This window comes from Rahnella sp. PD12R (assembly GCF_019200965.1).
In the GTDB taxonomy this organism is placed as follows: domain Bacteria; phylum Pseudomonadota; class Gammaproteobacteria; order Enterobacterales; family Enterobacteriaceae; genus Rahnella; species Rahnella laticis.
The window spans coordinates 115,343-173,013 of sequence record NZ_JAHTMS010000007.1 but is presented as its reverse complement, the minus strand read 5'-3'; the positions used below and the strand labels follow the sequence as shown (position 1 = coordinate 173,013).

General features: G+C 52.6%; 57 protein-coding genes (1 of these 57 cut by a window edge). 30 read left to right on the top strand and 27 right to left on the bottom strand.

Annotation, left to right across the window (positions count from 1 at the left end; translation table 11 throughout):
* Positions 1-537: the end of an elongation factor G gene (gene fusA / locus KWG64_RS15435; RefSeq protein ID WP_195823124.1), read on the top strand. It extends 1,569 nt beyond the left edge of the window; 537 of the gene's 2,106 nt are visible here — the last part of the coding sequence; its start codon lies beyond the left edge, outside the window; its stop codon occupies positions 535-537.
* Between the two features lie 154 nt (positions 538-691).
* Here fusA and wrbA read toward each other — a convergent pair whose 3' ends face one another.
* The 3 genes from wrbA to KWG64_RS15420 form a co-directional block, all read right to left on the bottom strand.
* A complete protein-coding gene (wrbA, locus tag KWG64_RS15430; protein ID WP_195815214.1) occupies positions 692-1,291 on the bottom strand; it encodes an NAD(P)H:quinone oxidoreductase in 600 nt (199 codons plus the stop codon).
* Positions 1,292-1,593: 302 nt separating this feature from the next.
* On the bottom strand, positions 1,594-2,166 hold the full coding sequence (locus KWG64_RS15425) for a helix-turn-helix domain-containing protein (protein WP_218522376.1): 573 nt from the start codon (positions 2,164-2,166) through the stop codon (positions 1,594-1,596).
* 205 nt (positions 2,167-2,371) lie between these two features.
* Positions 2,372-2,614 (bottom strand): hypothetical protein, encoded by a 243-nt coding sequence (locus tag KWG64_RS15420; protein WP_195823126.1) that lies wholly within the window; start codon positions 2,612-2,614, stop codon positions 2,372-2,374.
* A 345-nt stretch (positions 2,615-2,959) separates the two neighbouring features.
* Between KWG64_RS15420 and KWG64_RS15415 the strand changes: the two genes are divergently transcribed.
* The 12 genes from KWG64_RS15415 (at position 2,960) to KWG64_RS15360 (ending at position 13,857) form a co-directional block, all read left to right on the top strand.
* Positions 2,960-3,487, top strand: coding sequence for a fimbrial protein (locus KWG64_RS15415; protein WP_218522375.1), 528 nt, complete (start codon positions 2,960-2,962; stop codon positions 3,485-3,487).
* 109 nt (positions 3,488-3,596) lie between these two features.
* Complete coding sequence (locus KWG64_RS15410) at positions 3,597-4,154, top strand: fimbrial protein (RefSeq protein WP_218522374.1); 558 nt, start codon at positions 3,597-3,599, stop codon at positions 4,152-4,154.
* Positions 4,154-6,709 carry an outer membrane usher protein gene (locus tag KWG64_RS15405; protein ID WP_218522373.1) on the top strand — a complete coding sequence of 852 codons (2,556 nt, stop codon included), beginning with the start codon at positions 4,154-4,156 and terminating at the stop codon, positions 6,707-6,709. Before KWG64_RS15410 ends, KWG64_RS15405 begins: the two co-directional genes overlap by 1 nt.
* A gap of 90 nt (positions 6,710-6,799) precedes the next feature.
* Positions 6,800-7,558, top strand: coding sequence for a fimbria/pilus periplasmic chaperone (locus KWG64_RS15400; RefSeq protein ID WP_255562193.1), 759 nt, complete (start codon positions 6,800-6,802; stop codon positions 7,556-7,558).
* A 34-nt stretch (positions 7,559-7,592) separates the two neighbouring features.
* Positions 7,593-8,153 (top strand): fimbrial protein, encoded by a 561-nt coding sequence (locus tag KWG64_RS15395; RefSeq protein WP_218522372.1) that lies wholly within the window; start codon positions 7,593-7,595, stop codon positions 8,151-8,153.
* The gene (locus KWG64_RS15390; RefSeq protein WP_218522371.1) at positions 8,146-8,694 is read left to right on the top strand and encodes a fimbrial protein; all 549 of its coding nucleotides are present in this window, start codon (positions 8,146-8,148) and stop codon (positions 8,692-8,694) included. The genes KWG64_RS15395 and KWG64_RS15390 overlap by 8 nt, the downstream gene beginning before the upstream one ends.
* Before the next feature lie 10 nt (positions 8,695-8,704).
* On the top strand, positions 8,705-9,202 hold the full coding sequence (locus KWG64_RS15385) for a fimbrial protein (RefSeq protein WP_218522370.1): 498 nt from the start codon (positions 8,705-8,707) through the stop codon (positions 9,200-9,202).
* An 8-nt stretch (positions 9,203-9,210) separates the two neighbouring features.
* Positions 9,211-9,744, top strand: coding sequence for a fimbrial protein (locus KWG64_RS15380; RefSeq protein ID WP_218522369.1), 534 nt, complete (start codon positions 9,211-9,213; stop codon positions 9,742-9,744).
* Between the two features lie 10 nt (positions 9,745-9,754).
* Complete coding sequence (locus tag KWG64_RS15375; protein ID WP_218522368.1) at positions 9,755-10,705, top strand: fimbrial protein; 951 nt, start codon at positions 9,755-9,757, stop codon at positions 10,703-10,705.
* A 20-nt stretch (positions 10,706-10,725) separates the two neighbouring features.
* Entirely contained in the window at positions 10,726-12,408 is a 1,683-nt protein-coding gene (locus KWG64_RS15370) for a Wzy polymerase domain-containing protein (protein WP_218522367.1), read from the top strand.
* Positions 12,409-12,524: 116 nt separating this feature from the next.
* Positions 12,525-13,160: a hypothetical protein gene (locus KWG64_RS15365; RefSeq protein ID WP_218522366.1), complete on the top strand. Its 636-nt coding sequence runs from the start codon at positions 12,525-12,527 to the stop codon at positions 13,158-13,160.
* 37 nt (positions 13,161-13,197) lie between these two features.
* Positions 13,198-13,857: a DUF3313 domain-containing protein gene (locus KWG64_RS15360; RefSeq protein ID WP_218522365.1), complete on the top strand. Its 660-nt coding sequence runs from the start codon at positions 13,198-13,200 to the stop codon at positions 13,855-13,857.
* A gap of 48 nt (positions 13,858-13,905) precedes the next feature.
* On the opposite strand, the gene KWG64_RS15355 is transcribed toward KWG64_RS15360, so the two are convergent.
* From KWG64_RS15355 to KWG64_RS25695, 4 genes are all read right to left on the bottom strand, one after another.
* Positions 13,906-14,433, bottom strand: a complete 528-nt coding sequence (locus KWG64_RS15355) for a phospholipase D family protein (RefSeq protein ID WP_218522364.1) — start codon at positions 14,431-14,433, stop codon at positions 13,906-13,908.
* 42 nt (positions 14,434-14,475) lie between these two features.
* A complete protein-coding gene (locus tag KWG64_RS15350) occupies positions 14,476-14,709 on the bottom strand; it encodes a hypothetical protein (protein ID WP_195823137.1) in 234 nt (77 codons plus the stop codon).
* The gene (locus tag KWG64_RS15345) at positions 14,706-15,122 is read right to left on the bottom strand and encodes a hypothetical protein (RefSeq protein WP_195815230.1); all 417 of its coding nucleotides are present in this window, start codon (positions 15,120-15,122) and stop codon (positions 14,706-14,708) included. Before KWG64_RS15345 ends, KWG64_RS15350 begins: the two co-directional genes overlap by 4 nt.
* A 67-nt stretch (positions 15,123-15,189) precedes the next feature.
* Entirely contained in the window at positions 15,190-15,954 is a 765-nt protein-coding gene (locus KWG64_RS25695) for a YadA C-terminal domain-containing protein (protein ID WP_255562192.1), read from the bottom strand.
* 463 nt (positions 15,955-16,417) lie between these two features.
* Between KWG64_RS25695 and KWG64_RS15335 the strand changes: the two genes are divergently transcribed.
* Positions 16,418-16,744 carry a hypothetical protein gene (locus KWG64_RS15335; protein WP_195823138.1) on the top strand — a complete coding sequence of 109 codons (327 nt, stop codon included), beginning with the start codon at positions 16,418-16,420 and terminating at the stop codon, positions 16,742-16,744.
* A gap of 65 nt (positions 16,745-16,809) precedes the next feature.
* Here KWG64_RS15335 and KWG64_RS15330 read toward each other — a convergent pair whose 3' ends face one another.
* On the bottom strand, positions 16,810-17,316 hold the full coding sequence (locus KWG64_RS15330; protein ID WP_218522363.1) for a DUF1003 domain-containing protein: 507 nt from the start codon (positions 17,314-17,316) through the stop codon (positions 16,810-16,812).
* 175 nt (positions 17,317-17,491) lie between these two features.
* Entirely contained in the window at positions 17,492-17,797 is a 306-nt protein-coding gene (locus KWG64_RS15325; RefSeq protein WP_218522362.1) for an EthD family reductase, read from the bottom strand.
* 174 nt (positions 17,798-17,971) lie between these two features.
* Between KWG64_RS15325 and KWG64_RS15320 the strand changes: the two genes are divergently transcribed.
* Positions 17,972-19,318: a sodium:proton antiporter gene (locus KWG64_RS15320; protein ID WP_218522361.1), complete on the top strand. Its 1,347-nt coding sequence runs from the start codon at positions 17,972-17,974 to the stop codon at positions 19,316-19,318.
* A gap of 72 nt (positions 19,319-19,390) precedes the next feature.
* Here the strand turns inward: KWG64_RS15320 and znuB are convergent, their stop codons facing one another.
* Together znuB and znuC are read right to left on the bottom strand one after the other, a co-directional pair.
* Positions 19,391-20,176, bottom strand: coding sequence for a zinc ABC transporter permease subunit ZnuB (gene znuB / locus KWG64_RS15315; RefSeq protein ID WP_218522360.1), 786 nt, complete (start codon positions 20,174-20,176; stop codon positions 19,391-19,393).
* The gene (gene znuC / locus KWG64_RS15310) at positions 20,173-20,931 is read right to left on the bottom strand and encodes a zinc ABC transporter ATP-binding protein ZnuC (RefSeq protein ID WP_104921747.1); all 759 of its coding nucleotides are present in this window, start codon (positions 20,929-20,931) and stop codon (positions 20,173-20,175) included. Before znuC ends, znuB begins: the two co-directional genes overlap by 4 nt.
* Positions 20,932-21,026: 95 nt before the next feature.
* Here znuC and znuA point away from each other — a divergent pair, with 95 nt between their 5' ends.
* The 3 genes from znuA (at position 21,027) to lpxM (ending at position 24,375) form a co-directional block, all read left to right on the top strand.
* Complete coding sequence (znuA, locus tag KWG64_RS15305; RefSeq protein ID WP_218522359.1) at positions 21,027-21,947, top strand: zinc ABC transporter substrate-binding protein ZnuA; 921 nt, start codon at positions 21,027-21,029, stop codon at positions 21,945-21,947.
* 20 nt (positions 21,948-21,967) lie between these two features.
* Positions 21,968-23,302, top strand: a complete 1,335-nt coding sequence (gene mepM / locus KWG64_RS15300; protein WP_165057806.1) for a murein DD-endopeptidase MepM — start codon at positions 21,968-21,970, stop codon at positions 23,300-23,302.
* 92 nt (positions 23,303-23,394) lie between these two features.
* Entirely contained in the window at positions 23,395-24,375 is a 981-nt protein-coding gene (gene lpxM, locus KWG64_RS15295) for a lauroyl-Kdo(2)-lipid IV(A) myristoyltransferase (protein ID WP_218522358.1), read from the top strand.
* 60 nt (positions 24,376-24,435) lie between these two features.
* Here lpxM and KWG64_RS15290 read toward each other — a convergent pair whose 3' ends face one another.
* From KWG64_RS15290 to KWG64_RS15265, 6 genes are all read right to left on the bottom strand, one after another.
* Positions 24,436-25,656 carry an MFS transporter gene (locus KWG64_RS15290; protein ID WP_218522357.1) on the bottom strand — a complete coding sequence of 407 codons (1,221 nt, stop codon included), beginning with the start codon at positions 25,654-25,656 and terminating at the stop codon, positions 24,436-24,438.
* A gap of 80 nt (positions 25,657-25,736) precedes the next feature.
* A complete protein-coding gene (locus tag KWG64_RS15285) occupies positions 25,737-28,121 on the bottom strand; it encodes a GNAT family N-acetyltransferase (protein ID WP_218522356.1) in 2,385 nt (794 codons plus the stop codon).
* A 14-nt stretch (positions 28,122-28,135) separates the two neighbouring features.
* Complete coding sequence (locus KWG64_RS15280) at positions 28,136-29,461, bottom strand: lysine N(6)-hydroxylase/L-ornithine N(5)-oxygenase family protein (protein WP_218522355.1); 1,326 nt, start codon at positions 29,459-29,461, stop codon at positions 28,136-28,138.
* Between the two features lie 13 nt (positions 29,462-29,474).
* On the bottom strand, positions 29,475-31,043 hold the full coding sequence (locus tag KWG64_RS15275) for an aspartate aminotransferase family protein (protein ID WP_255562191.1): 1,569 nt from the start codon (positions 31,041-31,043) through the stop codon (positions 29,475-29,477).
* A gap of 633 nt (positions 31,044-31,676) precedes the next feature.
* Positions 31,677-33,119, bottom strand: coding sequence for a pyruvate kinase (pyk, locus tag KWG64_RS15270; protein WP_195815239.1), 1,443 nt, complete (start codon positions 33,117-33,119; stop codon positions 31,677-31,679).
* A gap of 233 nt (positions 33,120-33,352) precedes the next feature.
* Positions 33,353-34,222, bottom strand: coding sequence for a MurR/RpiR family transcriptional regulator (locus tag KWG64_RS15265; protein WP_218522354.1), 870 nt, complete (start codon positions 34,220-34,222; stop codon positions 33,353-33,355).
* Between the two features lie 410 nt (positions 34,223-34,632).
* Here KWG64_RS15265 and zwf point away from each other — a divergent pair, with 410 nt between their 5' ends.
* Positions 34,633-36,108, top strand: a complete 1,476-nt coding sequence (gene zwf / locus KWG64_RS15260; RefSeq protein ID WP_152327060.1) for a glucose-6-phosphate dehydrogenase — start codon at positions 34,633-34,635, stop codon at positions 36,106-36,108.
* Positions 36,109-36,311: 203 nt separating this feature from the next.
* Positions 36,312-36,953: a bifunctional 4-hydroxy-2-oxoglutarate aldolase/2-dehydro-3-deoxy-phosphogluconate aldolase gene (locus tag KWG64_RS15255; RefSeq protein WP_195815241.1), complete on the top strand. Its 642-nt coding sequence runs from the start codon at positions 36,312-36,314 to the stop codon at positions 36,951-36,953.
* A gap of 179 nt (positions 36,954-37,132) precedes the next feature.
* Here the strand turns inward: KWG64_RS15255 and KWG64_RS15250 are convergent, their stop codons facing one another.
* A complete protein-coding gene (locus KWG64_RS15250; RefSeq protein ID WP_101080008.1) occupies positions 37,133-37,477 on the bottom strand; it encodes a RidA family protein in 345 nt (114 codons plus the stop codon).
* Positions 37,478-37,621: 144 nt separating this feature from the next.
* Here KWG64_RS15250 and KWG64_RS15245 point away from each other — a divergent pair, with 144 nt between their 5' ends.
* From KWG64_RS15245 to rnd, 5 genes are all read left to right on the top strand, one after another.
* On the top strand, positions 37,622-39,535 hold the full coding sequence (locus KWG64_RS15245) for an ATP-dependent DNA helicase (RefSeq protein ID WP_195815242.1): 1,914 nt from the start codon (positions 37,622-37,624) through the stop codon (positions 39,533-39,535).
* 72 nt (positions 39,536-39,607) lie between these two features.
* On the top strand, positions 39,608-40,309 hold the full coding sequence (gene tsaB / locus KWG64_RS15240) for a tRNA (adenosine(37)-N6)-threonylcarbamoyltransferase complex dimerization subunit type 1 TsaB (protein ID WP_218522353.1): 702 nt from the start codon (positions 39,608-39,610) through the stop codon (positions 40,307-40,309).
* Between the two features lie 62 nt (positions 40,310-40,371).
* Positions 40,372-41,004, top strand: coding sequence for a Slp family lipoprotein (locus KWG64_RS15235; protein WP_255562190.1), 633 nt, complete (start codon positions 40,372-40,374; stop codon positions 41,002-41,004).
* 350 nt (positions 41,005-41,354) lie between these two features.
* Positions 41,355-43,052, top strand: coding sequence for a long-chain-fatty-acid--CoA ligase FadD (gene fadD, locus KWG64_RS15230; RefSeq protein WP_195823150.1), 1,698 nt, complete (start codon positions 41,355-41,357; stop codon positions 43,050-43,052).
* A gap of 92 nt (positions 43,053-43,144) precedes the next feature.
* On the top strand, positions 43,145-44,266 hold the full coding sequence (rnd, locus tag KWG64_RS15225; protein WP_218522352.1) for a ribonuclease D: 1,122 nt from the start codon (positions 43,145-43,147) through the stop codon (positions 44,264-44,266).
* A gap of 352 nt (positions 44,267-44,618) precedes the next feature.
* On the opposite strand, the gene minE is transcribed toward rnd, so the two are convergent.
* From minE to minC, 3 genes are read right to left on the bottom strand one after another with little or no spacing between them, the layout of a single operon-like run.
* Positions 44,619-44,894, bottom strand: coding sequence for a cell division topological specificity factor MinE (gene minE, locus KWG64_RS15220; RefSeq protein WP_152327067.1), 276 nt, complete (start codon positions 44,892-44,894; stop codon positions 44,619-44,621).
* Positions 44,895-44,897: 3 nt separating this feature from the next.
* Positions 44,898-45,710 carry a septum site-determining protein MinD gene (minD, locus tag KWG64_RS15215; RefSeq protein WP_013575324.1) on the bottom strand — a complete coding sequence of 271 codons (813 nt, stop codon included), beginning with the start codon at positions 45,708-45,710 and terminating at the stop codon, positions 44,898-44,900.
* 24 nt (positions 45,711-45,734) lie between these two features.
* Entirely contained in the window at positions 45,735-46,424 is a 690-nt protein-coding gene (minC, locus tag KWG64_RS15210) for a septum site-determining protein MinC (protein ID WP_152327068.1), read from the bottom strand.
* Between the two features lie 136 nt (positions 46,425-46,560).
* Here minC and KWG64_RS15205 point away from each other — a divergent pair, with 136 nt between their 5' ends.
* From KWG64_RS15205 to KWG64_RS15190, 4 genes are all read left to right on the top strand, one after another.
* Positions 46,561-46,833, top strand: a complete 273-nt coding sequence (locus KWG64_RS15205) for a YcgL domain-containing protein (protein WP_218522351.1) — start codon at positions 46,561-46,563, stop codon at positions 46,831-46,833.
* A 122-nt stretch (positions 46,834-46,955) separates the two neighbouring features.
* A complete protein-coding gene (locus tag KWG64_RS15200; RefSeq protein WP_218522350.1) occupies positions 46,956-48,131 on the top strand; it encodes a lytic transglycosylase domain-containing protein in 1,176 nt (391 codons plus the stop codon).
* A 22-nt stretch (positions 48,132-48,153) separates the two neighbouring features.
* The gene (locus KWG64_RS15195; RefSeq protein ID WP_218522349.1) at positions 48,154-48,810 is read left to right on the top strand and encodes a fumarylacetoacetate hydrolase family protein; all 657 of its coding nucleotides are present in this window, start codon (positions 48,154-48,156) and stop codon (positions 48,808-48,810) included.
* A gap of 106 nt (positions 48,811-48,916) precedes the next feature.
* Positions 48,917-49,366 (top strand): YcgN family cysteine cluster protein, encoded by a 450-nt coding sequence (locus KWG64_RS15190; protein ID WP_101080018.1) that lies wholly within the window; start codon positions 48,917-48,919, stop codon positions 49,364-49,366.
* A 323-nt stretch (positions 49,367-49,689) separates the two neighbouring features.
* On the opposite strand, the gene iraP is transcribed toward KWG64_RS15190, so the two are convergent.
* From iraP to nhaB, 4 genes are all read right to left on the bottom strand, one after another.
* On the bottom strand, positions 49,690-50,031 hold the full coding sequence (iraP, locus tag KWG64_RS15185) for an anti-adapter protein IraP (protein WP_152327073.1): 342 nt from the start codon (positions 50,029-50,031) through the stop codon (positions 49,690-49,692).
* A gap of 133 nt (positions 50,032-50,164) precedes the next feature.
* The gene (locus KWG64_RS15180; protein WP_218522348.1) at positions 50,165-51,289 is read right to left on the bottom strand and encodes an AI-2E family transporter; all 1,125 of its coding nucleotides are present in this window, start codon (positions 51,287-51,289) and stop codon (positions 50,165-50,167) included.
* 159 nt (positions 51,290-51,448) lie between these two features.
* The gene (gene dsbB / locus KWG64_RS15175; RefSeq protein WP_195815251.1) at positions 51,449-51,979 is read right to left on the bottom strand and encodes a disulfide bond formation protein DsbB; all 531 of its coding nucleotides are present in this window, start codon (positions 51,977-51,979) and stop codon (positions 51,449-51,451) included.
* A gap of 182 nt (positions 51,980-52,161) precedes the next feature.
* A complete protein-coding gene (gene nhaB, locus KWG64_RS15170) occupies positions 52,162-53,685 on the bottom strand; it encodes a sodium/proton antiporter NhaB (RefSeq protein WP_218522347.1) in 1,524 nt (507 codons plus the stop codon).
* Between the two features lie 244 nt (positions 53,686-53,929).
* Between nhaB and fadR the strand changes: the two genes are divergently transcribed.
* Positions 53,930-54,649, top strand: coding sequence for a fatty acid metabolism transcriptional regulator FadR (gene fadR / locus KWG64_RS15165; RefSeq protein ID WP_217153178.1), 720 nt, complete (start codon positions 53,930-53,932; stop codon positions 54,647-54,649).
* Between the two features lie 86 nt (positions 54,650-54,735).
* On the opposite strand, the gene KWG64_RS15160 is transcribed toward fadR, so the two are convergent.
* Both KWG64_RS15160 and KWG64_RS15155 read right to left on the bottom strand, forming a co-directional pair.
* The gene (locus KWG64_RS15160; protein WP_152327078.1) at positions 54,736-56,271 is read right to left on the bottom strand and encodes a SpoVR family protein; all 1,536 of its coding nucleotides are present in this window, start codon (positions 56,269-56,271) and stop codon (positions 54,736-54,738) included.
* Between the two features lie 252 nt (positions 56,272-56,523).
* Positions 56,524-57,354 carry an alpha/beta fold hydrolase gene (locus tag KWG64_RS15155; RefSeq protein ID WP_218522346.1) on the bottom strand — a complete coding sequence of 277 codons (831 nt, stop codon included), beginning with the start codon at positions 57,352-57,354 and terminating at the stop codon, positions 56,524-56,526.
* Between the last annotated feature and the right edge of the window lie 317 nt (positions 57,355-57,671).

The window sequence follows — 57,671 nt, the reverse complement described above, 5'->3', positions numbered from 1 at the left end:
CCAGCGGGCACCGGCTTTGAGTTTGTCGATGCAACCAAAGGCGGCGTCGTGCCGCGCGACTACATTCCTGCGGTCGAAAAAGGGGTTACGGAAGCGCTGAACAACGGCATTCTGGCCGGTTATCCGGTGGTGGATGTGAAAGTCACGCTGACGTTCGGTTCCTACCACGAGGTCGACTCCTCGGAAATGGCGTTCAAAATGGCAGCCATCTTTGGTTTCAAAGAAGCAGCCAAACGTGCGGATCCGGTGATCCTCGAACCGATGATGAAAGTGGAAGTGGAAACCCCGGAAGAGTACGCCGGTGGCGTGATGGGCGATTTATCTTCCCGTCGCGGTACGGTTCAGGGCATGGAAGAAATAGCGGGCGGCGGCGGTAAAATCATCAAAGCCGAAGTGCCGTTATCCGAGATGTTCGGCTACTCCACCGTTTTGCGGTCGATGTCGCAAGGTCGTGCAACCTACAGCATGGAGTTCAATCACTATGCCGAGGCACCGCGCAATGTTGCAGAAAACATCATTGCATCGCGTGGTAAATAACTGAAACGGGCGTACTCTCCGCTCAAGACAAAACGGTCCGCAAGGGCCGTTTTTTTTGGGGTTTATTTGGAGATATAAAAAGTTCGCAGCACCGTGCTTAATCGTGATGGGAATTTAAGGCGCAAAGAATTGCGCCTTTTGCAGAGGTTACGCGTTAACTGAACAATTTTTGGGTAATGGTGGCAACGTGTTTGCCCTGATGCACGGCAATTCGCAGCTCTTCCGCGCTTGGCTGACGTGAACCGTCGCCGCCTGCGATGGTGGTTGCGCCGTAAGGTGTGCCGCCGCGAACCTGGGAAATGTCGAATAACTCAGGGGTGGTGTAACCGATTGGGACGATGATCATGCCGTGGTGGGCGAGGGTGGTCCAGGTTGAGGTAATCGTCATTTCCTGACCGCCGCCGGTACCGGTTGAGCTAAATACGCTGGCGACTTTACCGGCCAGTGCGCCTTTGGCCCATAAGCCGCCGGTCTGGTCGAGGAAGGTTCGCATCTGGCTGGACATATTCCCGAAACGGGTGGGTGTGCCGAGGATGATGGCGTCGTAATCGGCAAGTTCGGCTGGCGACGCGACGTCTGCTGTCTGGCCGGTTTTTCCGCCTGCGGCTTTAAATGCCTCTTCAGGAATGGTTTCCGGGACGCGTTTTACCGTGACTTCAACACCGGGTACGCTGCGGGCGCCTTCTGCAACACTCTGCGCCATCGTTTCAATATGACCGTACATAGAATGGTAAAGAACCAGTACTTTTGCCATTTTTAACTCCTCATGAGGTGGTGTTTGTTCCGTACTTTGTTCCGGTTTCTGACCGGCAATACGGGCGAACAATCCGCTTAAAAATCCCACATTAACTCCTCCGCCAGCACGGCGGTTGTGGTGAGCAAGAGACTCCATCGTCTGCGCACAGGCAGTCAGTTACAAACGCAAATTTTTGAACAGGCTCATCAATTAATTAGGGCAATGCGAAAACCGGGGACGAGATAAGTGCTGCTCGTCGGCTGTTTGCGTCTCTATAGCGTAGGTCAGATCGTCACTTTACGCGGGTACACAAACCTGAATTAAAATCGCTCAGGAATTGAATTAATACTTTTCAGTACTCCGTTTTCGATCACGACATATTCGCCTTTCCTGAGTTCAGAAAGAATATGCATGACGGCACTGCGGGATGCCTGAACTTTAGCGCGGATAAAGTTCTCGACAATAATCTGCTCGCGAATGGATTCCGGTTTGGCCATCAGCTCATAAAGTTGCATGCGCACGGCTTCGTATATTCTGCGCGAATTGAGCCGGAATATGACTTCGGGGGCGAGGCCCGCGAGAAGTTGCATATGTCGGGCAAAAGGTTCCCAAAGATTTAATTCACTCAGCAGAATATCGAAGATTTCGATATCAATAATGGCAATTTCGGCTTCCTCGAAAATTTTAATCACGTATAACGATTCGAACTCATCGGGAATGGGAATGATGCCCCGGATTGTCGGGGCGGGGATGTAATCAATCAGAATATCATCCGGCTGCCGGTGAACGGATACCGCACCCGTGCGGACGATGTAACATTTCGACTGTTCCTTCACGCTGCGCGTGAAACGGTGCCCGGCAGCATAGGTTTTGTATTCAAGCCAGGGGCTCATTTTTTGCAAGAGTATGTTGCAGTAAGTGTTATCCACCATAGTAGGGGCGGGTGTAAATTTTTTAGTCATGAAGTTTCAAAATCAGTGAAGACGAATACTTTAAGCATAGCAACGGGCAGGGCGAATCACGAACCGCGGGCCTGAAATAGTGAAAATAAAGCCAACGGGGACTCAACCGGAATAACCATCAAAACAATCCGTTAGCCTAAACTGCGGTAAACCAGTGGGTGACCAGATCGATGCCAATATAAATCACTTCATGATCTACATCGGACATCAGGGGAATGCAGGGATAAAAATCCGGTTTTTCCTCTTCCAGTAACGCCTGCACATCATGGTCATCAAACATACTGAAGTCACACTGACTCAGGTACCACGTACTGAAATCATCAAAAGACGACAAAACCTGTACATCGTTTTTGCTGTTATCTCTTTTATAGACATGCATATTTTCTCATTTCCCTGGTTCATCTTCTTAATAAATGAAGCGCAATGCTTTTTTCAGGATACAGAGACGGCGCAAACCCGCAGGTAAAATTCGCTCCAAAAATGGACTGAACTGATTTTGCCCGAAACAGTAACATTCATTATTATCTGCACATCGGAAAGTTACTGAACTCCGAAGTGTGTTATCCCGATATTAATTATCAAGGATGACGAAGCCGCCTCTCATGATTTTTTAAAGCAATTCCAATAAACCGAATACGCATTTATTCGACGGCTTATTAATGTGCTTTATTAAGTGATGAACGTTGTGCGGATATTAACTGAGAAAGGCAAATAAAGGTTTTATATGAATATCCAGAAAATCGCTTTAATTTTAGCTATGGCTTCCGGTGTGGCAATGGGCGCTGCAAATGCGAAAGACCAGGGCCACGGCACAATCACTTTCACCGGTTCTATTATTGATGCGCCTTGCTCAATTACGCCTGAAAGCTCCGATCAGACTATCGATCTGGGTCAGGTTTCCAATCTGGCGCTGAAAGACGGCGGCCGTTCAATTCCGCAGGTTTTCACTATCAAACTGGAACAGTGTGATACCACCACGTCCAAAACCGTTACCACCACGTTTTCCGGTACGGCGTCGACTGCCAATAAAGATCTGCTAGGTCTGGCGGGTACGGCGAAAGGGGCTTCTATCGGTATCAGCACCACCACCGGTGATCTGGTCAAATTAGGCTCTGCGTCTCCGGCGCAGGCGCTGCTGACGGGCACCAACAACCTGTCCTTTGCCGCTTATCTGCAAGGCGACGGCGCGAGCGCAACCATCGTTCCGGGCAGCTTCCAGTCAGTGGCTAACTTCGCACTCGACTACCCGTAAGAAACTGAGCGGCGGATACCCCGGTATTCGCCTTCACGTCGCCATGCTGGTGCTTAACCAAAACGCTCAGCATGGCGTGTGTCAGCGAAGTACAAACCCGGATTTTCGCATGTCATTAGCCTGCTCAATTTGCAAGAAAGCGCTGCCTTCTCTGCTGGCACTGTCCGTTCTGGGCACGGCCTTCAGTTTTGCAAGCGCTTCGCCTTCCGCCCCTGAATTCGGTCACGTCCACATGCAGGGCAGCATCATCGATACGCCTTGCGCAATATCCACCGCAGACATTCATCAGAGCATCGAAATGAGTGTATCGACGGTCGGTGAGATGGTGCTTAACGGCCGGGGCTCACAAAAGGCTTTTTCACTGAATCTGGTGAATTGCGATCTGAATTCACACAGCCAGGAACAACCCGACAGCACGCATTTCAGCACTACGTTTGACGGGCCTTCTGATCACGGTTTGTTTCGCATCAGCGGTGCCGAAGGTGTCGGATTGCAGATCACCGATGCGCTGGGCCATCCCGCAACGCCGGGGCAGCCTCTCCCCTCTGGGTCATTAGTGCCGGGAACTCAGCGACTGGATTATATCCTGCGTCTGGTGAGTAACGATCAACCTCTGAAAGTGGGCGAGTATCACGCCATTTTGCGTTTTAAAGTTGACTACTTCTGATGATTTTAACAGTGAAAAACCGTATTCCGTTAGCCAGAAACAGCCGGTTCCCCACGCCATTTTACGGGGCTTTATGCCCGATAGCCGTGGGGGTCCTGATGGCGCTGTTTCCGGTGCGCAGTGTCCGCGCTGAAGAGGCCGTGCAGTTCAACACCGATGTGCTGGATGTGAAAGAGCGCGCGAATATCGATCTGGGGCAGTTTTCTCAGCCGGGTTATGTGATGCCCGGGAAATATCAGCTTTCACTGCGCGTGAATAAATTCGATATCCCGGATCAGAGCGTTGAGTTTCTGGCGCCTGACGGCGACCCGAAAGGCAGTGAGCCTTGCCTTACGCCGGAAATGGTCGGGAAATTTGGCCTGAAAGCGGCGACGTTAAAAGGGGCAACCTGGTGGCACGAAAACCAGTGCCTCGATTTGAAATCCCTGGATGGCATCACGGCAACCGCCGATCTCGGCACCGGCGCGCTGAATATCAACGTGCCACAGGCCTACATGGAATACACCTCGGAAACCTGGGAACCGCCATCCCACTGGGATAACGGCATTGCGGGCGCGCTGTTTGATTACAACGTGAATGCGATGAACTCAAGCCAGAGCGACGGCGGGCGCAGCCGTACCGTCAGTGGCAACGGGACCACCGGCGTGAACCTCGGCCCGTGGCGTCTGCGCGCTGACTGGCAGGCGCAGTACAACAAGTCCACCGGCGAAAACAGCACCACGCAGAAGAACTGGGACTGGAACCGTTTTTACGCTTACCGCGCCGTGACGTCACTGCGGGCGAAAATGGTGCTTGGCGAAACGTCACTGAACTCCGCGATGTTTGACAGCTTCCGTTTCAGCGGTGCCAGTCTGGTGACCGACGATAACCAGCTGCCGCCAAACCTGCGCGGCTATGCGCCGGAAGTGGTCGGTGTGGCTAAAACCAACGCCAAAGTCACCATCAGCCAGCAGGGGCGGGTGTTGTATGAAACGACGGTCGCGGCCGGTCCGTTCCGGATCCAGGACCTGAACTCAGCGGTCTCCGGCAAGCTTGATGTGAAAGTCGAGGAGCAGGATGGCAGCGTCACCACGTTTAAAGTCGATACCGCCAGCATTCCTTATCTGACCCGTCCGGGGCTGGTGCGTTACAAAGTCTCCGCCGGTAAGCCTGAAGATTACGGCCACCACACGCAGGGCCCGGACTTCGCCACGGGAGAATTTTCCTGGGGCGTCAACAGCGGCTGGTCGCTGTACGGCGGTGCGCTCTTAGCCGGAGATTATAACGCGGCGTCACTGGGTGTCGGCCGTGACCTGCTGGCCTTCGGGGCGGTGTCTATGGACGTCACGCAGTCGCAGGCTCAGTTACCGGATGAAGGCACCAAAAGTGGCAAATCTTTCCGTGTCAGTTACTCGAAACGCTTTGATGAGTATGACAGCCAGGTGACCTTCGCCGGTTACCGCTTCTCGGAAAAAAACTTCATGAATATGTCGCAGTATCTGGACAGGCGTTACGGCGAAAACAACAGCGACGGCAGCGACAAAGAGCTGTACACCGTGACATTCAACAAGCAGTTCCGGCCGCTCAATATCAGCGCCTACCTGAATTACAGCCATCAGACCTACTGGGATCGCGACGCGACCGATACCTGGAACCTGTCGGTTTCTAACTTTTTTGACGTCGGGCGCTTTAAAAACGTCAGCGTCAGCGTCTCGGCTTACCGCTCGCAGCGCGACGGATCCAACGACGACGGCATGTACCTGAGCCTCTCTTTGCCGTGGGGTAACGGCGGCAGCCTGAGCTACTACAGCCAGTACAGCGACGGCACTAACAACCGCACCGTGGGTTACTACAACCGGTTGGATGAGAACAATAACTACCGCATTAATGCGGGCACGACTTCCGACGGGCAGGGCACCGGCAGCGGGTATTTCACCCACGACGGCGATAAAGCCAGCATGACCGCCAACGCCAGCTATACCGGCAGCGAGTACAACGCTTACGGCGTCTCCATGCAGGGCGGTTTAACCGCCACCGCACAAGGTGCCGCGTTGCACCGGGTCAGCACGCCGGGCGGCACGCGAATGATGGTTGATACCGACGGCGTGAGCGATGTCCCGGTGCACGGCTCCGGTGGCACGGTGCGGACAAACTCCTTTGGTAAGGCTGTTGTCAGTGATGTCAGCAGCTATTACCGCAGCAGTGTGAACGTTGATCTCGACAAACTGCCGGATAACGTGGACGCCACCCGTTCGGTGGTGCAGGACACACTGACGGAAGGCGCCATTGGCTACCGCAAGTTCGGCATTCTGGCCGGTGAAAAAGCGATGGCGATCATCAGACTGGCCGATGGCAGCTCACCGCCGTTCGGCGCGGAAATCCGCAATAAGCAGGGCACGCAGACCGGGATCGTCGGCGAGAACGGCAGCACCTGGCTCTCCGGCATTCGTCCGGGAGAATCCATGGACGTCAGCTGGAATGACGCCGTGCAGTGTCGCATTGACCTGCCATCTCCGCTGCCTGAGCAGGGCAAAGGGCTGTTGCTGCCTTGCCGCCTGCTGAAAAAGAACAACTGACAACTCCGTGACGCAGGCATAGCGACGCGCAATCTGGCCGGATGCCTGTAATCACACAACCTTTTATGACTCAGTGAAGTCTCTGTGAACATGACTATGAATATCTCAAAAAGCCGTATGAAAATCGCCCTGAGCGCCCTCGCTCTGATACTGACCGCCCAGCAGGCGCATGCCGCCATTGCGCTCGACAGAACCCGCGTGATTTTTAACGCCGGGCCGAAATCTCTCACGCTCGGCATCAGCAATCAGAATAAATCCCTGCCTTATCTGGCGCAGGCCTGGCTCGAAGATGCCGACGGGAAAAAAATTGAAGCACCTGTCATGGCGTTGCCGCCGTTACAGCGTGTGGAGCCGGGAGCCAAAGGGCAGGTGAAGATCCAGACAACCGGCAGCCTGGCCGGTTTGCCGCAGGATCGGGAATCGTTGTTTTATTTCAACGTGCGTGAAATTCCGCCAAAAAGCAGCAAGCCGAACACGCTTCAGCTGGCACTCCAGACGCGCGTAAAAATGTTTTACCGCCCGGAAACGCTTGAAATTAAGCAGGGTGACGATAATGAAGCGCAGAAAAAACTGACGCTCGTCCGCCAGGGCGACAGCTATCAGCTGACTAACCCGACGCCTTACTTTGTAACGATTGTTGCCGCGTCGGCGTCGGCAAAAGGCAATTCCGTCGACGGCTTTAAACCGGTGATGGTGAGCCCGAAAAGCAGCATTGCGCTGGGCGCTTCCGGCAGTGTGCTCGGCAGCCATCCGGTGCTGACGTTTGTGAATGATTTTGGCGGACGTCCGAAGCTTAATTTCAGCTGTAACGGCAGCACCTGCGCGGTCAGCAGCGTCACCGCAGGCTGATGAACGGTCAATGCGCCGGATAACGGAGAGGGATATGAGCAGACAAAAAGTGGGAGTGCCGTATTTCGCCTGCGTGATGCTGACGGGCGGAATGCTGCTGTCGGCCAGTTGCGCCGCAGCCGATAACCAGAACACCGGCGCCGGGGAGGGCGATCTGCAAATTCACGGCGCGCTGATGGAAGCACCGTGCCTGCTGGATATGCGCTCAGAATTTCAGGACGTAAAAATGGACAGTTCGGTCATTGCCCACCTTCATAAAACGGGTGATACCGGTCAGCCGGTTCAGGTCACCTTTCGTTTGCTGGGGTGCTTTGCGGCCCGCGCGGGCATAAAGGAAATGCCCGTTGTGAGTTTCCAGTCACCGGCAGATCCGGATGAGCCGACGTTGCTGTCAATTGGCGGTGTCTCGGGTATTGGCTTGCGTATCCTCGATGAGCAGGGGCGACAAGTTATGCCCGGTGAACGCCATCAACCGCAGTTCAGCAGCGATGGTGGTAACACGCTGGTTTATAACGTGGTTCCGGTACGCACCCGCGCAACGCTGACCACGGGGCGCTTTCAGGCCACGGTAGATTTTCGGATGAATTATGAATAACCGCACTGTCAGTATTTTTATCGTCGCCATTTTGCTGGCACCGGTTTTTGGCGTGCAGGCTGACCCCGGCAATGCCGGTGATAATGACTCCATGGATATCAATATCACCGGCACGGTGGTGGCGAACGGTTCCTGCACCTTCAACCAGGGCGGCACGCTGAATGTCGATTTTGGTGAGGTGAAGCTGATGAGTTCGGGCACCAATACGGTAGAGCTTTCCGGGAATTACAGCAAACCGCTGGTCAGCGACTTCTTCTGTGAAGGGGATACGGCAGGGTTGTTGCAAATGAAATTCACGTCCAGCTCCGGCAGCTATGAAACTTATCAGGGCGCGCAGGTACTGGCGGCGGATAAGGATGTTGTTGGAATTGAACTGCTGGTTAACGGAGCACCGCAGAACATGGGGGAGTGGTTCACGATAGATCAGAGTGCCGCTCCGGCGCTGAAAGCGCAGCTGGTTCAGCTGAATACCAGCAGCGAAAGCATTGTCAGCGGCGACGTCTTCAGTGCGTCCGGCACGCTGACGATGGCGTTTAACTGAGGTGCGCGTGATGAAAAAAACGGTGTTTTTAACCCTGATGGCGGCTTTGGTGATGCCTGTTGTGCACGCAGCGCAAACCGGCGACAGCGTGACTTACAACTTCAAAGGGCATTTTCTGGTGCTCTCGCCCTGCGTTATCAGCGATGACAAGGTGCTCGATATTGCCTTTAACACCGTCGGCGTGAAAAAGGTAGACGGAGTGAATTACAAACAGACCATTCCGTACACCGTGGAATGCAAGGGCGAACCGGATAATACCCCGCTGAACCTGACGGTCACTGGTACGGCGGAGAGTTTTGATAACGCGGCAGTGACGACGGACGCTGCCGGTCTAGGAATACAGATTCAGGCCGACGGCCAGCCGCTAAAACTCAATACGGCGAAGGCGACCACGCTGGGTGCGCTGAGTACTCTGGTATTAACCGCGGTGCCGGTCAAAGACCCGGCCACAGAACTGACCGCGCAGGTCTTCTCCGCCACGGCGACGCTGAAGGTGGATTATCAATGAGAGGCCTGATGAAATTCTTTGTGTGTTGCGGGTTTGCCGTGGCGATTGTGCTGATTGGCATATTGTTTATCGCACCGGTCGGTGCCGTGGAAAACAACCTGAAATTCAGCGGCACGCTGGTCAGCGACCCGTGCGAACTGGACCCGGCGACCAGCGAACTGACAATAGATTTTGGCACGGTGATTAAGAAAGGGTTGTACCTGCACGAACGCACAAACGCGAAGCCCTTCACCATTAACCTGATTGAGTGCGACACCGCGCAGGGCAACCAGGTCACCATTACATTCAGCGGCACGGAAAGCACGGCGCTGCCGGGCGCGCTGGCAGTTACTGGTGCGACGGGTATTGCGATCGGGCTGGAGAACGCAAACGGCACGCCGCAGGCACTGAACCAGCCGACGCCGGTGTATTCCCTGGCCAACGGCACTAACAGTTTTACCATTCAGGCTTATGTGACAGGTGAACCCGACGCCATTACGGCGCAGTCAATTACCACCGGTGATTTTAGTGCGACGGCCACTTTTGAAATGGCTTACCCATAACAGAATAAAGATGATGAAAATGAATATATTAAATGTAGGAAGATTGTTCCTGCTGGCTGTTGTGCTGATATTGAGCTGGCAGCAGGCAAGGGCGAGTATTACTGGAGTGCATTCAATAAGTTTGACTGACAACGGAGTTGAGTGTGTAAACCAAGGATATTATGTTCAGACCGTTCCGTGGGGCGACCCGGTGGCTGTAGCAGCTTTAAACGCTGGGGGGGCATGCACGCTGTCATCCAGCAACTATGTCCCACATTCTGGGATGTATAAGGTTGAATTGAAGTTTTTACAAGACCAAGGAGGTCGTCCTAGCATACTAGTATTAGATGTAAGTACAAATCCCGTTTTTGTTGATGGTACTAAATCAATAGACCAGCAATCGATCGTTGTCACTGGGTCTGCCGCAAGCAAAAATGTGCCACGTGGATCGAAATATTATGGTTGCCAGTATCTTGTAGATGGGAACGATAATAAGTACCTTATTTCAGCTACTGAGTCCGCTAGCCAAGCTTGTGCTCCTCAGGCGGAGCCTCTCCCTCCAACACCTGTTGTACCCGATACCTCCTGCACCCTTAACGACGGCAATGCCCTTAATGTGAATTTAAACAACGTTGACCGTTCGCAAATGCCGACCGTGCCGGGTTCCGGTTCTATGCGCCATATTCAGGTGCCGGTTGAATGCACCGGCGGCGATGTGACCGTGAATATGAAGCTGAATTACACACCGATTTCGTTAAGTGCGGGAGAGGTTATTAAATCTTCATCAAACGGATTAGGCGTTTCGGTGGTTTATAACAGTAAAATATTGTCATCAACGGATATTACGCCCGTGACATTTACCACCGGTTCCAATTCTATAGATCTTGCATTTCAGGCGGTGCGTGACCCGACCGTTGAAATAAAAGATGTGCCTACCGGGGCATTTACCGCCAGTGCGGTACTCGTTATGACACAACAATAATTATAATTTTTGGAAGAATCATGTCAGGGCTGTTTCTATTTCCTTCTTTTTCAGATGAGCGCATTAATATCGGCGTGTCGTTTTTGTTATTCCTCTGGTTCTGCGGTGGTCTGAATTTCGTATTACCGAATCACGGCGGAGCAGGGCTTTCATTGCCGCAAAATATACTGGCGTGGGCGGTCATGGCGGTTATTTCGCTGTGGTGCGCTTTCCACCTGACAAGACGACGAACGGCTGCGGGCAAGTTAATACTTCCGCCGGGCACCGGCCTGATAGTTGCCGGAGCTGTGCTCTGGTCTTTGCCGTTGTTATGGTCACCGCGTACTGACTGGCAATTAAACGCGCTGCCGAAAGTTCTCGCGTTATGGGGAATGGTCGCATTATACGTGCTGTTGTTGTGCACCACGTCCTGCCGCCGCCTGCGTTCACGCTGGTTAATTATTCTGGTCATCGCCGCACTGTTGCAGGCTTTTCATGCGCTGTGGCAGTTAAAAGATTTTGCCGAATTACCACACGGACGACCTTACGGCAGCTTTCAGCAAGCCAACGTATTAGCCTCTTTCCTGGCTACCGGGCTGGCCTGCGCGTTATGGCTTTTCTTACAGCAAGGCAAGCGGCTGAGGCGCGCTATCTGCGGCGCGGCGCTGTTTATTATCCCCGCCGTGATGGTGTTTTTACAAAGCCGGGCCGGGAATATCGGAGCGATCCTCGCCACGGTTCTGTTGCTTTCGCTGACTTTTACGCATAAGAAAAAGCAGGCAACGCTGGCCGTTTTGATCATGGCTGCGGGCACCGGAACGGGGCTTTTCTGGCTCTGTTACGGACATCTCTTTTTCCCGTTCTTCACGCCAGCCATAAAAGAAAGCTCCACACTTTCGCGCTGGAATATGATGAAACTGACCTGGCAAATGATCCGCCTGCATCCTCTGGCCGGTAGCGGATACGGAGGCTTCGAGGCGGTGTACGGTGCACTGGCAAAAATGACGGGGACGGGGCTGGATAACGATACCATTCAGTATCCGCACAATGAGCTGTTATATGCCTGGGCCGAGGGCGGATTAACGGCGGTATGCGGGATCTTGCTGATGGTCGGCGGTGTGTTCAGACGCCTGTGGAGCGCGGGAGGCGCGCGTTTTACCGGCGTCGCGCTGCTGTTGCCCATCGCCGTGCATATGAATCTGGAATATCCGTTATACCAGTCCGCCACGCACGGGCTGACGATTATCATGTTGCTGGTGGTTTGCGGCGCGGCATCTGCACGCACTAAAGAAGAAAGGCAAAATCTGCCCATACTCTGGCGAAGCGCGGCCACGCTTATTCCGGTCGCGGTGCTGACGTTTATGGTTACCGGCCTTCAGACCCAGCAGCAATTAACCCGCATCGAGCAGCAGGGGCTTTTGCCGTTCGTTTTCAACCAACAGGCGGTAACGGATTCATTACTGAACCCTTACAGCCAGTCTGGCCGGATCGATTTTGACCAGCATGTCGCATTATTAGTGCGATTTAATCAGACGCAGGATCTGGCCTTACTCGAAACCTTCAGCGACTGGGCGGAAGACTATTTGCAGGTGCATAACGATCCGTCCGTGTATGCCAGTTTGCTGATGATACTGCGGGTGCAGCGTTTGCCGTCGGCGGAACGCATTTGTCAGGAAGCCAAAGGGCGCTGGCAATCGGATCCGCGTTTTATCTGCGATGAATAACAGCGGGTTAATTGCAATATTGACTCTGGAATTTCCAGTCTCAAATTGGACTGGGTATTGATTGAAGTGTTCCGGCTTTTATCGATAATCAGGCGTCCCTTATCAGAGCGCTCAGTATGAATAACATCAGTATCCAAAGTGATAATTATTATGTGAAGGAAGCTATCAGAAACATAATTAATGAATCCACGTTTATATCTCACGCTGGGCAGTCGGTGGCGATATTTTTCTTTGAAAAGCAGTGGGTAACGCGTCATGAGTTTCACTCGTTATTATTATGCCAGGCGGACAGGGTTCTGATTATTGGCTCGGACGTGGTGCTGTCTTTTATTGAGAAAAATATTCTAATAAAAAATGTCTGTCTTCTGTCCGGCAAGGCGGAAATTAAAACCATCAGGACTGCGCTGAACAATTTCCTTAACGGCGTTTACTCTGTATTGCTGCAATATCCGGAACCGTCACAAGAGGCATATAAACTGACGGAGAAATCCATCAGGATTATATCGTCATATTTATCAGGCGTGCCCCTGGCGGCCATTTCTAAAGTGGAAAAGATTAACGCTAAAACGTTATACGCCTACAAATCAAAAGTGATGACAGAAAAGGGGCTGATCTCTTCATTAAGCCTGGTGAATCACTGGAAAATGGTGCGGCTGGCTGAAATCTATCTGGAGAATATTACGCCCGCGCAATACCTGAAAAGCGAGAAGCGAAGCGCGCAACCCACGCCGTATGCTTATCAGGTTTTGTGAAGCGACCGGTTTAAATAACAATTTCTAAGGACGGGAAATGCAAATTTTGCCCAAACTGATGGCGGTCGCCGGGGTAGTCATATTGTCCGGCTGTACATCAAAAATCGCTGAGCCTGAAAAATATTCCGGCTTCCTGCAGGATTATTCAGGGCTGACTGAAGCGGCGTCGCCGTCAGGGAGGCCGGAATTACGCTGGGTTTCACCTCAGTACGATCCGAAAAATTACGACAGCATCGTGTTCACGCCGGTGACGTATTTCCCGCAGCCTTCGGCAACTTCTGAGGCCAATGCGCAAATGCTGGAAACCATTCGTGCGTATACGGAAACCCAGCTAAAAGCGGCGCTGGCGGCGCACAAAACGCTGGCAACCTCGCCGGACGCGCACTGCCTGATTTTCCGCGGGGCGATTACGCATGTGGACACGAATAAAGAGGGGCTTCAGTTTTATGAAGTCCTGCCGGTCGGTTTGCTGATCGCAGGAGCAGAAGCGGCTTCCGGGCACCGGACAATGAATACCCATCTGTATTTTGAAGCGGAGCTGATTGATGCCACGACTCAACAGCCCGTGATGAAAGTGGTGCGAAAAGCGGAAGGAAAAACGCTTTCCAACGAATCAAAACCCGTGACGCTCGAGGCGCTCAAAGAAGCCATAGACGCGATGGCCTCGGACGCTGCCGACATCCGTTCGGCAAGCTGACCCGCCCCCGGTGTAATGCACAATGCCCGACGTTGTGCATTACCCCTCTCAGCCATTCTTCCCGCTCAACACTTCTGACAACGCCCACCGGCTGGCAAAATGTTGCTGAAACTGTTTCGTCACGCCGGGCATGTCGCGCAGGATCACCACGTTTTCGCTGTTAGCGGTTTCTGCTGTTTGCGAATAATTGAAGGAGCCGGTTTCAACGGCGTTGCCGTCGGCGATGATCACTTTGTCATGCTGGATGTGATAGTGCTTATCGACACGCAGCTGGATGCCATGCGCCGAGGCATCCGCAATATTGTGCAGTGCTTTCGGGTTATGCATATTCTGACGGTTATCGACAATAACCTGCACCGAAACGCCACGGTCGGCGGCGGAATCCAGCGCGGCAACGACGTCATGCGCCGTAAATTCGTAGGCCATCATTTTGATGCTCTTGTGCGCATGGCTGATCAAATCCAGAACCAGCGCGCGGGCGGAGCCTTCAGGCGAAAAACCGACCTGAACCGTTTGTGCCTGAACGCTGCCCGCGAGAAGGGTGGTCACGGCGAGGCATTTTATCCACGTTTTCATTTCTTCAGAGTCTCCTGGCGAGCTGCGAATGAATCGTGTGAATCATTCGCAGGCGCTTTTCTCGGTTTCCCAACTGACCAGAACGGCCACTTCATCGGGCTGGGCGATAAATTTACTGAGCGTCGCGGTATGGCCGTCTTGCATCATGACCGAAATCGCGACGCCGGTGATGCCACCGGTCAGCGGCGTTTCCTCGACGCGTTGCAGCATTTTCAGGCAGGTATATTGCTGCTGCGGCCCCAGATGTCTGAACTGATCGGTATGGTGTTTCTTCATACAGCGGTCCTGCCGTAGATCTGCCCGTTACGCATCAGCACCACTTTATGCGTGCGCTTGTAATAGATCGCCGTAAAAATGCCTTTGCGGTAAACCTGAGCATCCGCGTTATCTTCATCCAGTGCCGCCGCGGTGCTTTCGATGTATCCCTGCTTATCGCCGGGAAAGATTTTGATATCGATACCCTTGATCCGCACATGCACAACGCGTTTGGCGGTCTGCGCATATTGCTTTGCTGAGTTCTCCATCGCCTGTTTCATGGCGGTAGTTTCAATCGCCGTCTGTCGGTTTTGTTCCACGATATAACAGGCGTCTTTGGAAATACCTTGCGCCCGGCAATCCGCCATCCGCGAGGCCTGAGTGGAACAACCGGCAAGAAGAACCAGTGCGGTGATGATAAAAATTCTTTTCATAAATTGACCGTTAAATGTTTTAGCAGAATGCCGTGGCTGACGCCGCCAGCCACGGATAATTGAGTGATTACCAGCCCACGCTCACGCCTGCGCCGTAACCAACATTGCTTTGCGAGTCATCGGAAACGGACATTTTGACGATAGTCGCCTGCCCCGCATGGAATGATGCGCCAACGGAAAGCGCATTTTCGGAGTAGTAGCCGCCGATACCCGCGCCGACCGCAAACTGTTGTGATTCCTGAACCTGCGGAATATTGGCCTGCGCCATCGCAGAAGCAGAACCTGCGGCAGCTTCTTTTTTGTTGTCATCAACCTGAGATTTCAGATCGCTGAATTTCTGATTGGTGTATGACTCTGACTCAGACAGAACCTGTTTATCCGCCTGAAAACGCGCATGAGATTCTGACAACACTTCAGCGTGATTCTGTTCAGCTTCCGCGTTCAGTGCGGTGATTTGTTTGTCGTAATTCGCGGAGCGGACTTGCTGCTGGACAAGAGTTGAAGTTGTCTGTGTAACATGGTCAGGTTGAGTTTGCTCAATGGTGCTATCGGGCAACACTATTTTAACTTCTGGAGGGGTGATGGTCTGTTCAACGGGGTCAGCTTCGATTTCAGCCGCGTGTGCTGGCGTTTTGACCGGGGCTTTTAATTCCTGACGCAGTGACGGGTTGGCTGTAAAGACATCTTGTTGTTCATCGTAGGACAAGTTTTCCCACGAATTCAGAACTTTTGGGTTATTAGTGCCTAATTCGTAAACCTGATTCAGGAATGACTGACTGTCGGAGTCCGCAGCAACAGCCGGAACCGATGCTACTACAGTGAAAGCTATCATAGCGACAGTTGCTAAAACACGGCGAATGGTCGACGCCGATACTCCGAAGTAACGCGCCAATTCCGTTTTGTTATGATTTCCTGCGATGTAAGCATTTACGATCTGAGTATTACGGTCCGTTGCCTGAGCTTTCATAAGTTTTTTCCGACATTGAAATAAGTATCTAATAGCGACAAATAATGGCGTTAACAGAACGCTCTTCTTGTCTCCTAACGAAAATCATACATACGATGAATGTGACTTGTTTCACACATTCACGGTCGTTTGACTTATGTCAAGAAACGTAAACTTAAACCGCTACATGAATATGTTTCACTTAGCGCGCTTATTTGTAGCTGTCAGACACAGTTTTATGCCTCTAAAGGGGTAAAAATTAGGATTTTTCGTAGCGATTAGCGACGCAATGAAATACCTACGAGATTCCTGTACAATGTGTGAGGTTTTAAATTCGGGAGATAAGGCTATGGCAGATAACGCAAATGAGTTTCTGGACTACGTGCAACGATTGAATATCGATCAGCCTGCGTTGTGTATCCTGCTTGGATTGCCCCGCAGTACGTTAAATAAGTGGATTAACGGCACAGTGACGCAAATTCCTCAGGTGGCAGTGACGGCGGTGAGAATGTTGTGGTTCATGCGCGAAAGCGATGAGGCCCTCTTCGAAAAATGGGCGATGGTGCAGGATTTTGGTGTGACAGCTGAGTATGCGGTGAACGATAAAGCGCAGGTGTTTCTGCATACCATTAAGCGTGAACCGAGCGCGCCGATTAAAAGATTACTGACGAAATAGTGACTATTTTCGGAATAGGGAAGCGCTGACACAGACGGTCAAAGTGACCGTCTGTCAGTTAACAATCAGGCGCTTTTCGGCACAGCAGGTTGGGTTTTGCGTAATTCTTCCAGTAATTCCCGGACGCTGTTTTTCAGCTCGGCAATTTCCTTATCTCTCATGTCATCTATTTTTTCATGCAGCGCATAGAGTTCAAGGTCAGTTTTAACATTGACGTTGGATTCCATTTCCGCGCGGCGACTGTCGTTTATATTCTGACGTTTCTGGCTCATCATGATAGCCGGTGCGGTATAAGCTGCCTGGAATGACAGGAAAAGGTTTAATAAAACGAACGGGTAAGGATCGAATCCGCTTTTTTTAATCAGAATGTTATACGTTGTCCAGCCAATAATAATGGCCGTCTGGATCAGAATAAAAGTCCAGGTTGCAATACCGCCGGTGATGGCATCGGCCATACGCTGCCCGAACGTCGTCTCCTGCTCGCAGTCAGCGGGATCTGCCAGCAGTTCCTCATGTTCCTTCTTGCTTTGCTTTCTTAATTCAGTCAGCTGACGCCGTGATTTTGTATCCATGATGGTGCTTTCATACGATGAATGGGTCATTTAATCGTAGTAAATGCCACAGGATAAAATAGCGGACAGCGCCTAAATCTCACTGAACAGTCAGAATAAAGTTTTACAAGGTGTAACCTTTATTCTGACTGATTGTTTTATCGGTAAACCTTATTATTCACGAGGCGTTTCCGGTTCAGACAACAACCTCAAAAATCATCTTAACCGGTTCGATATTGGTGAAGTTCGCCACGTCTGCCACAAAGTCAGCGGCGTTGTCTTTCATGCCCTGTTCGAAATCTTCCATTGATTTGCAGTAAATATGGCACGCGGCGATAAACGGGGCGTCCGCCGGAGCATTTTCAGGGATTTTGTCGATGGCATAAGAATGGCAAAACGCACCCATGCGGCTTTTAATCAGCGGCAAATGCACGTTGCGGTAATAGGCATGATCAAAGGTTCCGTTTTTGATGTTCGGGTATAGCACACTGTATTTAATCAATTTTTGTCACCTTCAGTTTTAATATAACTCTTCACAACAAACGTCAAAATAATCGTCAAAACAGAAAAGGAGTCTAGCGCACGGTCTGCGCCAGTGCCGCGCCTTTTGTGCCCGATAACGTCTGAATTTCGCGATGTACTACGCTTAGACGATGGCATTTTAAAAGGACGAAACATGGGTTTTTTGGGATGGACCGCCGCAGTTGGCGGATTATTGTTAATTATGTCTCTGGCGTCGGGATGGATTTCCCGCGGACCGGTGACGACTTTTGGATTGTATCTGGCGGCGGGCGTGGTGTGCGGCCCGTGGGTTCTGGATTTACTGCACGTTGATCTGGTGGCGTATTCAACGCTGACCGCGCGTTTTACCGAAATCGCAATGGCGGCTTCGCTCTTTATTACCGGCCTCAAACTCCGGTTGCCTTTCCGTTCGCAAAGCTGGCGCGTCGGCGCGGTGCTGGCGTTTCCGGCGATGCTGCTGACCGTGCTGTGTGTCACCGTGATTACCCATTACATCACCGGAATGTCCTGGCCACTGGCGCTGGCGCTGGGGGCGATTATCGCGCCGACGGATCCGGTTCTGGCGAGCATGATTGCGGTCAATGATGCGAACGACGACGACGGCCTGCGGGTTGCGTTGTCGAGCGAAGCGGGGATGAACGACGGCTCGGCGTTGCCCGTTCTGATGCTGGCGTTAATGTTGTTTACCGCGCACGAAGGGTTGTCGTCTGAAGCTATCTGGCACTGGGCGTGGCGCGATGTCGTCTGGGCGCTGCTCGGCGGGCTGGGTATCGGTTTCGCGATGGGTAAACTGGTCGGGCTGAGCGCCACGCGTTTTCACAGCAGACAGCGCACGGTTGCGCCGAGTGATTTTCTGGCGCTGGCGCTGATTGCGCTGAGCTATGCCGCCGCGCAGAGCCTTGATGCGTCCGGTTTTCTGGCGGCCTTTGCGGCAGGTGTCGGTTTGCGCAGCGCCGAGGTGCGCGTGGTGTCGCTGCATCCGCCGGAAGATCTGGAAGAAGGGCGGCGGCCACCGCCAGCGGAAGGGATGGTGAATCCGCATCAGCGCCACAGCATGCAGGTGGAAATGCCGCAAAATTCTATCGGGCTGATGGTTGGCGATGCGCTGTCATTCGGCGATACCATCGAACGGCTGTTTGCCGCCGGAATTGTGATGGTGCTGGGGATTACGCTGGCGGAACACTGGGAGCCGATGGGCCTGCTGATCGCCGCCATACTGTTTATCGTGATCCGCCCGCTGGCCGTGTATTTCACGACGCTAGGCATCCGCGTGCCGCACGGACGGCGGCTGATGATTGGCTGGTTTGGCATCCGCGGGATCGGCAGTATGAATTACATCGCTTATGCGTGGACGCACGGACTGCACGGCGCGGAAGCTAATTACATGACTAACATTGCGTTTACGGTGATTGTGGCCAGCGTGGTTATCCACGGACTGACGGTGTCACCGGTGCTGCACTGGCGTCAGGCAAGGCAGGCGGCGAGGGCGCAAAAAGAATAACAGAAGAGATATAAATGAAAACGGACGCTCAGGGCGTCCGTTTTTACAGGTGTTTCTGCAATGATAGTGCCGTCAGGCAATCTGCTTTTTGCCGAGGCTGAGCATAAACAGCACGGCGGCGGAAAGCACCACGGACGGGCCCGCCGGTGTGTCGTAGAAAGCTGAAAACGTCAGGCCCGCGGTGACGGCGATAATGCCAATCACAATGGCGACTGACGCCATCTGTTCCGGTGTTTTGGCAAAACGGCGCGCCGTGGCGGCCGGAATAATCAGCAGCGACGTGATGATCAGCGCCCCGACAAATTTCATCGCCAGACCGATAGTCAGCGCCGTGACCAGCATCAGGATGATCCGCGAACGTTGCAGGTTTACGCCATCAACATGCGCCAGTTCCGGGCTGATGGTCATGGACAGCAATGCCCGCCACTGCCAGCAAAGTACCGCAATCACGATGGTAACGCCGACGGCAATCATCCAGATATCGCTGTACGTGACCGAGAGCAAATCACCGAACAGATACGCCATCAGATCGACGCGAACGCCGGACATCAGGCTGACCACTACCAGGCCGAGGGATAATGCGCTGTGCGCCATTATCCCCAGCAGGGTATCGACGGCCAGATGCGGTTTGCGTTCCAGCGCCACCAGTAAAACTGCCAGCAGCAAAGTTACGGCGATGACGGTATAAAACGGATTGACGTTGAGCAGCAGGCCAAACGCGACGCCGAGCAGGGATGCGTGAGCCAGCGTATCACCGAAATAGGACATACGACGCCAGACGACAAAAGAGCCCAGCGGACCGGCGGCAATCGCCAGCAAAACCCCGGCGATCCAGCCGGGTAATAACAGCGCGATCATGCGTCACGACCTCCGGTGTTGCGCAAAATAATCTTCCCTTTTAAGTCGTGGCGATGATTATGGTTGTGACGGTAAATCGCCAGTTGCTCCGCGCCCCGGTTGCCAAACATGGCAATAAATTCAGGGTGCGTGGACACCACCTCCGGCGAGCCGGAACAGCAAATATGCTGGTTCAGGCACAAAACTTCGTCGGTTTTTGCCATCACCAGATGCAGGTCGTGCGACACCATCAGGACGGCGCAACCGAGCTCACAGCGCAGGTTGTCGATAAGGTTATACAGCGCAACCTGGCCGTTGACGTCCACGCCTTGCGTCGGTTCATCAAGCACCAGAAGCTGCGGGCTGTTCAGAAGCGCACGCGCCAGTAAAACGCGCTGGTTTTCACCGCCGGACAGTTTTTGCATCGGCTGATCGAGAAGATGCGCCGCCTGAACGCGTTTCAGCGCAGGCAAAATGTCACTTTTTTTCACGCCGGGTTTCAGGCGCATAAACCGGCTGACGGTCAGCGGCATCGTCGGATCAAGATGAATTTTTTGCGGAACATAGCCGATGCGTAAACCCGGCTCGCAGGTCATCGTGCCTTCAGTTGGCGCAATCAGGCCAAGCACAACGCGCACTAACGTTGATTTCCCTGCGCCGTTCGGGCCAAGCAGGGTCAGTATTTTTCCCGGTTGCAGGCTCAGCGAGATGTTGGACAGCACGCGGCGAGAACCGAAAGTTACCGAGATATTTTGAAGCGTAGCTAATGTGGGCATGTCATAGGGTCTTGCAGAACAAATCGGATGTTATAATATTGCGTTTCGCGAAAAATAACCAGTTTTCCCCCAACACGAAGATGAGTTCACCCCGCATGATACAGAAAAAAAGCGTTAAACGGATGTTACTGGCAGCCGCAATCCTCAGTTCCGGTGCGGTTTTCAGCGCTCAGGCCGCCGTTCTGGCCTCCGTTCGTCCGCTGGGGTTTATAGCCGCAGCCATTGCCGACGGCGTAATGCCGACCGAAGTATTATTGCCCGATGGCGCGTCTCCGCATGATTTTGCGCTGCGGCCTTCGGATATTCAGCGTATGCGAACTGCGGATCTGGTGGTGTGGGTGGGGCCGGAAATGGAAGCCTTTATGACCAAATCGGTCGCGCAGTTGCCGCCGAATCGTCAGGTGGAAATCGCCGCACTTCCGGCGGTGAAACCGATGCTGATCAAAGGCAGCGATGATGATGAACATGACCACGATCACGACGACGGCGATCACCATCACGGCGAATACAATATGCACGTCTGGCTGTCGCCGGAAATCGCCCGCGAGACCGCCATTGTCATCCATAACAAGCTCGTGCAGCTTGTGCCGCAGAAAAAGCAACAATTAGATGCAAATTTGTCGCATTTTGAAGAGAGCTTGACAAAAGCTGACAAAAACCTTGGTAGTATTCTGCAACCTGTTCAGGGTAAGGGATATTTTGTTTTTCACGATGCCTACGGCTACTTTGAAAAACACTTCGGCCTTTCGCCACTTGGTCACTTCACGATCAATCCCGAAATACAACCTGGCGCACAGCGTTTACATCTCATTCGAACACAGTTGGTTGAGCAAAAAGCGACCTGCGTTTTTGCTGAGCCACAATTCAGGCCGGCCGTCATAACGGCTGTTGCCCAGGGAACAAAAGTGCGTATGGGCACATTGGATCCGCTGGGGAGCGGCATTGAACTGGGCGCGGACAGCTACGTGAACTTCCTGTCACAGCTGACGAACCAGTATTTGAGCTGCCTGAAGTAAGCTAAAAGGACAGAATTTAAGTGCAGCTGATAGCCCGATCTATCGCTCTGGCGTATAGCAACCTTCCACGGCCCCACCGCATTATGCTGGGGTCGCTGACCGTCGTCACACTGGCCGTCGCCGTCTGGAAACCGTTAGCCTATCACCCGGACAATGACCTTTCCGACACCAAACCGCTGGTTAAAAACATCACGTTAGATAACCAGCAATTGCGTTCGCTGCTTCCCGAAGCCAGTGAGCCTATCGATCAGTCGCCTCCGGCTGACGATGATATTCCTCAGGACGATCTGGACGATAAAACCGCGAACGAAGCGGGCGTTCATGAATACGTCGTTTCTACCGGCGATACCCTCAGCAGCATTCTGAATCAGTACGGCATTGATATGTCGGAAATTGCTGCGCTTTCGGACGCTAACCGTGATTTGCGTAACCTGAAAATCGGCCAGCAATTGTCATGGACGTTAAACGATGCGGGCGATTTACAGCGCCTGACGTGGGAGAAATCCCGTCGCGAAACGTACACGTTTGACCGTTCCGGCAATACCTTCAAATCTTCACTGGAAACCCTGAAAGGCGAGTGGAAAGACTCGGTCATTAAAGGCACGCTGAACGGCAGTTTCGTGACCAGCGCCAAAGCGGCCGGGCTCACCAGCGGTGAAGTCAGCGCGGTTATCAAAGCGCTCCAGTGGCAGCTTGATTTCCGTAAATTGCAGAAAGGCGATGATTTCGCGGTGCTGATGTCCCACGAAGTGCTGGAAGGGAAAAACGAGCAAAGTGAATTGCAGGCTGTGCATATGCGTTCCGGCGGCAAAGATTATTACGCCGTGCGTGCGGAAGACGGTAAATTCTACGACCGCACCGGCAGCGGGCTGGCGAAAGGTTTCCTGCGTTTCCCGACCGGCAAACAGTATCGCGTTTCCTCAAACTTTAACCCGCGTCGTCTGAACCCGGTCACGGGCCGCGTTGCGCCACACCGTGGTGTCGATTTCGCGGTGCCTGTCGGTACGCCGGTGCTTGCGGTGGGCGACGGCGAAGTCGTGGTCGCGAAAAACGGTGGTGCGGCCGGTAACTATGTCGCTATCCGTCATGGTCGCCAGTACATGACCCGCTATATGCACCTGCGCAAACTGCTGGTAAAACCTGGACAGAAAGTGAAACGTGGCGACCGCATTGCGCTTTCCGGTAACACCGGCCGTTCAACCGGCCCGCATCTGCATTTCGAAATGTGGATTAACCAGTTGGCCGTCAATCCTCTGACCGCCAAACTGCCTCGTACCGAAGGGCTGACAGGTAAAGATCGCAGTACTTACCTGGCAACCGTCCGCGAAGTCGTCCCTCAGCTGAAGCTGGACTGAACCTCAGGTTTTACTGATTCGCTGCCGTGATTTATTGCAAAATAACTCACGGCACTTATCATTAAGCCAGAATTTGTCATAAGAGCCTGAGCATGCAGCCAGAAAAAGAAAAACGATCATCCGTAGAATTTATTCCGCAATTTCAGAAAGCCTTTTACCATCCGCGCTACTGGGGCATCTGGCTGGGCGTCGGGGCGATGGCCGGTATGGCTTATCTGCCCGCGAAAGTCCGCGATCCGATTTTAGGCAGTCTGGGCCGTCTGGCCGGAAAGTTTGCCAAAGGCGCACGTCGTCGCGCGCAGATCAACCTATTGTATTGCCTGCCCGAAACCCCGGAAGCGGAGCGCGAACATATCATTGACGAAATGTTTGCCACCGCGCCGCAGTCGATGGTGATGATGGCGGAGCTGGCACTCCGTGACCCCAAAAAAATCACGCAGCGCATCCACTGGCACGGCAAGGAAATTGTCGACCAGATGCAGCGCGACGGCAAAAATGTGATTTTTTTGGTGCCACACGGCTGGGCTGTGGATATCCCGGCGATGCTGATGGCCGCCAGCGGTCAGCCAATGGCCGCCATGTTCCATAACCAGAAAAACCCGCTGACGGATTATCTGTGGAACAGCGTGCGTCGCCGCTATGGCGGGCGTTTACATGCCCGTAATGACGGGATCAAACCCTTCATCAGCTCCGTGCGTCAGGGTTACTGGGGGTATTATCTGCCGGATCAGGATCACGGCGCGGAACACAGCGAATTCGTTGATTTCTTTGGAACCTACAAGGCAACGTTGCCTGCGGTAGGGCGTCTGATGAAAGTCTGCCGCGCGCAGATAGTGCCGCTTTTCCCGGTGTATAACGGCAAAGAGCAACGTCTGGACATTTTTGTGCGGCCACCGATGGATGATCTGGCGACGGCGGACGATATCCGGATTGCGCGTCGTATGAATGAAGAGGTGGAGTTGCTGGTTGGGCCAAATCCTGAGCAATACACCTGGATCCTGAAATTGCTGAAAACACGCAAACCGGGTGAACCGGAGCCGTATTCCCGCAAAGAGCTTTTCCCGAAAAAGTAAGCGTTAAACATCGTATTAAGCAAAGAGGCTGAGCGTAAAACTCAGCCTCTTTTGCATTTATTATCCCGCTTTTATAGCGCGTTTCAGAAACAGCGTAATCAGCAGGGTTCCCGCCGTACCGAACAACAAACCGGCCAGCATGAAAATCCCGTAGCCCTGTGCGAAATAAAGTTGTTTCGCCAGTTCAATCCCTGTCGCAAAAACCACAATGGTGATCAGCCCGAGCGCCGCGGCCACCGTGCCTTTGCCCGTCGGGCTGGAGAACAGCGTCAGCCGGTAAAGCCCGGCATTGACCAGCCCGGAGCCCAGCGCATACAGGCTCAGCCCCGCCGTTATCCAGTACCAGGCATTAACCCTAAACAACGCCGCATAAGCGCTGATGCAAAGCCCGAGAACAATCGGCAAAATTCCCAGCCAGACCGGCGTACGGATATGCACTTTGCCACTGAGTTTACTCAGCGCAACGTTGCCGATGATAAGCCCGGTAAATACCGGAACCTGAAGCCAGCCGTATTGTAACGGCGTCATTCCGGCGTCCTGAATGAGCAATACCGGCGACTGCGCAACCCAGGCCAGCAGCGGCAACGTGATCAACCCGATCGATAACGAGCCGGTGACCACGCCAGTATTGGTGAACACTTCGCGGTGATCCGCCAGTAAGCGGCGCATTGAGAAACGGCCGTCGCGGCCAGACGCCGTTTCCGGCATGCTGCGCCACAGGCCCCAGAATGACAGCGCGGAGATCAGCGCAAACAGCGCAAACATCGCTTTCCACGGCGCGTAGTGAATGAACGCCGCGCCCGCCAGCGGCCCGAGCAGTGGCGCAATCAGCGTGATATTGGCCATCAGCGCCATCAGCTTTACGCTCAGGGCTTCGCTGAACGCTTCCTGAATGGCGGCGTAACCCACCGCGCCAATAAAGCACAGGCTCATGCCCTGTAAAAAACGCATCAGAATGAATTGTTCGATGCTTTGCGTGAATACCGTGAGAAAGCAGGTGACGGTAAAAAAGGCCACGCCCGTCAGCAAAACCGGCCTGCGCCCCAGGCGGTCAGAGAGCGGCCCGAGCAACCATTGCAGGAGAATTCCGCCACACAAATAGGCGGTCAGCGAGGTGGAAACCCAGTCGGCGCTGGCGCTGAAGTCGCTGATCACCTGCAACATACCCGGCTGAATCATATCGTGGGCAATATAAGTGGCGAATTCGAACATCACCAGCGACAGCGGAAACAGCCACTGACGCCAGCTCAGCTGAGAGGCGGGTTCAGAAACGGACGACATAACAAGACTTCTCCATTGCTCAAAATCAGAAAAGCGCGACCCTCTCAGGCCGCGCTAAAAAACGTGTTTAAGTGCGGGACTCAGTATTTATTCGCGTAGGCCGCAATCGGGTTTTCCAGCGTCCCGGCAAACTTGAGGTTTTGCGCCGGATCCGACAGGTTGATCATCTGCTGGTTATTTGCCAGTTGCAGACGGTTCAGGCAGGAATGCGTGAACTCCGCGCCAAACATGTCGTAACGGGCAAACTTCTCAGCCAGCTCCGGATACTGAATCTGGTAATCGCGGACGACTTCCGCCACCACCTGCCAGAACTGTCCGGCCGGATAATTGCCGTTTTCTTCCAGAATGCGGGCGATAAAGCGGAACACACCGGCAAACACGTCGGTGAAGATTGACAGGATTTTCAGCTCTTCCGGCACGTCGACCGCCAGTCGTTTGGCTTTTTCCGGCAGATGCGCATCCGGATTCATCACGGCGATTTCTTCCGCGATATCTTTCATAAACGCGTTAACCGGAATGTTGTTTTCGAAACGCAGGATCAGGTTTTCGCCGTGCGGCATAAACACCAGATCGTACTGATAGAAGCAGTGCAACAGCGGGCTGAGGTACGCGTGCATGTAACGCTTGAGCCAGTCGCCGGTCGCCAGACCCGAGGATTTGATCATCTCAACAATCAGGGCGTCGCCGTGTTTGTCGGTATGTAAAAGGGCGGCCATGGTCATCAGGCGCTGGTTCGGTTGCAACTGAGCCACCGGGTTCTGACGCCACAGCGCAGCAAACATTTTTTTATACGCGCTGTCGCCCTTAATCGCCTCTTCGAAATAGTGGTTGTGATAACCCAGTGAAGCCACTTCCTGAAGAATGCTGAAACCGGTGGATTGCAGGTAGGAATCGTTTTCGACCAGTTCCGCCAGCCATTCGTTGATGCCCGGCGTGGTCGCCATGTAATACGGCGAAAGTCCGCGCATGAAGCCCATATTCAGAATCGACAGCGCAGTTTTCACATAGCGGGCCTTCGGGCGGCTGGCGTTATAGAAGGTGCGGATGGACTGCTGCGCGAGATAGTTATCCTCACCTTCCCCCAGATAAATCAGGAACTGGCGGGCGATGTCCGGCGCAAATACCGTCAGTAACTTGTTCTGCCACTGCCACGGATGAACCGGCATGAAGTAGTAGTTTTTCGGATCCACACCTTTATCGACCAGACGCTGCGTGAACGCGCAAATCTGCGCGTCGCCCAGTTCTTCGGCGATCAGTTTTTCGTAGGGCAAACCTTCCACGCTGGCGAAATGAGCTTTGTCATGATGCACCGCGACCCAGACCAGTTGCAGTGGAATAGCCGCTTCCGGCGCATAACGCACGTAGTCACCGGCATCAAAACCGATGCGACCATTGTTGGCGATAAAGCTCGGATGGCCTTCGGTCATGCTGGTTTCCACGGTCTGGAAATCAGCTTCAGAAAGTTGTTTTGCGGTTGTGTGGTTATTCGCCAGTTTGTACGCGCTGCTGTAAAGCGTGCTGCTGATTTCTTCCATGTAGGTCGGCAACATCGTCTGTGAAATACCGATCTGCTCCGCAAATTCAATGATAAATTTCAGCGCATCCAGCGGTTGCGGCGTGAAGTTATCCAGACGCTGAATGCTGTCGAGATCAATCATCCAGTCGTTCAGCGGTAACTGACGCGCACGGAAGCGGTATTCAATTTCGGAAGCCGGAACGGCCAGCTGATAATCGGTCCAGGTGCCACTGTTTTGCAGCGCGACCGGCGCGAGCAGGCGTTCGTGCGTCAGCTCAGACAGGCATTTGCGTAACAGCAGGGCATTGGCTTTCGCCCAGATTTCCGGTTGCAGATGCTGGCCGGATTGCAGCTGAGATGAAGTCATGGTGTTTTTTTCCTTCTGGCGGGCCTGCAAAAAATCTTCGCGCTGGCAGAAAGCCAGCCACGCGGTTTTATGAGTCAGTTGAATTTGTTTCTGATAGCGGAAACCTGCACGCTTATTCAGTTTGTGGATCTTTTTGTTACGCACGTCCGGCTCAACCACCACGCGTTTCACGTCAGGCTGGCTGAACAGATATTCCATCACGGCTGAAAAGACCTGCCAGCTGAAACCGGAAACGGGTTTATCCGCCGGAGACAGCAAAATGTGCATGCCCATATCGCCGGGCTGAACGTCGTAGTGATCGCGTAATGGATCGTCCTGCACCGGATAGCATTCGATCAGAAAACGCGGCTGCCCGTCGATTTCACCCATCAGCGCGGCCAGCGGTTTTCCGGCAGTCAGGTCACGGTAGAAAACATCAACATCGGCCACGCTGCTGTTTTGCATTCCCCAGAAATGCGCGTAAGGCTGCGTCATCCACGCATGCAGGACGGCGGCGTCATTTGCCAGATGCACCGGGCGTAATGTCAGCTGCCCGGCGTCGCGATGGCAGGTGAACAGGGGAGCGGGTGTAAGTTCAGACATGGGTTATTTCTCCGTTATCTGTCTGCAAGGCTGCGGGCGCAGAAAGTCTGGAAGGCGATCGTTTTTTCCACCGGATAGACTTCCTCACCGAGCATTTCACGAATAATGGAACTGTTGCGGTAACATGCCATACCCAGATCCGGCGTGACGAAACCGTGGGTATGCAGTTCGGCGTTCTGGACAAAAATCTGATTGTTCGCGTCGATGCTGTAGTTGCGGTTGACGGCGTAGCGCCCGGCGTCATCCCACTGAATCCGGTTGTAAATACCTTCGATAAACTGCGGCGGCTGATAACCGTAACCGGTGGCGAGCACCACGGATTCCGTCTGATGGCGATATTCCTGCTGCTGTTCGTGGTGAAGCAGCGTCATCTCCAGCTCGCCTTTGCGGTTACCCGTCAGCGCGGTCAGCTCCGAATACGTGTAGAGATCGACATTCAGCGGGCCATCCAGGCGTTTGGTGTACATCAGGTCATAGATGTCGTTGATCAGGCTGATGTTGATGCCTTTGTACAAGCCTTTTTGCTCGCGGTTCAGCTGGTCGCGCTTGCTCATCGGCAGGGCATGGAAGTAATCGATGTACTCCGGCGAGGTCATTTCCAGCGTCAGTTTGCTGTACTCCAGCGGATAGAAACGCGGCGCGCGGGTCACCCAGGTCAGGTGATAATCGTACTTGTCGATTTCTGAAAGCAAGTCGTAATAAATTTCCGCCGCACTCTGGCCGCTGCCAACCACGGTGATGGATTTCGAGCGCTGCATCCGCTCTTTGTTCGGCAGGTAGGCGCTGGAATGATGAACGTTGCTGCCCGCTTCACGGGCGCAGGCCGGCATCCACGGTGACGGACCGGTGCCCAGCACCAGACGTTTGGCGCGGTAAATCCGTTTCTCGCCGCCTTTGGTCGAGCGCGCCTGCACCAGATAGCATTCGGTTTGTGCGTCCCACGTCACCAGTTCCACTCGCGTGGAAAATTGCAGGCTGGTCAGCTGTTCGCACGCCCACTGGCAATACTGATTGAACTCTTTGCGCATCATGAAGAAGTTTTCACGGATGTAAAAAGAGTACAGTTTTCCTTGTTGCTTCAGATAGTTGAGGAAACTGTAAGGGCTGGTCGGATCGGCCAGCGTCACCAGATCGGCCATAAACGGCGTCTGCAAGTGTGCGCTTTCCAGCATCATGCCGGTATGCCAGTCAAAGCCGTCATTTTGATCTAAAAACAGTCCGTTCAGCGCTTTTACTGGCTCCGTCAGACAGGCCAGGCCGAGGTTGAACGGGCCGATGCCAATCGCAATAAAATCGTAGGTCTGTTTTTCTGCATTCAGTTCAGGGGAATTAAGGCTCATGGTGCAACTCCTGTTAGCGGTTCTTCGCGGCGCTCAGCGCGGCGGCGGTCAGTTCTTTGCCGTAATGCGTGATAAGGCTGAGCACATCGGCGACGTCTTCCTTGGTGGTGGTCGGGTTGAGCAGGGTGAATTTCAGGTACTGGCGCTGATGCACTTTGGTTCCGGCTATCACGGCGCTGCCGTCGCGGAAAATGGCTTTGCGGATGTCGGCATTGATGGTGTCAATCTGCTCCTGGCTCATCGACATGCGCGGGACAAAGCGGAACACCAGCGTGCTCAGTTCGGGTTTGTGCAACACTTCAATGTTCGGGTTTTGTTCCATCAGCTGATGGGTTTCGGTGGCGCGTTCCAGCAGCACATCGAAGGATTCGCCCAGCGCCTGCTGGCCCATGATGCGCAGCGTCAGCCACATTTTCAGGGCGTCGAAACGTTTGGTGGTCTGGATGCTTTTGTTGACCAGATTAGGTGTGCCTTCCAGTTTTGCACTCAGCGGATTCAGGTATTCCGCGTGGTGAGTGACGTGTTCCAGATGGCGGTGATCGTTGACCAGAAACGCACTGCAACTGACTGGCTGGAAGAAGGATTTGTGATAATCAACGGTCACGGAATCGGCCAGATGAATCCCTTCTATGCGCTGGCGATGCTGCGGGGAAACCAGTAAACCACAGCCATAAGCGGCGTCGGCGTGCATCCAGATTTTCTCTTTGCGGCAGATTTCCGCGATTTCATTGAGCGGATCGATACTGCCGAAATCGGTGGTGCCCGCCGTGGCCACAATGGCAATCGGGATCAAACCTTCTGCGTGACAGCGTTCGATTTCCTGTTTCAGCGCGCTGATATCCATACGGAATTTGTCGTCACAGGCGACAGGCACCACGGCGTCATAGCCGAGGCCGAGCAGGGCGGCGGATTTCTGAATGCTGAAATGGCTGACCTGTGAACTGAAGATGCGCCAGCGGTTAGCGTCCGGCGGTAAGCCCTGATATTTGATGCTGTGCTGCGGACGCGTGCGTTTGCAGTGACTGTCGCGCGCCAGCAACATCGCCATCAGATTTGATTGCGTGCCACCGCTGGTGAAAATACCGTCCGACTGCGCGCCAAAGCCAATGCGTGCCAGCGTCCAGTCGATGACCTTTTGCTCAATCAGCGTACCGCCTGCGCTCTGGTCCCAGGTATCGACGGAAGAGTTGATCGCGCTGATAAAAAGTTCGGCCAGTTGCGACGGAACGACGGTCGGGCAGTTGAGATGTGCGAGGTATTTCGGGTGATGGAAATAAACAGCGTGCTGAAGATATAAATCGTCCAGCTCTTCCAGCGCCAGCCGCGTTCCGTCTAAGGGTTTGGTTAAATCAATATGGCGAAACTGTTCGGCTAATTCGGCAGGGGACACACCCGAAAAAGGCTTTTCGGTCTGATTAATATGAGACTTAATTAATTCAATCCCTTGCTCAATCTGCGCCTGCCAGTCCGGGGTGCTATTTTGATTGAAAATATAACCCTGATTTTTGCTTAATTTTTCCTGAGCAGGCGAGAGGTTATTCGCGCTGTCCTGCATTAATTCCCAATTATTTATCTGGCTCATTCTGGACCCTTTTAATCTGACCTTTTCATCGGGAGCAGGCGCGGGGCGGCCTCCCGAATGTATTAAGGAAATTTCAGTGAACGTAAGCGTTAGCAGGCAGGGCTCATGGCCACGCCTGTTAAGTGTATGGTTAATTATTTTTCTTTATCAGAAATTGCAGGTTATTTGTCTTGTCTGATTTCCTTTGTGCGGATTTATACAAGGTTTTAACGATTGGGAATCATTATAAATGCAAATCATTATCATTCAATAACGACATTGAACATTTAGCAAATACCTGTGTTTTTGATGTTTTTATGTGATCAAGGTCACATAAAAATGTAAATTTGGCTTTGGATACTCTTAATCCTATGAGAGAAGTCTGTATTTGTTATTCAATTCTGTGCTCTCAATCCGGGCATTCAGGATACAAAAAGTTATATTTAGCCATAATAAGTGCAGGTGTAATTTGTTTTTATCACGGAAGTATTGTTGTGATGCAGAGGAGTATTTCCACCAGATGGCAAAATAATGATCAAATTAAGAGCTTTAAATACCTTCATACGGCAGAGGAATGAAATTATTAAATGCAGGGAAATAAAAAGGCCGATCATAATAATCGGCCATTGAGTTATATTTTATTACATTTAGAGATTAATCAACACGCAACAGGCGGCTGGTATTGGTTGTGCCTATGGTGCTCATCACGTCGCCCTGAGTGATGATCACCAGGTCGCCTGAAAGCAGATAACCTTTATCACGCAGCAAGTTCACCGCGTCCTGAGCGGCTGCGACGCCGTCGTTAACGCTGTCGAAGAAGACCGGCGTGACGCCACGATAAATGGCGGTCAGGTTAAGCGTGTGCTCATGACGGGACATGGCAAAAATCGGCAGGCCGGAGCTGATACGTGACAACATCAGCGCGGTGCGGCCAGATTCGGTCATGGAGATAATCGCCGAGACGCCTTTCAGGTGGTTGGCGGCGTACATCGCTGACATGGCAATGGCTTCTTCGATGTTATCGAATTCCACGTCCAGACGGTGTTTGGAAACGTTGATGCTTGGGATTTTTTCCGCACCGAGACAAACACGCGCCATAGCAGCCACGGTTTCTGACGGATACTGCCCGGCAGCTGTTTCAGCAGAAAGCATCACGGCGTCGGTTCCGTCGAGCACGGCGTTCGCGACATCCATCACTTCCGCACGGGTTGGCATCGGATTGGTGATCATCGATTCCATCATCTGCGTCGCGGTAATAACAGCGCGGTTGAGCTGACGGGCACGGCGGATCAGTTTCTTCTGAATACCCACCAGTTCCGGGTCACCGATTTCAACGCCCAGGTCACCACGGGCCACCATCACAACATCGGAAGCGAGAATGATGTCATCCATCGCCGCGTCGGTCGCAACGGCTTCAGCACGTTCAACTTTAGAAACGATTTGCGCATTACAGCCGGCATCGCGTGCCAGACGGCGTGCGTAGTTAAGATCTTCGCCCGTGCGTGGGAATGAAACTGCCAGATAATCTACGTCCATTTTGGCCGCAGTAATAATGTCTGCTTTATCTTTTTCAGTCAGGGCCTCAGCGGAAAGACCGCCGCCCAGCTTGTTAATGCCTTTGTTGTTGGACAGCGGGCCGCCAACAGTGACTTCGGTGAACACTTTCATGCCCTGAACTTCGAGCACTTTCAGCTGCACACGGCCATCATCAAGCAGCAGAATGTCGCCCGGTACCACGTCGGCAGGCAGACCTTTGTAGTCGATACCCACTTTCTCTTTATCGCCTTCACCCTTGCTCATGTTGGCGTCGAGCAGGAATTTGTCGCCGATATTCAGGAAAACTTTGCCTTCTTTGAAGGTCGATACGCGGATTTTTGGCCCTTGCAGGTCGCCAAGAATAGCCACGTGGCGGCCAAGACGGGCGGCGATTTCGCGCACTTTGTTGGCGCGCAGGATGTGGTCTTCAGGGGTGCCGTGGGAGAAATTCATACGTACAACGTTTGCACCGGCGGCAATAATTTTTTCGAGGTTGTTGTCGCGGTCAGTTGCAGGACCGAGGGTGGTAACAATCTTGGTTCTTCTGAGCCTTCTGGACATGCCTTACTCCGTTAACTGGTGAAGCAATTATTGTGCAAAAAACAGCGGGTCCACATTGGGTTGAGGTGTAATTGTAATACAAAAGGGTTTCACCTGTGTGACCCGCTGACCTCATGTCTGACATTTGTCCTGCGCACTTTGCGCGTAGATTTTCCGCCAGACTCCCTATTAAATCGTTGGTGTTCAATTAATATGTTTAGTGAATGATTTGCTGTCTGCCGCGAAGGGCAATGTCATTCAGGCAGGTTAGGGACAACAATACCCTTATCAAAGCGCGATTCTTTCAACGCTTCTTTGACCCGCTTCAGGTTATCTCTGAATTTTGCGCCACGGCGCAAGGTAAAACCGGTGGCCAGCACGTCGATCAGCGTCAGTTGTGCAATCCGCGAGACCATCGGCATATAAACGTCGGTGTCTTCGGGCACATCGAGCAGCAGGGCGAGCGTGGCTTCGTGTGCCAGCGGCGTATTAAAAGAGGTGATAGCAATGACCGTGGCATCGTTTTCGCGGGCAAGGTGCGCAAGTTCCACCAGATTTTTGGTGCGTCCGGTGTGAGAAATCAGCACAACGACGTCGCCTTCGCTGGAGTTCATGCAACTCATACGCTGCATGACGATGTCATCGAAGTAGACCACGGGAATGTTGAAGCGGAAAAATTTGTTCATGGCATCATGCGCGACGGCGGCGGAAGCCCCCAGCCCGAAGAAGGAAATCTTCTTGGCCTGTGTGAGTAAGTCGACGGCGCGGTTGATGGCGGCGATATCCAGGGTGTTTTTCACCTGATCGAGGCTGGCCATCGCAGATTCAAAGATTTTACTGGTGTAAGCGCTGACGCTGTCGCTTTCATCCACGTGACGGTTCACATAAGGCGTACCGTTTGCCAGACTTTGTGCCAGATGCAGTTTAAAATCTGGAAACCCTTTTGTGTCGAGACGACGGCAAAAACGGTTTACAGTAGGTTCACTGACGTCGGCCATACGGGCGAGAGTGGCAATACTGGAATGAATAGCAATCTGCGGCGATGCGAGGATAACTTCTGCAACTTTGCGTTCTGACTTGCTCAGAATGTCAAGGCTGGTCTGGATTTTTTCCAATGTATTCATAAGCATGCCACTCATAGGTTTCAACGATTTCTTTGAAAAGAGGAAATCGTTCTGATTTGATGAAAATATACTACGCGCTTCAGGCCGTTGGCAGCGTCAGTCAGGCGAATTTACGGCTTTTTTTGTCAGAGTTTGACCGAGATCTAACTTTCAGTATGGTAAATTCTGTTCAGTTTTGTCATAAAATTACAGAATGCGGTCGGTTTTCGACGCGTCTGGAATACGCAGGATAAAAACAGGGTTTTATCAGCAAGTTATCACGCTGTCAGATCAAGGTTTACGGCTTACGGGCAATCAGAGTACATTGTTGCTGAAATAAAATTACAATATGTACCCGAGATAATTCGAGTTGCAGCTCACGCAAAGGCAACCAGAAATAGATTAGGTATTCCTGCATTGAGGAGAAGAACATGGCGGTAACTCAGACAGCCCAGGCGTGTGATCTGGTAATTTTCGGTGCAAAAGGCGATCTTGCGCGTCGTAAGCTGTTGCCTTCCCTGTATCAGTTAGAGAAAGCAGGTCACATTCACCCTGACACCCGCATCATTGGTGTTGGGCGTGCGGAATGGGACAAAGCGGCCTATACCGAAGTGGTTAAAGAAGCACTGACCACCTTCATGAAAGAAAAAATTGATCCGGAACTGTGGGATAAACTCAGTGCCCGTCTTGATTTCTGTAACCTTGATGTCAACGATCTGAAGCATTTCAAAGTGCTGGGCAAAATGCTTGACCAGCAAAACCGCGCCACCATCAACTACTTTGCGATTGCGCCAAGCCACTTCGGTGCGATTTGCCGTGGTCTGGGTGAAGCAGGGCTGAACAAAGAACCTGCGCGCGTTGTGATGGAAAAACCGCTGGGTCACTCTCTGGAGTCTTCTCAGGTCATCAACGATCAGGTTGCGGAATATTTCGCCGAATCTCAGGTTTACCGTATCGACCATTATCTGGGTAAAGAAACGGTACTGAACCTGCTGGCGCTGCGTTTTGCCAACAACCTGTTCGCCAGCAACTGGGATAACCGCACCATCGATCACGTGCAGATCACCGTTGCGGAGGAAGTGGGTATCGAAGGCCGCTGGGGTTATTTCGATGACGCGGGCCAGATGCGCGACATGATCCAGAACCACTTGCTGCAAATTCTGACCATGATTGCCATGTCGCCTCCGGCGGATCTGAGCACCGACCGTATTCGTGATGAAAAAGTCAAAGTGCTGCGTTCCCTGCGCCGCATCGACCAGTCAAACGTGCGTGAAAATACGGTGCGTGGCCAGTACACCGCCGGCTTCGTCCAGGGCAAAAAAGTGCCGGGCTATCTGGAAGAAGAAGGCGCGAAAAAAACCAGCAGCACCGAAACCTTTGTCTCTATCCGTGTGGATATCGACAACTGGCAGTGGGCTGGCGTGCCGTTCTACCTGCGTACCGGTAAACGTCTGCCGACCAAATGTTCTGAAGTTGTGGTGTACTTTAAGAGCCCGGCGCTGAACCTGTTCCGCGATTCTTATCAGCAGTTGCCGCAGAACAAACTAACCATTCGTCTGCAACCGGACGAAGGTATCGAAATCGAAGTGCTGAACAAGGTTCCGGGTCTGGAACACAAACATCGTTTGCAGACAACCAAACTGGATCTGAGCTTCACCGAAACCTTCAACGAGCAACACATCGCCGATGCCTACGAGCGTCTGCTGCTGGAAACCATGCGTGGGATCCAGGCGCTGTTCGTACGCCGTGACGAAGTGGAAGAAGCCTGGAAATGGGTCGACTCCATCATGAATGCGTGGGCGGCGGAAAGCGAAGCGCCAAAACCGTATCAGTCCGGTACATGGGGGCCGGTGGCTTCTGTGGCCATGATTACCCGTGACGGCCGTTCCTGGAACGAGTTTGAATAACCGGTAATCCTTAAAAAACGCTGCCTGTGCAGCGTTTTTTTATGACATATCAATTCTTTTAGCAGTTAGGAATAGTAGTATCTCGTCGAATCGGGTGTGGTCGGTTTCTGACAACGTTTTTTCTTTCTGAAAAGTTGCCGGACCCTGTGGCAGGGGCGCGCCATCAATCACAACGGTGCCTGCGGGCATGAACGGAGAACAAGATGAAAAACTGGAAAACAAGCGCGGAACAAATTCTGACCTCAGGGCCGGTTGTTCCTGTGATTGTTATCAACAAACTAGAACACGCCGTTCCGTTGGCGAAAGCGCTGGTTGCCGGTGGTGTGCGGGTGCTGGAAGTGACGCTGCGTACCGCCTGTGCGATGGACGCAATCCGTGCGATTGCCAAAGAAGTGCCGGACGCCATTATTGGTGCGGGAACCGTTCTCAATCCTGAACAACTGGCCGAAGTCACCGAAGCAGGCGCTCAGTTTGCGATCAGCCCTGGCCTGACAGACTCTTTGCTGAAAGCAGCCAACGCCGGTTCTATCCCGCTGATTCCGGGTATTTGCACCGTATCAGAACTGATGATGGGTCTGGATGCCGGTCTGCGTGAATTCAAATTCTTCCCGGCGGAAGCCAACGGCGGCGTGAAAGCGTTGCAGGCGATTGCCGGTCCGTTCCCGCAAGTGCGTTTCTGCCCGACCGGCGGGATTTCACCGGCGAACTACCGTGATTATCTGGCGCTGAAAAGCGTGCTGTGCATCGGCGGTTCATGGCTGGTGCCTGCGGACGCGCTGGAAAGCGGCGATTACGCACGTATCACGCAGCTGGCAAAAGAAGCCGTTGCGGGCGCAAAAGCGTAATACCCGTCATCCTTCGGGCCGCCTCTGCGTTGGCTGTCCTCGCGAACCCCGGTCACATACTGAATGTATGCTCCCGGGGATTCACTCAGTTGCCGCCTTGATGCGATCCGAATGTTTTAGGGTATTTCAAAACGTGAAAACCTCCCGCGGGAGGTTTTTTTATCTCTGAGATCCGGCGCTTAGCGTGCGGCGATGATCTTAATTTCGATTTTGTATTTCGGGTTCATCAGGTTGGCCTGCACGGTGCAGCGGACTGGCGCGTTACCCGGAGACACCCACGCATCCCAGGCTTCGTTCATTGCCGGGAAATCTTCCTTGTGAACCAGAAACAGCGTGGCATCGAGAATTTTGCTCTTGTCGGAACCGGCTTCTGTCAGCACGGCATCGATGATGGCCAGCGTTTCAGCGGTCTGATCTTTCGCATTTGCATCCAGATTTTCCGGCACCGCCGTGTAGTAAATGGTGTCGTTGTGGATGACCACATCAGACATGCGTGGCTCAGGTCGGATCCGTTCGATAGTCATACTTTTGTGCTCCTGTTAGTCACTTTTTATTGATGGCGGTAAGGGTAACACAAAGGCTTGCTGCGTTGGATTGGCAGATGGCGGTGGCGGTGAGGGCGTTCGGTTGGCATAATCACTGCTGATCCGTACAGGTAGAGAGATTCAGTGACAGACGATTTTGCAACAGATGGCGCCCTGGCGCAGAAAATTGAAGGTTTCAAACCCCGTGAACCGCAGCGTCTGATGGCGCAGGCCGTCAGCAAAGCCATCAGCGGAAAACAGGGGCTGGTCGTTGAGGCCGGAACCGGAACCGGGAAAACCTACGCCTATCTCGCGCCGGCATTACGCTCGGGCAAAAAAGTCATTATTTCTACCGGCTCTAAAAATCTGCAAGACCAGCTCTATTCCCGTGACCTGCCGAAAGTCGCTTCTGCGCTGCAATTCAAAGGCCGTCTGGCGTTGCTCAAAGGGCGTTCTAACTATCTGTGTCTGGAACGTCTGGAGCAGCAATCACTTTCCGGCGGCGATCTCGCCAGTCAGGCGCTCAGCGAACTGGCGCATCTGCGGCACTGGTCGAGCAGCACGGAAGAGGGCGATATCAGCACCTGTACCGTGGTGCCGGAAGACAGCTTTGTCTGGCCGCTGGTGACCAGCACCAACGATAACTGCCTGGGCAGCGACTGCCCGCTGTACAAAGAATGTTTCGTCGTCAAGGCCCGCCGTAAGGCGATGGACGCTGACGTCGTGGTTGTTAACCATCACCTTTTTATGGCCGATATGGTGGTCAAAGAGAGCGGCTTCGGTGAACTAATCCCGCAGGCCGACGTGATGATTTTCGACGAAGCCCATCAGATCCCCGATATTGCCAGCCAGTATTTTGGCCAGCAGGTGACCAGCCGTCAGTTGCTCGACATGGCGAAAGACATCACCATCGCTTACCGTACGGAAGTGCGTGATTCGGTGCAGTTGCAGAAAAGCGCAGACCGCCTGAGCCAGAGCACAATGGATTTTCGTCTGGCGCTCGGTGAGCCGGGTTTTCGCGGTAATCTGCGCGACGTGCTCAGCCAGCCTGCCATTCAGCGCGCGCTTTTGCTGCTCGATGACGCGCTGGAGCTTTGCTATGACGTGGTCAAACTGTCTCTCGGGCGCTCGGCCTTGCTGGACGCCGCCTTCGAGCGCGCCACGCTGTACCGCAACCGTCTCAAACGCCTGAAAGATGTATCGATTCCCGGCTACAGCTACTGGTACGAATGTAACTCCCGTCATTTTGTTCTGGCGCTGACGCCGCTGTCGGTCACCGATAAATTCAGCGAAATGATGAAAGAAAAGCCGGGCGCGTGGATTTTTACGTCCGCAACGCTTTCGGTGAACGATCAGTTGCATCATTTCACCGAACGTCTCGGGCTGGATGAGGCGGAAACGTTGCTGCTGCCCAGCCCGTTTGATTACGCCAAACAGGCGCTGTTGTGTGTGCCGCGTTTCCTGCCTGAATCTAACGGTCAGGGCAGTTCCAAACAGCTGGCGCGTATGCTCCGGCCACTGATTGAAGCCAATAAAGGGCGCTGTTTCTTCCTGTGTACGTCGCACAAAATGATGCGTGAGCTGGCGGAGGAATTCCGCGCCAGTCTGACGCTGCCGGTGTTGTTACAGGGGGAAACCAGCAAAGGCCAGCTGCTGGCGCAGTTTGTCGAAGCGGGCAATGCGCTGCTGGTGGCAACCAGCAGTTTCTGGGAAGGTGTGGATGTCCGCGGCGACGCGCTGTCGTGCGTTATCATCGATAAATTGCCGTTCACCTCGCCCGACGATCCGCTGCTCAAAGCGCGCATCGAAGATTGTCGTTTGCGCGGCGGTGATCCGTTCAATGACGTACAATTACCGGATGCGGTCATTACGCTTAAACAGGGCGTCGGGCGACTGATCCGCGACACCGATGACCGTGGCGTGATGGTGATTTGCGACAACCGCCTGGTCATGCGCCCGTATGGCGAAGTTTTCCTCAACAGTTTGCCGCCGACGCCGCGCACACGTGATCTTGCACAAGCGATACGCTTTTTACAGAACGTGGAAGAGCAGAAATAGCCTTTACGTTATGTTAGGATAGCGCCCCGAAAAAAGGTCCTAACTTATTCATTTCCCCGCCTGAGGTTTGGCATGTCCACGCGAATTTTAGCAATTGATACGGCGACAGAAGCCTGTTCGGTTGCGCTATACAATGAGGGCGAAACGCTCGCTCATTTTGAACTCTGCGCCCGCGAACATACGCAGCGTATTTTGCCGCTGGTGCAGCAGATCCTCGCCGAAGCGGGCCTGACGCTGAATCAGCTCGATGCTCTGGCCTTTGGCCGCGGGCCGGGCAGTTTTACCGGCGTGCGTATCGGTATCGGCATGGCGCAGGGACTGTCGCTGGGCGCTGAACTGCCTTTGCTGCCGGTTTCCACCTTACAGACCATGGCGCAGGGCGCTTACCGCCAGACTGGCGCTGAAAACGTGCTGGCCGCCATCGATGCGCGCATGGGCGAAGTGTACTGGGGCGAATTCTCCCGGAACGCTCAGGGCGTCTGGAGTGGTGAAAACACCGAGAAAGTGATCAAACCTGAACAACTCATCGAACAGGCCGGCTCACTGACCGGCCGTTTTGCGACCGTCGGCACTGGCTGGGAAGCTTATCCGCATTTGCTGGGTGAATCTCCGGTTGCAGAATTATTTGATGGCAAAATGTTACTGCCGCACGCGGAAGATATGCTGCCGCTGGCGCTCCAGCTCTGGGAAAACGGCGTTCGCGTAAATCCTGAAGATGCTGAACCCACTTATCTGCGCAACGAAGTTACGTGGAAAAAGCTGCCGGGCCGGTAAGTTACCGCAACTTGTGTACTTAAAAGTGGTCAAAAAAAAGAGTATGCACAGGAGTCATCGCAATGCGTAAGTGGTCAGCAGTCCAGCAGTTTTCGGTTCAGACAGGTAAAAAATGGGCGTTGAGCGCTGTTGCGCTGAGCGTTCTGGTGTTGTCAGGATGTGTCACCGTTCCGGATGAAATCCGCGGGACCACGGCAACGCCGCAAATGAATTTACAGGCGGTGCAGGGCGCACCGAGTCTGTATGTCGGGCAGGAGTCACGTTTTGGCGGCAAAGTGGTGGCAGTCACCAATTTGCAAAATAAAACGCGTCTCGAAATCGCCACGATGCCGCTTGATGACGGCGCACGGCCGATTCTGGGCGCGGCGTCGCGAGGCCGCATCATGGCTTACATCAACGGTTTCGTCGATCCGGTGGATTACCGAAATCAGCTCGTGACCGTGGTTGGCCCGATCACCGGCGTTGAAAAAGGCACGGTAGGGCAGTCGTCCTATGATTTCGTGACTGTCAACGTAAACAGTTATAAACGCTGGCGTATCGAGCAACAGGTGGTGATGCCGCCTCAGCCGATGGGCCCGTGGGGCTGGGGATACGGGGGACCGTACGACAGCTGGGGGCGAGGGTTTGGGCCCGGTTGGGGCCCCGGCTGGTATGACATGGGGCCCGCACGGGTCCAGAGTGTCGTCACCGAATAACCGGCACAATCACGGCGCGCCGCTTCCGCACGGGGCTCCACCGGCACACGGTGGTCAGCCTCCGAACGGCCCGCCACCTCAGGCTGCGATGAGACCGGCACCGGGACATCCGGTGCCGCCGCCGAAAAAGTAAAGACAGACAAGATCGTTGTTAAGGCGGCTTAATTGCCGCCTTTTTCTTTTTAAGCCATGGAAGGTTTGGCTAACGAAGGGCACAGAAAAAGTGACCCGCCTCTCAACCTCGACATTGTTTGAAACACAACTGGTAAGCTGAGTTAAAATATTGTTAAAGACGTGATAAAACTCGTCGAATTGAGATGGCAACAGTACATGATTTCAGGAGTGATACCTTGGAAAAGGTTTGGCTAAAACGTTATCCGGCAGATGTTCCCGAGAACATCGATCCTGACCGCTACAGCTCGCTGGTCGAGATGTTTGAAAATGCCACGCTGCGTTATGCAGACAGTCCGGCGTTTATCAACATGGGCGAGGTCATGACGTTCCGTAAACTTGAGGAACGTAGTCGTGCTTTTGCGGCCTATCTGCAAAATCAGTTAGGGCTGAAAAAAGGCGACCGCGTGGCCCTGATGATGCCTAATCTGCTGCAATATCCGATTGCGCTGTTTGGCGTCTTGCGTGCGGGCATGGTCGTGGTGAACGTCAACCCGCTCTATACGCCACGCGAGCTGGAACATCAGCTCAATGACAGCGGTGCCAGCGCCATTGTGATTGTGTCCAACTTTGCCCATACGCTGGAAAAAGTGGTCTACAAAACGCAGGTTAAGCATGTGATCCTGACTCGTATGGGCGATCAGCTTTCTGCGGCAAAAGGCACGCTGGTTAATTTTGTCGTCAAATATGTCAAAAGGCTGGTGCCTAAATATCACCTGCCAAATGCGATTTCCTTCCGCAGTGCCCTGCAATACGGGCGTCGCTTGCAATATATCAAACCCGATATCATCAATGACGATCTGGCGTTTTTGCAATATACCGGCGGAACTACCGGCGTTGCAAAAGGCGCGATGCTGACACACCGGAACATGCAAGCCAATCTGGAACAGGCAAAAGCGGCGTACGCGCCGTTGCTGCAACCGGGCCATGAACTGGTGGTGACGGCGCTGCCGCTGTATCACATTTTTGCGCTGACGGTGAATTGTCTGCTGTTCCTCGATCTGGGGGGAAAAAGTCTGCTGATCACCAACCCGCGCGACGTGCCGGGCATGGTGAAAGAGCTGTCGAAATATCCGTTCACCGCCATCAGCGGGGTGAATACGTTGTTCAACGCGTTACTCAATAACGAAGATTTTCGTGAGCTGGATTTCTCGACGCTGCGCCTTTCTGTCGGCGGCGGAATGTCAGTTCAGAAATCGGTTGCCGATAAATGGGAAAAGCTGACCGGCAAGCATTTGCTGGAAGGTTATGGCCTGACGGAGTGCTCGCCGCTGGTCGCGGGCAACCCGTACGATCTGAAACATTACAGCGGTAGTATCGGTTTACCGGTGCCGTCGACGGAAGTGCGTCTGGTGGATGATAACGGCCAGGATGTCGCGCCGGGTCAACCCGGAGAGCTGTGGGTGCGCGGGCCGCAGGTGATGCTGGGCTACTGGCAACGGCCTTCGGCGACCGATGAGGTGCTAAAAGATGGCTGGTTATCGACGGGGGATATCGTTACAGTGGACGAGCAGGGTTTTTTGCGGATTGTGGATCGCAAAAAAGACATGATTCTGGTTTCTGGTTTCAACGTGTACCCTAACGAAATTGAAGAGGTGGTTTCACAACATGACAAGGTGCTCGAAGTAGCCGCCATTGGTGTGCCAAACGAGTCGTCGGGTGAAATCGTCAAAATTTGCGTGGTGAAGAAAGACCCGTCACTGACCAGCGAAGAACTTCTGGCACATTGCCGCCGGTTATTAACCGGTTACAAAGTACCGAAGATTGTTGAATTTCGCGATGAGTTACCGAAGTCAAATGTCGGTAAGATCCTCAGACGCGAACTTCGCGATGAGCAGGCAAAACCGAAGGACGATCCGAAGCAGGATGCGGCGTAACGTTTGCCCGCTGCGCTGTGATGGTCACTCTCAACGCCGGATTTGTCCGGCGTTGTCACGTTATAACGCATTAATATTAAGAGAATTAAGATTTGAATTATCAGTTGATCACGACCAATGACGCGCTGGAGCAGGTTTGTCTTCAGGCCAAAGCGCACAGCAAAATCGCGCTGGATACCGAATTCGTCCGTACCCGCACTTATTACCCGCAACTCGGGCTCATCCAGCTGTTTGACGGTGAACGGCTGACGCTGATTGACCCGTTGCCGATTACCGCCTGGCAGCCTTTTATCGATTTGCTGGTCAATCCTGATGTCGTGAAATTTCTCCATGCCGGTAGTGAAGATCTGGAAGTGTTCCTCAACGCTTTTGGCGTGATGCCTTCTCCGCTGATTGATACGCAAATTCTTGCCGCCTTCAGCGGGCGTCCGCTGTCTTGCGGGTTTGCCCGTCTGGTGGCAGAAACGACCGGCGTTGAGCTGGATAAAAGCGAATCGCGCACCGACTGGATTGCTCGTCCTCTGAGCGAAAAACAGTGTGTCTATGCCGCTGCCGATGTCTGGTATCTTCTGCCGCTGGCCGACCAGCTGATGCGTGAAACCGAAGAAGCTGGCTGGATGGATGCCGCGCAGGATGAATGTCTGGCGTTGTGCCGCCGTCGTAAAGAAGTTCTGCAACCTGAACTGGCCTATCTGGAAATTGGCAATGCGTTCCAGCTGCGTCCGCGTCAGCTGGGTTGTCTGAAGTTGCTGGCCGCCTGGCGCCTTAATCAGGCACGTCAGCGTGACCTGGCCGTCAACTTTGTGGTGCGTGAAGAAAATCTCTGGCAGGTAGCCCGTTATCAGCCTAAATCGCTGGGTGAGCTGGAAGCGCTTGGCCTGAGCGGCCCGGAAATCCGTTACCATGGCCGCACGTTGCTCGCACTGGTGGAGGAGTCTGAGGCATTGCCTGAAGACGATTTACCGGCTCCCATTTCGAATCTGATTGATCAGCCGGGCTATCGCAAAGTCTTCAAAGACATCAAAGCGCTGATCCAGACCGTGAGTGAAGAAAGCGGGTTAAGCGTCGAGTTACTGGCCTCACGTCGCCAGATTAATCAGTTATTAAGTCGTCACTGGAAGTTAAAAGAGAAAGAATCACAGCCGGAATTAATCAGCGGCTGGAGAGGAAAACTTCTGGCTGAAAGGTTGAACGAAATTCTCAGTCAATATTGATGGGCTCATCGCGTTCAAAATAGCGGAATACGAAAACTTAAATTAAAAGGCGGAGATTTTCTCCGCTTTTTTGTTTTTAGTTAACCGCATATTTAAATAATAGCGTTCGGGTAATGTTCGCGGATGAAATCACACTAAGGATATTAATCGCCAGGCTAAATGGGATGAGTCTTAATCATAATTTCAGATAATAAATAGAGCAGGGTGCGGAACAATCTCTTTAGTGGGGATATATACAGTGGTGTTGCCAGGGAAAATAAGCGAGCGGGCGAAAATCAGGGAAAAAATTGAGTAGCCCCCTGAGAAAACAGGGGGCGCTATGCTGAAAGAAACACCTGCAGGCAGACTGCTGTCATTTAGGCGCGTCTTCCGATTCTGACTCTGGCAAGGTGACGTTAAGTTCCAGTACGGAAATATCGTCACCTTTTTGCTCGAACTGAACCTGCAACATTTCGGGGTCAATCTTAATGTACTTACAGATGACCGCCAAAATATCACGTTTCAATTCAGGCAGATACGACGGTTCACTATCCCCTCGACGCCGTTCGGCTACGATGATCTGTAGCCGTTCCTTGGCTATATTGGCTGTCGATTTTTTGCGGGACAGAAAGAAATCTAACAATGCCATGGTTTATCCCCCAAAAAGGCGTTTCAGGAAACTCTTCTTCTCTTCCTCAATAAAACGGAACGCACGTTCTTCACCAAGCAGACGGCTGACGGTATCGTCGTACGCTTTCCCTGCATCAGATTCCTGATCCAGAATGACCGGTTCGCCCTGGTTGGACGCACGCAGTACGGACTGATCTTCAGGAATAACACCGATCAGAGGAATACGCAGGATTTCCAGCACATCTTCCATGCTCAGCATGTCGCCACGACTGACACGGCCCGGGTTGTAACGGGTGAGAAGCAGGTGTTCTTTAATAGGCTCTAAGCCTTGTTCCGCACGACGGGATTTTGAGGACAAAATGCCCAAAATGCGGTCGGAGTCACGCACGGAAGAGACTTCCGGGTTGGTCGTAATGACGGCTTCGTCGGCGAAATACAGCGCCATTAATGCGCCGGTTTCGATACCCGCAGGGGAATCGCAAACCACGAAGTCAAATTCCATTTCGGCAAGATCGTTAAGGATCTTTTCTACGCCTTCGCGGGTCAGTGCATCTTTATCACGGGTTTGCGAAGCCGGAAGAATAAACAGGTTTTCAGTGCGTTTATCTTTGATAAGCGCCTGATTCAGCGTGGCATCACCCTGGATCACGTTGACGAAATCATAAACCACGCGGCGCTCACAGCCCATAATCAGATCGAGATTACGCAGACCGATATCGAAATCGATAACAACGGTCTTTTTACCTTTTTGAGCTAAACCGGTAGCAATGGCCGCGCTTGAAGTGGTCTTGCCAACGCCCCCTTTACCCGATGTAACAACTATGATGCGTGCCATGAATGGATTCCTTGTCGAAAGGGCTTAGTTTAAAGGTTGTATGGTTAACACATTATTTATCAGGCTGAGGCGCGCGGCCTGACCGAGATAATCGGTCGGGATTTGATCACTCAGCCAGTATTGCCCTGCGATAGAGACTAGTTCAGCGCCTAAATGGGTGCAAAAAATCTGACAATTTGCATCACCTGCTGCACCAGCCAGCGCTCTTCCTCGCATCATACCGTAGATGTGGATATTGCCATCGGCAATCAGTTCCGCACCTGCGCTGACACTACTGGTCACGATGAGGTCGCTGTTACGGGCATAAATTTGTTGGCCGGATCTGACCGGAGAACTGACAATGCGGGTTTTCGCCGGAGCATTGTCGGGCACGACAGGAACCGGTGGTTCTGCGGCGATGCGCTGTGCACGGCCTTCACTCAGCAACGGCAAACCGGTGCGGGAAAGTGCGCGTTTCTGCCCTTCGTCTTTACAACCACTGATGCCCACAACGCGAAAACCTGCAGAAGCGACAGCCTGTTGAATGTCTTTCCAGTTTGCTTCACCGCTCAGCGAGGCAACGTTGATAACAACAGGGGCATTTTTCAAAAAGGCCGGAGCTTGCTCCACTTTTTCCTGTAATGCCTGATAAATAACCTCCGGTTGTGAACTATGTAAATGAACAACCGATAAGGTAAAACTGCTGCCTTTTAGTTCTATTGGCGATTGTGACATCTATCCTGACTCAGTCTCAGCAACTCTAAATCCCCGGAATACCACTCGGGGGGCGATATTCCGATGTACGTTAAGCATGTTATAGTTACAGTTATATCTAGGCAAGCCACCGTTTCAATAAAATAGAGTTAAAAAAATGCTTTGTGTGATCTATAGAAGTACTAAACGCGACCAGACTTATCTGTATGTCGAAAAAAAAGACGATTTCTCTCGTGTGCCTGAAGAATTACTCAAAGGTTTTGGCGTGCCGCAGTTCTCAATGATGCTCAATCTGGCCGGGCGTGAAAAATTAGCATCTGCGGATATTGCAAAAGTGCGTCAGGCTCTCGAAGAGCAGGGTTATTATCTGCAGGTTCCACCACCGGTCGAAAGTTTATTGAATATTCATCTGACTGACGCGAGTAAATAACGCTTTCCTGACATTTGTTTCGGCATTTCACGCACTTTCGGACGTCATGACTTGCAATCATCGCTGGAGTACTCAAAGCTTACAGCGATGATTCAATTGCAGATGTGATAAGGAAGAATTTGATGAAATTGTCGGCACTGGCCGTGTTAACACCGCTGATTATCCTCAGCGGTTGTGCAGCGCAGAAGGCAACCTCAGGACAAACCACGCCGCAGACTGCGGCAACGACACAACCTTCAGCCGCCGCGCCGGCTGCTACGCCCGGTAAAACATCGCTGGCCGAACAGGGAAGAGACCCCGCTGAGTTTCCCGCTTATGTTGAAAAACTGAAAGCGCAGGCTCTGGCGCAAGGCATCAGCCAGCAAACCATCGACAGTACTTTCGCCAACATTCATTTTGTTGACCGTGTCATTAATTCCGATCGCAATCAGCTGGAAAAGAAAATCACGCTTGATGATTATCTGACCCGTGTCTTGCCGGAGTGGAAAATCAAACAGGGGCAGACCCAATACCAGAGTAATTTGCCTGCGCTCCAGCAGGCCAGCGACCGTTACGGCGTTCAGCCGCAATACATCGTTGCTTTGTGGGCGATGGAAAGTAGCTTCGGCAAAATCCAGGGCAAGGAAGATGTCTTCTCCGCGCTGGCAACGCTGGCCTTCGAGGGCCGTCGTGAAGCCTTCTTCACCAAAGAATTTATGGCTGCGCTCAAAATCGTCGATTCCGGTCATGCCACCAGCGATATGATGAAAGGATCCTGGGCTGGTGCGATGGGGCAGTCGCAGTTTATGCCGACGTCCTATCTGAATTACGGCGCCGACGGCAACGGCGACGGCAAAATCGACATCTGGAAAAATACCGATGATGTCTTTGCATCTACCGCGAATTATCTGTCGAAAGAAGGCTGGAAACGCGATCAGGGCTGGGGGCAGGAAGTGAAATTGCCAGCAGGCTTTGACGGCAGTCTGGCGGGACTGAAAAACAACCAGATGCATCCGGCCAGTTACTGGCAGCAAATGGGCATCACGCAGGTAGACGGCAGCCCGCTGGCATCTACGGCAACCCGTGCATGGATTATCACACCAGATGATACGCAAGGGCGCGCATTCCTGGTTTACGATAACTTCCGTACGATTATGCACTGGAACCGTTCAACCTATTTCGCACTGAGTATCGGAATGATGGCGGATGGCATTATGGGTTCGCAGGCGCCGGTTGTTTCTGGTGAAACCGCACCGGCGGCCACCGCTGCGCCTTCCGCACCGTTAGCGCCAGCTCCGCGTAATCCGTTCAGCGGCTGATTTCTCCAAAAGGAGTGGCTGTATGTATCAACACAGAGACTGGCATGGCGCGTTACTGGATTTCCCGGTGAACAAAGTCGTGTGTGTGGGCAATAACTATGCCGATCACATCAAAGAAATGGGCAGTCAGATTTCCGCCGAACCGGTGGTGTTTATCAAACCGGAAACGGCGCTGTGCGATATCCGTCAGCCGCTCGCGATTCCGAAAGATCTGGGTGCGGTACATCACGAAGTTGAGCTGGCCGTGCTTATCGGCACGCCACTCAAACAAGCCACGGAAGATCGCGTTGCCAACGCCATCGCCGGTTATGCGCTGGCGCTGGATTTAACGCTGCGTGATCTGCAGACGAAATTCAAAGCGGCGGGGCAGCCGTGGGAAAAAGCCAAAGGCTTCGACGGTTCCTGCCCGATCAGCGGATTTATTCCGGTGAGTGAATTTGGTGATGCGCAGCAGGCTGATTTGCAGCTGGTCGTTAACGGTGAAACACGGCAGGAAGGCAATACCCGTAACATGCTGACGCCGCTGTTGCCGCTGATTGCTTACATGAGCCGTTATTTCACGCTGCGCGCGGGCGATATCATTCTGACCGGCACGCCGCAAGGCGTCGGGCCGCTGAAAGCGGGTGACGAAATTGTGGCTACACTTAACGGTAAGTCTTTTTCAACCCGCGTGATCTGAAACAAACCCTCTCTCCGCCGGAGCAGCTTTCCGGCGGCTTTACTTGCATCTGCAGGCTAAAGCGTCTATATAAGCACCCTCATTTTATTTATACCGGATGCACATTATGACTGAACCCGCTTTTTGGCAGCAAAAAACGCTGTCTGAAATGACTGACGAAGAATGGGAAGCATTGTGCGACGGCTGCGGACAATGCTGCTTACATAAGCTGATTGATGAAGATACCGAAGAAATTTACTTCACCAACGTTGCCTGTAACCAGCTCAATATCAAATCCTGTCAGTGCCGTAACTACGAGCGTCGTTTTACGCTTGAAGAAGACTGCATCAAGCTGACCCGCGAAAACCTGACCACCTTTGACTGGTTGCCGCCGACGTGTGCTTATCGTCTGATTGGTGAAGGGCGCCCGCTGCTGCCGTGGCATCCGTTGCTGAATAAAGCCTCTAAATCAGCAATGCACACCGCACAAATCTCCGTTCGTTATATCGCGGTTCGCGAGGACGATGTGGAAGACTGGCAGGATCACATTATGAATAAGCCAAGCTGGGCGAGATAACTCGCTGAAAGGAAAGAAGAAAGGGTTTCAGGGGTGAGAGTGTGGGGCAGAGACGGGGATGGCCCGCTACGTGGAGTTCAAAATCCTTCTGATTCCCTGCCTCTCCCGCGTTATCGGGATGCAATGATTTACTTAAAAATTCCGTAGACTACCGTTCCCGCAATAACCCAGAACGCAACACAGGCTGTCACGCAGATTACCCAAACGGCCCAAACGGGGAGTTTGTTTAAACGTTCTAACCCCATATTTGCTATCACCTCTGATTTTAGACATAAAAAAGCCCCGGCGACCGCCAGGGCGTAATACTTATCATACATTCATTTTTATATTTCTGAATCGGGTCTGACGCCATTTAATGCATTCAGCGCTTCCGCATCCAGTTCCGGATCGGCTTTGTCGATCAGTCGCGTAATTTCAATCAGCGCCTGGAATTGTTCAAACAGAAGTGTGGCATCCGATTTCAGCACATCATCTGCGGAATCCAGCACGGAATTGATCGCTTTGTTCACGCTTTCGATGGCTTCCTGCGGACCGCCATTTTTGCCCACGGTAAGGAAAACAGCACTCAGCAAAAGCGACTGAGCTTCAACCTGTGCGGTCAGCTGCTTTGCATCCACCTCCATCCGGGAAATCTTTGCGACCATGCTTAAGATAATATTTTTCATTGCTACCCCTTCAGAGACAAATGTTGAATCGCCTCCACATTTCTACGCCAGGTTCGAAAATCTTCATAATGAAATTTGAAAAAAATGAGCGGCTGCACAGGCCGCTCACTGATGGGGGTAAACCGGTAATAGTTTAGGTTGCGGTTTTATCCGCGTCCGGGTGATTTTTCCCTTCTTCAATAAAGTCTTCGTCAATCATATCGGTATTATTCTGATGCTCGCGCCCGGAAAGAATATTCCAGCAGGCGATGAACAGGGCTGCAATCAGCGGACCGATAACAAAGCCGTTGATACCATAGACTTCCATCCCGCCCAGCGTGGTGATCAGAATGAGATAATCCGGCATTTTGGTGTCTTTGCCGACCAGCAGCGGTCGCAGAATATTATCGACCAGGCCGATAACCACCACGAAGAAGACGATGAGGAAAATCGCCTGCCACAACATTCCGGAGGCGAAGAAGTAGATCGTCGCCGGCACCCAAATGATCGCCGAACCGACCGCAGGAATAATCGACAGAAACGCCATCAGCGCGCCCCACAGCAGGCTGCCATCGAGACCCGCAATGTAGAATGCCAGCCCGCCAAGCGCACCCTGAACGATCGCAACCACCACCGTGCCTTTCACCGTTGCGCGTGAAACGGCGGCAAACTTCATGAACAGATGATGTTTCACATGGCGGGAAAGCGGCAGGGCTTCCAGCGTCAGATTAACCAGATACGCGCCGTCTTTAATCAGGAAGAACAGGATATACAGCATGATGCCGAAACCGACAACAAAGCCGAATGTGCTCTTACCAATCACGAAAACGCTGCCTGCCAGATACTGACTTCCCTGTAATGCGACGTCTGAAAGTTTTTTCTGAATCTCAGCCGTGCTGTCTAAATTATGGTCGGCAAGGAAATGACGCGCCCATCTTGGTAAATGGTGAATGGTGTCTGACACCAGTGTAGGCAGTTGCGATTCATTACCCTGAAGTTTGGTGTAAACCGTATTGAATTCTATGGCCAGTGAAGAAGTAATAATCGCCAGCGGCGTGAAAACAATCAGACAAATAATCAGCACGGTCAGCAGTGAGACCACGCCGTTGCGGTCGCCGACAAATTGCTTCAGCCGGTTTTTCATCGGATTAAAAATCACCGCCAGAATAATCGCCCATAGTACGGAAGAATAGTAAGGCCTCAATACATCCAGGAAGGCCAACGTCACAATGAAAAGGATCATAATAAAGAAACCCTTTGAAAACCCTTTAACCACCATATCTCTTCCTCTGTTGAGCGTTTTAGCTCTCGTAGCATAGAACTCATTGCCGTTTTTACAACTATCGCTCTTTTTTCGTGCGGCAGCGTCGTTCATTTCCGCTGATAAACGCAATAAAAAAAGCGCCCTGAGGCGCTTTTATCGTCGACATGTCTGGAATTAACGGCCGAACAAATCACGACGTTTTGGTTTTACGAACTGGGCCAGTAACACCAGGATCCCGATGATCATAAAGACGCTGAAGACAACGACCAGCCACTGAGGCATCCCCAGAGACAGGAATTCCCACTGTTTTTCAGCACAATCACCGCTGGCGATGAACATCCACGGGAACCATTTGTCCAGTGGCAACCAGGTCGGGAAGCGGGCTGCAAAATCGCAGGTGGCGAACGGAGAAGGGTGCAGCTGAATCATGGTGTGTTCCCATGACAGGCGGATCCCTTCATACGCGCTGTAAAGCCAGATAAGGATACCGGCGTAACGCAACCAGGTCGCCGGGGCAATTGCGCCCACCAGACCCGCAGCCAGTATGCCCATCAGCGCACAACGTTCGTAGATACACATGACGCATGGTTTCAGCAACATCACGTGTTGGAAATACAACGCAACCAGCTCAAGCGCCAGAGCGGTCAGAGCCATCAGAAGCCATGCACCGCGGCCTTGCGAGCAACGGTTAAGATATTGCAACATAGAAATTTTTTCCCTGCAGTTAGCTACTGACACGCAGTGTAAACCAATTGGACCCCGCTGCCAGCCTGTCTCCATAAATATTCGGTAAATAATTAATATAAATCGGACAATTCGACTTTAAATTCGGCTATTTTCTGAGTCGATGCTCAGGCACAGAATTACCCACCTGATCCTCGTGGCGGTCAATGTAATGAGGAAAGTGCCAGCCATCCCATGTCGGTGTACCACTGCGTCATTTCCGGCAGCAGGAATTGCACACAAAGCAGACCTGCGAGCGTCATCACAATCGTGTAAGGCAGCGCCATCCACACCATCCGGCCATATGAAAGGCGGATCAGCGGGGCAAGGGCGGACGTCAGCAGGAACAGAAATGCCGCCTGACCGTTCGGTGTCGCGACGGAAGGCAGGTTTGTTCCGGTATTAATGGCGACCGCCAGCATCTCAAACTGTTTCAGATTAATGGCACCGTTTTCCAGCGCTGATTTCGCTTCATTGATATAAACCGTACCGACGAAGACATTATCGGAAACAGAAGAAAGCAATCCGTTGAACAGATAGAACAGCGAAAGCTGATTGGCGGGCGCAGATTGCAGCACGAAATTCACAATCGGGCTGAATAAGTGCTGATCGACAATCACGGCGACTACCGCAAAAAATACCACCAGCAGCGCGGTAAACGGCAGGGAATCCTGAAATGCTTTGCCGATCGCATGTTCGTCCGTCACGCCGCAAAATGCCGTCGCGAAGATAATCACGGACAGCCCGATCAGCCCGACTTCGGCCAGATGAAACGCGAGCGCGATAATCAGCCATACGCCAATCAGCGCCTGCACGGCCAGTTTGATACGTTCCTGACGTGTGCTGTTTTCGGTATTTTTCTGGTCGTACTGTTTGAGAACCTCGAAGACCGGTTGTGGCAACTTTGCGCCATAACCAAACAGGCGGAAACGTTCGACCAGCGCGCAGACGATAAAACCGCAAATGAACACCGGCACGCTGACCGGTGACATGCGGATCAGAAAATCAGTGAACTGCCATCCGGCGGCCTTCGCGATGATCAGGTTTTGTGGCTCGCCGACCATCGTCATGACGCCGCCCAGCGCGGTACCTACGCCGGCATGCATCATCAGGCTGCGTAAAAATGCGCGGAACTGTTCCAGAACGCCGCTGGCTTCTGCATTTCCGCCCTGAGCGGACGCGACGTTGTGATAAATCGAATAGAACCCTACGGAAACGCTGATGACCACGGCAATGACCGTCAGCGCATCCAGGAAGGCGGAAAGGAAAGCGGCGGCGAAACAAAAAGCCAGCGAGAGGGCGATTTTGTTACGCAGGTTCAGCAGAAGTTTGGTGAAAACCGTCAGAAGCAGCTGCTTCATAAAGTAGATACCGGCAACCATGAAAATCAGCAGCAAAATCACTTCCAGATTGCCCGCTACTTCTTCGCGAACCCTTTCAGCACGGGTCATACCTATCATCACGGCTTCAATGGCCAGCAAGCCGCCCGGTTGCAGCGGATAGCATTTGAGCGCCATACCGAGCGTGAAGATGAATTCAATCATCAGTAACCAGCCCGCCAGGAAAGGGCTGACCAGAAAGAACACCAGCGGGTTAATAATCAGAAAGGCCAGAATGGCTATTTTGTACCAGCCAGGGGATTGCCCGAGAAAGTTTTTAATCAATGCGTGGCGGAAGGTTGTATCCATAATTCCCAGCGGTCCTTTAGGGTTATTTTGCTGCGGTATCAGAAAGATAGACCAGTGTAATACTCCGGTGAAAAATTTTCTCCTGCGGCGGTGTAATATTAAGTCCTTCAAAAAAGGGAAATTCTGCCAACCCCTGCACAGTTTCAACATTAGTTCCGTCTGGGCGCTATAACCGCTGATTTTCATCTGGTATGATGAGCTCGACTATATCCCTGATAAATGCCTCACACGGAACGACAAACACATGGTTATTAAGGCACAAAGTCCTGCCGGTTTTGCCGAAGAGTACATCATCGAAAGTATCTGGAACAGCCGGTTTCCGCCGGGTTCAATCTTGCCTGCGGAGCGGGAACTTTCAGAACTCATTGGCGTAACCCGAACCACATTACGTGAGGTTTTACAACGTCTTGCCCGTGATGGCTGGCTGACCATTCAGCACGGCAAACCGACGAAAGTGAACAACTTCTGGGAAACTTCGGGTCTGAATATTCTGGAAACGCTGGCGCGACTTGATCACGACAGCGTTCCGCAGCTCATCGACAATCTTCTGTCGGTTCGTACCAATATCGCGACCATTTTTATCCGCAAAGCGATGCGGACGAATCCGGAAGAAACGCAGCAGGTGCTGGCGAAAGCCGCCGAAGTGGAAGATCAGGCTGAAGCCTTTACGGCACTGGATTACGGTATTTTCCGCGGTCTGGCCTTTGCATCCGGTAATCCGATTTACGGTCTGATTATTAACGGGCTGCGTGGTCTGTATACGCGCGTCGGCCGTTATTACTTCTCCAACCCGGAAGCGCGTAAACTGGCGATTACTTTCTACAAAAAATTGTCCGACATTTGCCACGAAAAAAGTTACGAGCAGATTGTGGATTGCGTGCGTAATTATGGCCGTCAGAGTGGTGAAATCTGGCACAGCATGCAGGGCACTATGCCGGGTGATCTGACCGAACAGAAACGCTGATTTTTTGCGGGTTCTGTTGAAATGAGAAAGGGCGCTTAGCGCCCTTTTTTAATGCCTGAATTTGCCTGCTCTGAACAGTGTGCCGGTCAGAGCGGCGTTGGCCGTGGCGGGCAACGTTCCAGCAATTCCACGCTGCCGTCTTCGTTGAGCTGCTCGATAAATACATCGAAGCCCCACAGACGGTGAACGTGTTTCATCACTTCACGGCGGCTCTTGTCCAGCGGCGCGCGGTCTTGCGGGATATATCGCAGCGTCAGCGAACGGTCACCGCGCAGATCAACATTCCAGACCTGAATATTCGGTTCGTGGTTACTCAGATTATATTGCGCCGACAATTCCTGCCGTATCGCGCGATAACCTTCCTCGTTATGAATTGCCGCGATTTCCAGATAATTATTATGATCGTCATCGAGCACAGTAAACAGACGGAAATCACGCATCACTTTTGGTGACAGGAACTGGCTGATAAAGCTTTCATCTTTGAAGTCCCGCATCGCGAAATGCAGCGTCGTCAGCCAGTCTGAACCGGCGATATCCGGGAACCAGTAGCGGTCTTCTTCGGTCGGTTCCTGACAGATACGTTTGATATCCTGGAACATCGCGAAGCCCAGCGCATACGGGTTGATCCCGCTGTAATACGGGCTGTTATACGGCGGCTGATACACCACATTGGTGTGGCTGTGCAGGAACTCCAGAATGAAACGATCCGAGACTTTTCCTTCGTCATACAGATGATTCAAAATGGTGTAGTGCCAGAATGTCGCCCAGCCTTCGTTCATCACCTGAGTCTGTTTTTGCGGATAGAAGTACTGGCTGATTTTACGCACAATGCGCAAAATTTCCCGTTGCCAGGATTCCAGCAGTGGCGCGTTTTTCTCCATGAAATACAGCAGATTTTCCTGCGGCTCAGAAGGGAAGCGGCGCGCCTGTTCCGGGGCATCCACGCTGTCTTTGCGCGGCAGCGTTTTCCACAGCGAATTCACCTGACTTTGCAGATACTCTTCACGGCTTTTCTGCCGCGCCAGTTCTTCCTGCAAAGAAATCTTCTGCGGGCGTTTATAGCGGTCAACGCCATAATTCATCAGCGCATGGCAGGAATCGAGCAATCGTTCCACTTCATCGACACCATAACGCTCTTCGCATTCGCTGATATAGCGTTTGGCAAACAGCAGATAATCGACAATCGAGCTGGCGTCGGTCCAGCTTTTAAACAGATAGTTATTTTTGAAGAAAGAGTTATGGCCGTAACAGGCGTGCGCCATGACCAGCGCCTGCATCGTGATGGTGTTTTCTTCCATGAGATAGGCGATACACGGGTTGGAGTTGATGACGATTTCGTACGCCAGACCTTGCTGTCCGTGTTTATAAAGTTGCTCGGTTTCAATGAATTTCTTGCCGAACGACCAGTGTGTGTAGTTGATGGGCATGCCGATGCTGGAATAAGCATCCATCATTTGTTCAGAAGTGATGATCTCGATTTGATGCGGATACGTCTCCAGCCGGTACGACTTGGCGACCCGGTCAATTTCTTCGAGATAGGTTTGCAATAACTCAAACGTCCAGTCCGGTCCATCGCTAAGACGTTTGTCCTCAGTTTTTTTCTTTTGGGTCACTGTCGTCATAAGCCGCACCCTCATTCAGTTATGGACGCTACAGAGTGTTTGATTCACAACCTTTTCTTAAGATTTCGCACGTCCTTTGATAATCGTAGCTCAATCTGAGTGTGCTGCAGGATAAACACCATGAATCCATTCCTCATCAAATCTATATCCTGATGGAAAGGGGCTGTCAATCGGTGTGCGATGAAGACCCAAAGCCGCAAAGAGCAGGGCTTTGGGTCAGTTTCAGACAGGTGAAAGCGGGGTAACGCGGTATTAACTGCGGATAAATTCTAATAAATCTTCATTAATCTGATCTTTATGTGTGCTGCATAAACCGTGCGATGCGCCCGGATAGACTTTGCCTTTTCCGTGTGGAAGAAGCTTGAGCGCGGCTTCGCTGGAAGAGGCCGGGGGCACAATCTGGTCATCGTCACCGTAGATGACCAGCGTCGGAATAGTTATTTTTTTCAGGTCTTCACGCTGGTCGGTTTCAGAGAAAGCTTTCACGCAATCATAAAGTGCTTTGACTGACGCCTGCATGCCCTGACGCCAGAAACTCTGACGCAAACCTTCTGAGACCTTTGCCCCTCCGCGGTTAAAGCCGAAAAAGGCATCTGGCAAATCCAGGAAAAACTGCGAACGGTCTTTTTGTACGCCGTCGCGGATGCCGTCGAATACGGAAAGCGGCAGACCGGCCGGATTGAAATCCGTTTTGACCATAATCGGTGGCACCGCACCAATCAGCACGGCTTTGGCAACGCGCGCCGTACCGTGGCGGCCAATATAACGCGCGACTTCGCCGCCGCCGGTCGAATGCCCGATATGCACAGCGTCTTTCAAATCCAAATGGGCAGTCAGTTCGGCCAGGTCATCGCCGTACTGATCCATATTGTGCCCGTCCCACGGTTGCGAGGAGCGCCCGTGTCCGCGGCGATCATGCGCAATTACACGAAAGCCTTTCTCCGCCAGAAACAGCATCTGATCTTCGAATGCATCGCCGGATAACGGCCAGCCATGGCTGAAAACTACCGGCTGGCCGCTTCCCCAGTCTTTATAAAAGAGTTGCGTGCCATCTTTGAGCTTCAGAAAGTTTGAGTTATTCACTGGTGACTCCTTATCGCTGAATGAATGTCGCTGAAATGAACGGTGCGTGTTATGAAACTTTCGAAGTGTAGGTCACTAATCGAACGATTGCGATGTTGCTCACATTTCGGGCTGGACATGCAGACGGACAGTTTGCGTGGAGCCAGCTTCTTATGCAGTCCCGTTCAGGTTAAAAACCGTTTTATAAACTCCCTGCAAGCATTAACCCGGTTTGAGGTGAGGGATATCAGGTAATGTCACACACTGCAATAATGGTAGTGATTTGTGCTGAAATATTGCTTGTATACAAGAATAAAAGACCGCCGCCAAACCCGGCG

Coding starts and splice junctions, on each gene's coding strand:
- wrbA (WP_195815214.1), bottom strand. CDS start 1,291: ATGGCAAAAGTACTGGTTCTTTACCATTCTATGTACGGTCATATTGAA.
- KWG64_RS15425 (WP_218522376.1), bottom strand. CDS start 2,166: ATGAGCCCCTGGCTTGAATACAAAACCTATGCTGCCGGGCACCGTTTC.
- KWG64_RS15420 (WP_195823126.1), bottom strand. CDS start 2,614: ATGCATGTCTATAAAAGAGATAACAGCAAAAACGATGTACAGGTTTTG.
- KWG64_RS15415 (WP_218522375.1), top strand. CDS start 2,960: ATGAATATCCAGAAAATCGCTTTAATTTTAGCTATGGCTTCCGGTGTG.
- KWG64_RS15410 (WP_218522374.1), top strand. CDS start 3,597: ATGTCATTAGCCTGCTCAATTTGCAAGAAAGCGCTGCCTTCTCTGCTG.
- KWG64_RS15405 (WP_218522373.1), top strand. CDS start 4,154: ATGATTTTAACAGTGAAAAACCGTATTCCGTTAGCCAGAAACAGCCGG.
- KWG64_RS15400 (WP_255562193.1), top strand. CDS start 6,800: ATGACTATGAATATCTCAAAAAGCCGTATGAAAATCGCCCTGAGCGCC.
- KWG64_RS15395 (WP_218522372.1), top strand. CDS start 7,593: ATGAGCAGACAAAAAGTGGGAGTGCCGTATTTCGCCTGCGTGATGCTG.
- KWG64_RS15390 (WP_218522371.1), top strand. CDS start 8,146: ATGAATAACCGCACTGTCAGTATTTTTATCGTCGCCATTTTGCTGGCA.
- KWG64_RS15385 (WP_218522370.1), top strand. CDS start 8,705: ATGAAAAAAACGGTGTTTTTAACCCTGATGGCGGCTTTGGTGATGCCT.
- KWG64_RS15380 (WP_218522369.1), top strand. CDS start 9,211: ATGAAATTCTTTGTGTGTTGCGGGTTTGCCGTGGCGATTGTGCTGATT.
- KWG64_RS15375 (WP_218522368.1), top strand. CDS start 9,755: ATGATGAAAATGAATATATTAAATGTAGGAAGATTGTTCCTGCTGGCT.
- KWG64_RS15370 (WP_218522367.1), top strand. CDS start 10,726: ATGTCAGGGCTGTTTCTATTTCCTTCTTTTTCAGATGAGCGCATTAAT.
- KWG64_RS15365 (WP_218522366.1), top strand. CDS start 12,525: ATGAATAACATCAGTATCCAAAGTGATAATTATTATGTGAAGGAAGCT.
- KWG64_RS15360 (WP_218522365.1), top strand. CDS start 13,198: ATGCAAATTTTGCCCAAACTGATGGCGGTCGCCGGGGTAGTCATATTG.
- KWG64_RS15355 (WP_218522364.1), bottom strand. CDS start 14,433: ATGAAAACGTGGATAAAATGCCTCGCCGTGACCACCCTTCTCGCGGGC.
- KWG64_RS15350 (WP_195823137.1), bottom strand. CDS start 14,709: ATGAAGAAACACCATACCGATCAGTTCAGACATCTGGGGCCGCAGCAG.
- KWG64_RS15345 (WP_195815230.1), bottom strand. CDS start 15,122: ATGAAAAGAATTTTTATCATCACCGCACTGGTTCTTCTTGCCGGTTGT.
- KWG64_RS25695 (WP_255562192.1), bottom strand. CDS start 15,954: ATGATAGCTTTCACTGTAGTAGCATCGGTTCCGGCTGTTGCTGCGGAC.
- KWG64_RS15335 (WP_195823138.1), top strand. CDS start 16,418: ATGGCAGATAACGCAAATGAGTTTCTGGACTACGTGCAACGATTGAAT.
- KWG64_RS15330 (WP_218522363.1), bottom strand. CDS start 17,316: ATGGATACAAAATCACGGCGTCAGCTGACTGAATTAAGAAAGCAAAGC.
- KWG64_RS15320 (WP_218522361.1), top strand. CDS start 17,972: ATGGGTTTTTTGGGATGGACCGCCGCAGTTGGCGGATTATTGTTAATT.
- znuB (WP_218522360.1), bottom strand. CDS start 20,176: ATGATCGCGCTGTTATTACCCGGCTGGATCGCCGGGGTTTTGCTGGCG.
- znuC (WP_104921747.1), bottom strand. CDS start 20,931: ATGCCCACATTAGCTACGCTTCAAAATATCTCGGTAACTTTCGGTTCT.
- znuA (WP_218522359.1), top strand. CDS start 21,027: ATGATACAGAAAAAAAGCGTTAAACGGATGTTACTGGCAGCCGCAATC.
- lpxM (WP_218522358.1), top strand. CDS start 23,395: ATGCAGCCAGAAAAAGAAAAACGATCATCCGTAGAATTTATTCCGCAA.
- KWG64_RS15290 (WP_218522357.1), bottom strand. CDS start 25,656: ATGTCGTCCGTTTCTGAACCCGCCTCTCAGCTGAGCTGGCGTCAGTGG.
- KWG64_RS15285 (WP_218522356.1), bottom strand. CDS start 28,121: ATGTCTGAACTTACACCCGCTCCCCTGTTCACCTGCCATCGCGACGCC.
- KWG64_RS15280 (WP_218522355.1), bottom strand. CDS start 29,461: ATGAGCCTTAATTCCCCTGAACTGAATGCAGAAAAACAGACCTACGAT.
- KWG64_RS15275 (WP_255562191.1), bottom strand. CDS start 31,043: ATGAGCCAGATAAATAATTGGGAATTAATGCAGGACAGCGCGAATAAC.
- pyk (WP_195815239.1), bottom strand. CDS start 33,119: ATGTCCAGAAGGCTCAGAAGAACCAAGATTGTTACCACCCTCGGTCCT.
- KWG64_RS15265 (WP_218522354.1), bottom strand. CDS start 34,222: ATGAATACATTGGAAAAAATCCAGACCAGCCTTGACATTCTGAGCAAG.
- zwf (WP_152327060.1), top strand. CDS start 34,633: ATGGCGGTAACTCAGACAGCCCAGGCGTGTGATCTGGTAATTTTCGGT.
- KWG64_RS15255 (WP_195815241.1), top strand. CDS start 36,312: ATGAAAAACTGGAAAACAAGCGCGGAACAAATTCTGACCTCAGGGCCG.
- KWG64_RS15250 (WP_101080008.1), bottom strand. CDS start 37,477: ATGACTATCGAACGGATCCGACCTGAGCCACGCATGTCTGATGTGGTC.
- tsaB (WP_218522353.1), top strand. CDS start 39,608: ATGTCCACGCGAATTTTAGCAATTGATACGGCGACAGAAGCCTGTTCG.
- KWG64_RS15235 (WP_255562190.1), top strand. CDS start 40,372: ATGCGTAAGTGGTCAGCAGTCCAGCAGTTTTCGGTTCAGACAGGTAAA.
- minE (WP_152327067.1), bottom strand. CDS start 44,894: ATGGCATTGTTAGATTTCTTTCTGTCCCGCAAAAAATCGACAGCCAAT.
- minD (WP_013575324.1), bottom strand. CDS start 45,710: ATGGCACGCATCATAGTTGTTACATCGGGTAAAGGGGGCGTTGGCAAG.
- minC (WP_152327068.1), bottom strand. CDS start 46,424: ATGTCACAATCGCCAATAGAACTAAAAGGCAGCAGTTTTACCTTATCG.
- KWG64_RS15205 (WP_218522351.1), top strand. CDS start 46,561: ATGCTTTGTGTGATCTATAGAAGTACTAAACGCGACCAGACTTATCTG.
- KWG64_RS15200 (WP_218522350.1), top strand. CDS start 46,956: ATGAAATTGTCGGCACTGGCCGTGTTAACACCGCTGATTATCCTCAGC.
- KWG64_RS15195 (WP_218522349.1), top strand. CDS start 48,154: ATGTATCAACACAGAGACTGGCATGGCGCGTTACTGGATTTCCCGGTG.
- KWG64_RS15190 (WP_101080018.1), top strand. CDS start 48,917: ATGACTGAACCCGCTTTTTGGCAGCAAAAAACGCTGTCTGAAATGACT.
- iraP (WP_152327073.1), bottom strand. CDS start 50,031: ATGAAAAATATTATCTTAAGCATGGTCGCAAAGATTTCCCGGATGGAG.
- KWG64_RS15180 (WP_218522348.1), bottom strand. CDS start 51,289: ATGGTGGTTAAAGGGTTTTCAAAGGGTTTCTTTATTATGATCCTTTTC.
- dsbB (WP_195815251.1), bottom strand. CDS start 51,979: ATGTTGCAATATCTTAACCGTTGCTCGCAAGGCCGCGGTGCATGGCTT.
- nhaB (WP_218522347.1), bottom strand. CDS start 53,685: ATGGATACAACCTTCCGCCACGCATTGATTAAAAACTTTCTCGGGCAA.
- fadR (WP_217153178.1), top strand. CDS start 53,930: ATGGTTATTAAGGCACAAAGTCCTGCCGGTTTTGCCGAAGAGTACATC.
- KWG64_RS15160 (WP_152327078.1), bottom strand. CDS start 56,271: ATGACGACAGTGACCCAAAAGAAAAAAACTGAGGACAAACGTCTTAGC.